We start from the raw sequence: 56,651 nt of genomic DNA, 5'->3' as shown, positions 1-56,651 counted from the left end.
CCGATGTCGCCCTACGAGGCGCTGGTCGCCCAGGCCCGTGCCGATCTCGGCCGCGTGACCGGTGAGGTGGGCAGGCTGGGCTCGGCCGGACTGCGGTCGCTGGCCGCGCCGTTCTCGACGGCCGGGGCGGTGTCCCGGTACGTGTCGTCCCTGGGCCGGGTGCTCGCTCCCCCGGCCGCCGAGAACTCGGCGCTGCTCGCCGAGCGGGGCCTGACCCTCCGGCTCGCCGCCGTCGACGTCCCGTTCGACCGGCTCAGGGCGGCGGCGAAGGCCGCGGGCGGCAGCGTGAACGACGCGTTCCTGGCCGCGCTGCTCGGCGGGTACCGGCTCTTCCACGAGCGTTCCGGGGCGCCGGTCCCGGAGGCCGTCCCGACCGCCATGCCGATCTCGCTGCGCCGGTCCGACGATCCCGAGGGCGGGAACCGCATCGCCTCGGCCCGGTTCGCCGGTCCGATGGCCGAGACCGACGTCGCCCGCCGGGTCGAGCGGATCCGGGCCGTGGTGTCCGAGGTCCGGGAGGAGCCGGCGGTCGACGTGATCGGCCTGTTCTCGCCGCTGCTCGGCCGCATGCCCGGCGCGCTCGCCGCGATCCTCGCCGGGCCGATGACGAAGGGCAACGACCTGCACGCCAGCAACGTGCCGGGGCTGCAGGGGGACCACTACCTCGCGGGTGCCCGGGTCGAACGGTTCTACGGCTACGGCCCGCTCGGCGGGGGTGCCTCGCTGATCACGCTGGTCAGCCACGGTTCCACCGCCTGCATCGGGGTCGGCCTCGACACCGCGGCCTTCGCCGACGGCGACCTGTACCTGCAGTGCCTGGTGGACGGGTTCACCGAGGTGCTCGACCTGGCGCCGGGCACCGCGACGCCGACGCTGCGCGGATGACGGCCGAGCACCACGGCCGTCCGCGGGCGGCGGCCCACCCCGAGGGGCCGGAGCCGGTGGGCGTGCTCGTCACGGAGCACCACCGGCCGAGCATCCGGTCCCGCGTCCTGACGGCCGTCATGGACCAGCTCATGGCCCGGGCCCTGCGCGCCCTGACCGGCGACACGCTGACCCAGGCGCTGCGGGACCGGCTGGCACGCTTCGACGAGTGGGCCGCCCACGTGCCGGTGCCCTGGGGCGCACGGGTCGGCCGCACCTCGGTCAACGGCCTCCCCGCGGAGTGGTCGGTCGGGCGGGGCGTGCGGGACCCCGACGCCGTCGTCCTCTACCTGCACGGCGGGGGCTGGCTGTTCGGTGGCCTGAACTCGCACCGCTCGCTGGTCTCCCGGCTGTCGTCGGCGTCCGGGCAGGCCGCCCTGGCGGTGGCCTACCGGATGGTCCCGGAGGTGTCGCTGGACCAGGAGATCGAGGACTGCCTCGACGCCTACCGGTGGCTGCTCGCCCGCGGGATCGCGCCGGGGCGCATCGCGATCGCCGGCGACTCCGCCGGCGGGCACCTCGCCGTCGCGACCGCCCTGCGTGCCCGGGAACGCGGCCTGCCGCGGCCGGCGGCCGTCGTCGGGATGTCCGGGGTCTACGACCTCGACACCGCGGCGCGGGCCGCGCTCGATCCCGGCGACGATCCGACCGGGTCGGCGGCCGCCCTCCAGTGGATGATCGAGATGATCCTGGCCGGGGACGCGCCGGACCGGTACTCGCCCCTGCGGGCGGACCTCGCGGACCTGCCGCCCACCCTGCTGACCGTCGGTTCCGCCGAGGTGCTGCGGGAGGAGACCGAGCAGCTCGCGCGCCGCCTCGCCGCCGCGGGGGCGCACTGCGTGCTCGAGATCTGGCACGGCCAGCCGCACGTGTTCCAGGCGTTCGCGCCGGTGCTCCCGGAGGCCTCGCGCTCGCTCGACCGCATCGGGACGTTCCTGCGCTCGGCCTTCGCCGGCACCGCACGGCCGCTGCCCGGACGGTCCCGCCGCACCCCGGCGGACCTGGACGACAAAACCTAACGACTATAGAATTCGGCCATGTCCACCCGCCCGTCGACCGTCCCGCTCCCCGACCCGGGACCGGGCGTCCCGCGCACCGTCCCGCGCGGGTGCCCGCTCTGCGAGGCGATGTGCGGGCTGGCGGTCACCCTCGACGCCGACGACCGCGTGGTCACGGTCCGCGGCGACGACCACGACGTCTACAGCGCGGGCTACCTCTGCCCCAAGGGGGCGTCGCTCGGCGCGGTCGACGACGACCCCGACCGGTTGACCCGGCCGCTCGTGCGGCGCGACGGGGAGCTGCGCCCCGCGACCTGGGACGAGGCGTTCGCCGAGGTGGACCGGCTGCTGGGGCCGCTGCTCGCCACGGACCGCGACACCGTCGCCGCCTACATCGGCAACCCGACCGGCCACAACGTCGCCTTCACCCTCCTGGCGGGCAGGCTCGCGCGGTCACTGGGGAGTGCCCAGACCTACTCGCCGGCCACCATGGACCAGCTGCCCCAGACCGTGACCGCAGCCCTGATGTTCGGCGAGCCCAGCAGCATCCCGGTGCCAGATCTCGACACCACCGACCTGCTCGTGATCATCGGCGGCAACCCGCTGGTGTCCAACGGCAGCGTCGGAGCCTCGCCGGACTACCGCGGCAAGCTGCGGGCCCTGCGGGCGCGCGGCGGCCGGCTCGTCGTCGTCGACCCGGCGCGGACCGCGACCGCCGACGTCGCCGACGACCACCTGCGGGTGCGGCCGGGCACCGACCTGTTCCTGCTGCTCGGCCTGCTGCACGTGGTGATCACCGAGGACCGGGTCCGGCTGCGGGCCGCGGAGGGCCGCGTCTCCGGACTCGCGGAGCTCCGCACCGCGGTCGCGCCCTGGACACCCGAGGCCGCGGCCCGCGCCTGCGGGATCGCACCGGACGCGATCGTCCGGCTCGCCCGCGAGCTCGCCGGGACCGGACGCGCCGCGGTGTACGGGCGGCTCGGCACCACGCTCAACCGGCACGGCACCCTCACCTGCTGGGCGATGCAGGTCCTGAACGTCGTGTGCGGTCACCTCGACCGTCCGGGCGGGCTGCAGTTCACCCGTCCCGTCACCGGTTCCCCCACCACCCGGCGGGCGACCAGGCCCCCGCGGCCCTTCACCACCGGGCGGTACCGCACCCGGGTCAGCGGGCACCCCGAGGTGCTCGGCGAGCTCCCGGTCGCCGCGCTGGCGGAGGAGATCCTGACCCCCGGTCCGGGCCGTGTCCGCGGGATGGTGGTCTACGGCGGCAACCTCGCCCGGTCCATGCCGGACTCGACGAGCATGCAGCGGGCCCTCGCCGACCTCGACGCGCTCGTCTGCGTCGACCCCTATCTCAACGAGACCACCCGGTACGCCGACGTGATCCTCCCGCCGCCGGGCTCGCTCACCCGCGACCACTTCGACCTGGTGCTCTACCAGTTCGCGCAGCGGAACTTCGCGCGGTTCTCCCGGCCCGCCCGGCCGGTGCCCGACGGGATGATCCCGGAGTGGGAGATCCTGCTGCGGCTCTGCGCGATCTACGAGGGCCGCGGCCCCGGCGCCGACCCCGGGCTCGTCGACGACGAGATCGCCGCGTCGCTGCGGGCCTCGGTCGCGCGCGGGCTCGACACCGGCGAGGACGGGATCGTCACCGACTTCCCGGAGCGGGGACCGCGCAGGCTGCTCGACCTGCGCATCCGGTCCGGCCCCTACGGCGACCACTTCGGCCGCGTACCGGGCGGGCTCACGCTGGCCCGGCTGCTCGGCTCTCCGCACGGGATCGACCTCGGTCCGCTGGGCCCCGGCTCGACGAGGTGATCCGCACCCCCTCCGGCACGATCGAGCTCGCACCGGCGAAGGTGCTCGACGCGCTCGCCGGCGTCGACGCCCCGGTGGCCGAGCCCGGGACGCTGCTGCTGATCGGGCGTCGTGACCTGCGGTCGAAGAACTCCTGGCTGCACAACGTGGACCGGCTCGCACGGGGCCCGGAGCGCGCGATGCTCTACGTCTCCCCCGGCGACGCCCACGAGCTCGGCATCGACGACGGCGGGACGGTCTCGGTCGGCTCGGCCGCCGGGCGGATCCGGGTCCCGGTGCGGCTCACCGACGAGGTGCCGGACGGCGTGTGCTCACTGCCGCACGGCTGGGGTCACGACGACGACCACGCCCGGCTCCACGTCGCGGCGCGGCAGCCGGGGGTCAACAGCAACACCCTCACCGACGGCTCGGTGCTCGACCCGCTGTCGGGCACCGTCCAGATGAACGCCGTCCCCGTCCGCGTCGAACCGGCGCCCCGCGGCTCCTGACCCCCTGCACGGGGCGCGGCTGTGCGGCGAGCCACCCCCGCGAGCGCCGCGGGGACGGTGATAATGACCGTATGCCACGTCCGGCCAGCCCTCTGATCAGGTACGACTCGGTGATCTCGACGTCGCTGGAGATCATCGACGCGGAAGGTCTGGAGGCGTTCAGCCTGCCCCGGCTGGCCCGTGCGCTCAACGTGCGCGCGCCGTCGCTCTACCACCACTTCGCGGACAAGGCCGAGATCCTGCGGGGCGTCGCCCGCGCCATCGTGGTGGAGACCCGGATGCCCGACTCCCGGACGACCCCGAACTGGATCGAGTGGTTCGTCGCGCTCAGCCTCAACTTCCGGCACGCCGTGCTGCAGCACCGCAACGCCGCACCGGTGCTGCTCCGGTTCATGCCCCGCGACGTGCTGATCCGCACCTACGAGCAGAGCGCCCGCTTCCTGACCGCCGTGGGCGTCCCGGCCGACCAGTGCGTCCTGCTCCTCGACGGGCTGGACAAGCTGACGCTCGGCGCCGCGATCGCCGAGGCCGCGAAGGACCCGGACGAGGCGGGCGAGCTCTTCGGCACCGCCGACCCGGAGTCCGAGCCGACGCTCGCGAACGCGGTCGCGCAGAACCGGATGAGCACCGAGGAGGTCTTCGCCGAGACCGTCCGCAGCTTCCTGCGCGGGGCGGCGCCGTACGTCCCGGCCGACGCCCCGCCCCCGGACGGTCTGGCCGGTCGGACCGTCGCCGACCTCCGGCCGTCCGAGGCCTCCTGAGGGACCCCGGACGGGCAGCGGGACCTAGAGCGTCGACCCGGCCCCGAACACGGTGGCGCTGACCAGCGGGGCCATCGGGCCACCGAGCAGCAGCGAGACGGCCGCACCGGGAACCGGGTTGGGCGAGGTCCCGCGGATCTGGCGGACGGCCTCGACGATCAGGCCGAAGCCGTGCACGAACCCCTCCGCGATGTTGCCGCCGGCGGTGTTGAGCGGCAGGCCGCCGTCCGGGGCGATCAGGTTCTCGAACCGCATCACCCGGCCGGCCTCGGCACCCGGCGGGACCAGCCCGACGTCGATCAGCGACGCGACGGCGGGCCCGGAGAAGTTCTCGTAGACCTGGGTGACATCGACCTCGCCCGGCTTGATCCCCGCGCCCTCCCAGAGCCGGGCGACCAGCGCCGGGTGGAAGCCCGCGCTGCTGTACGGGCTCTCGTTCTCGACCGACTCGGTCCAGGACGAGCCGGAGCCCTGCACCCCGGAGAGCAGGTAGGCCGGCTCCTGCCGGAGCGCGCGGGCCCGCGCGGCGCTGGTGACGATGACGGCACCGGCGGCGTCGTTCTCGCGGGAGCAGTCGTAGAGGCGCAGCGGCTCGGAGATGATCCGGGCGTCGTCGTACACGTCGGGGTCCAGCGGCTTCCCGTACGCCACTGCCTCCGGGTTGTTCTGCGCGTGGTGGTACGCGGCGGCGACGAGCGCGCCGAGCGCCTCACGGGGGACGCCGTCGACCTCGATCATCCGCTGGGTCCGCAGGGCGCAGATCTGGGCGGGCGCGAAGACCCCGTGCGCACCGTAGAGGGGCCCGATGTGGCCCTTGCTGTAGCTCTGCCGGCCCGCGTCGGCCTCGGAGATGCCGCGGTAGACGCAGACCGTCTCGGCCTGTCCCGCGACGACGGCCGCGGCCGCGGCGTTCACCGCGGCGGCCACCCCGCCGCCACCGCCGCCCCAGACCATGCTGGACCAGCGGACCTCCTTCACGCCGAGCGCCGCACCGACGGCCAGGCCCTCGTTGTCGTCGTTCGCGTAGGAGACGAAGCCGTCGATGTCGTGGGCGTCGAGGCCCGCGTCGGCGGCCGCGTCGAGGATCGCCCGCAGCGTCAGCTGCAGCGACGACGACGTCGCGGTCCCGCGCTTCAGGAAGGGGGTGTTGGCCGCCCCCACCACCGCGGTGGCCCCCCGGAAGGACCGGTCGGGTGTGGTCATGTCACTCCGTTCCTCAGGACAGGCGCCAGCGGAGCAGCGGGTAGTCCGCCGCGTCCGCGGCGTCGTCGAACTCCGCCTTCACCTGCTGCCCGATCCGGACGTCGGCGCCGTCGCCGTCGAGCAGCACGCCGACCACGCGACGGTTCCCCGCCGCGGGCAGCTCCACGGTCACGACCACGTAGGGCAGGTGCCCGGAGACCGAGGGGTGGAACGGCTGCCAGGTGCGGGTCCACGCGTAGACGGTCCCGGCCGGGTCCACCGACGGCCACTCCAGCTCGTCGTGGTGGCACGACGGGCAGATCGGCCGGGGCGACCAGATCCACTCGTCGCACCGGGGGCAGTGCTGGATCCGCAGCTCCCCCCGGCGCAGGCCCTCCCAGTGCGGGGTGTCGGACCCGTCGTCGGTCGGCTCCGCGAACGGCGTCCGCGGCGGGGTGTCCGGCACGTTGCGGACCTGGGTGACCAGCCACGTGCCGTCGATGTCGATCCACCGCGACCGGAACACGGCCTCGTCGCCGCCCGCGCCGCTGTACCGGATGTACGCGCTGTAGAGCGGGCCGGGGCCGGGCTCGATCGCCACGACCTCGGAGGCGTTCATGCGGTCCGGCGGCCGGGCGGACGCCAGGAGCTGGCCGACCCGGTCGGGACGGAAGTCCGCCAGGACGGTCTCGTTCTCGCCCGCCGCCACGGCCCGGCCGTGGCGCACGACCACGTCGGCCAGGTCCGCGGGGACGTCGGGGAACCGCACCTCGGTCATCTCTGCTCCATTCCGGCCATCACCGGACGGCCGGCAACGGTTCGGTGGTCCGGTTGTGCACGGTGTACTGGACGTCGGTCTGGTCGTGGACGAAACCGAGGGTCCGGGCCTCGTGCACGAGCGGCCGGTCCTCCGAGTCGATCGTGGTGGCGCCGACCCGGAGCCCCGCGTCACGCAGGTACTCCAGCCCTGCCACCAGCAGGGACCGCACGAGCGGGTCCTCCTCGCGGTCCCGGTCCGGGTCCCGGGTGACGACGGCGACGAGGCGTCCCGCCGTGCCGTACTCCGTCGGCTCGCCGGACTCGGGGTCGACCCAGACGGCGCCGTCGGGCCGCTCCGCGGATCCGCTGACGAGCAGGACCGTGTCCGCCGGGGGCTCGTGCCTGCGCCCGCTCGCCGTCCACAGCGCCGCGGCCGCCTCGCGCTCCGCCGCGCCGGCGGCCTGCCGGACCGCGGGACGCCCGGGCTCGGCGCCCGGGTCGACGTCCCGGCCGATCCGCACCGGTGCGAGCATCTGCCACTCGCGCAGCACGGTGCGGATCCCGTAGCGGCGGAACCGCAGCGACATGCGCAGCGCGGCCGGGTGGTTCGCCCGGGCCCAGACCCGCAGGCCGGACACGCCGGTGCCCTGCCAGCCGTCGGGGGTGCCGAGCTCCAGGCCGATCTTCTCGATCAGCAGCGTGGTGATGCCGCGGGACCGGTAGTCCGGCCGGACGAGGTAGGAGACCTCGGCGGTCCCCGCGTCCTCGTCCCGCAGCGGCTCGACCCGGAGGAACCCGGCGAGGCTCGGCACCAGCGGGACGTTCCGCCCGGAGCGCTCGTCCGGGAGGAGCCACACCAGCAGGTGCGACGTCCCCGGCTCGATCGGGTCGTCGAGCGAGAGCCGGGGGAAGCCGGCCTCGGCGTCGGTCTCCGACGCCTCGGCCAGCATCTCCCGCAGCTCCGCCTCGACGTCCGGCTCGAAGCCGGGCCCGCCGGGCCGGTACCACTCGAAATCGATCACGAGACCAGCTTCCGGAGCTCGCGGTGGAAGATCTGGTTGATGACCTCGTTGCGGCCGAGCAGCATGCCGCCGGCGTTGGCGCTGCCCATGCCCTGCTGGGAGCTGCGCAGCAGCGGGAAGTCCTCCTGGTGCAGCACCGCGAGGAGGATCTTCCAGTTCTTCTCCCAGATCTTGGTCCAGCGCTCGGAGTCCATGCCCGAGTCCTCGACCTTCGGCACGACCAGCCGCATCTCCATCCGGCAGCGGCCGGGGTCGGTCGGGTGCGGGCGGAAGGTGAGCAGCTCGAAGTGGTCGGGCTGGCGCAGCAGGGTGCTGTTCGGCAGCAGGAAGTGCGTCTCGGTGACGTAGGGCGACAGGTCCTCGTCCGGGGCCGGGGGCTCCTCGAGGTACTTGTCGATCGTCTTGCGCGGCGCGATGAACCGCGCGTGCCGCCCGAAGTCCTCGGCCGCCATCACGTTGGTGTGGATGTGCTTGGCCGCGGTGTTCGGGTGCGCGTACTGGATGTGGTAACCGTCCAGGAACGCGTCCTGCATGATCTTCCAGTTGACCGGCTCGTCGAAGCCCTCGGCCTGTGCCGAGACGAGCTCGTCCATGTCGTAGCCGGCGAGGATGCCGTCCATCTCGGCACCCAGCCACGACGCGACGTCGATCTCGGCGTCCGCGTCGTCGACCATCCAGACGAAGCCGTGGCGCTCCTCGGCGGGCAGCTCGATCAGCCCGTACTGCGACCGGTCGATCTCGCCGAAGGTGTTGTCGCGGGTGATCGCGCGCAGCGAGCCGTCGGTGTCGTAGGACCACCGGTGGTAGCCGCAGGAGAACAGCCGGCAGCGGCCCTTCTCCTGCTCCTCCAGCAGCGCACCGCGGTGCCGGCAGAGGTTGACGAACGCCTTCACCGAGTGGTCCTTCTGCCGCACGATGATCACGTTGTTGCGCGGCATCTGCAGCGTCATGAAGTCGTTCGGCTTCGGGATCTCGCTGCCGTGGCACACGATCGAGGGGACCCGGCCGAACACCGCGTCCCGCTCCCGGCGGGCGATCTCCGGGTCGGTGAACTCCTCGGCCGTGAACGAGGCGATGCCGTCGTACTCATCCGTGCTGTCGTTGCGGATGTGGTCGAGAGCGCGCCGGATCCGGTCGTTGCGGGCGGCGAGCTCGTCCGTCTGCTGGGCACTCGCCGCGGTCTGGTCAGTGGACACTGCCGCCTCCTGCTCCCGCGACCGGTGACGTCGCGGATCGAGAACTGGTCGGACTTATTCTATAGCCTTAAGGTTTAGCACGGGAGTCCCGACCGTGCAGTTCGGCGTCCGCTCAGCGATCGATCACGAGCCGTCCGGACAGGCACCGCGAGACGCAGGGGAACATCACGTCGTTCGCCGCCTGCTCGTCCGGGGTCAGCAGGGAGTCCCGGTGCTCCGGGACGCCCTCGATCACCTCAGACTCGCAGGTCCCGCAGGTGCCCTCCCGGCACGAGGTCTCGATCTCGACGCCGGCCTCGGCGGCGGCGTCGACGATGCTGACCCCCGGCGGCACGGTCACGGTCACCCCGGAGCCGGCGAACTCGACCTCGAACGAGTCGCCCGAGGCGGGCTCGGCGACCTCCTTCGGGGAGAAGCGCTCCAGGTGCAGCGCGCCACCCGGCCACGACGCGCACCGCTCCTCGACCGCGGCGAGCAGCGGCTCCGGCCCGCAGCAGTACACGAGCAAGTCGTCCTGCGGGGTACCGAGGAGCCCGTCGAGGTCGAGCAGGCCGCGCTCGTCCTGCGGGACGACCTCGACCCGGTCGCCGTACCGCTCGACCAGCTCGTCGACGAAGGCCATCGAGGCGCGGGAGCGGCCGCCGTACACCAGCCGCCACTCGGCGCCGGCCTTCTCGGCGGCCGCGATCATCGGGACGACGGGCGTGATGCCGATCCCGCCCGCGACGAAGAGGTAGCGCTGCGCCTCGGCCAGCGCGAAGTTGTTCCGCGGCCCGCGGACCCGCAGCGCGGTGCCGGTCTCCAGCACGTCGTGGACGTGCGCCGAGCCGCCCCGGCCGGGCTGCTCCCGCAGCACCGCCACCTGGTACGCCTCGCGGTCACCGGGATCGCCGCACAGCGAGTACTGCCGGACCAGGTCGTCGCCGAGGTGCAGGTCCAGGTGTGCACCCGGTTCCCACTCCGGGAGCGGCCGCCCGTCCGCGCCGCGCAGCGTCAGCCGCACGACGCCGTCGGCGACCGTCTCCCGGTCCGCGACCTCCATGTCGATGTCGTGCACGGATGCCGGATCGGACCTACCCACCTCGATGACCTTCCTTCCCACGCCCGGTGCCGCCGCCGGTCAGACCGGCTGCGTCTGCTCCAGGGCCAGTGCCCGCTCCGGGCACATGTCCACGACCCGCCGGGCCTCGCCGACCTGTGCCTCCGGGACCGGGTCGGCCAGGACGACCGGGTCGCCCTGCTCGTCGCAGTCGACGAGGTCCGGTGCCGCTCCGTAGCAGAGCCCGTGCCCGGCACAGGCCTTCCGGTCCACCGTGAGGTGCTGTTCCATGTCGCTCTCCTCGTGCTCCTCGATGCCGTGCGGTCCTGCCCGTCCGTCTCGTGTGCCCGGCGGCGTGCCGGACCGCACACGGAGACCGGACCGGGCGCCCGGGAACCCACCCGACCGGGGTACGTCGGTGCTCTCCGGTCGGGGGTGCGCCCGGTCCGGCCTCACGTCTCCGGCCGCTGTCAGCCCACCGGGGTGAACAGCAGCGACAGTCGCGCGAACCCGCGGACCTGGCTCGGCAGGACGACGGGCGGGTCCTCCGGGTCGAGCCGGTAGTCCGGGATCCGCTGGTGCAGCTCCTCCGCCGCGATCTTCAGCATCAGCCGGGCCAGGTGGGACCCGATGCAGCGGTGCGGGCCCGAGCCGAAGGTGAGGTGCCGGTTCGGCGTGCGCTCGACGTCGAGCGAGCCGGGCTCGTCGAACTCGCCCTCGTCGCGGTTCGCGGCGCACAGCAGCAGGAGCAGCTGGTCGCCCGCGCGCACCGTGATGTCGCCGATCGTGGCGTCCGTCGTCGCACGGCGGCCCATCGCGATCGCGGCCTCGTAGCGCAGGATCTCCTCGACCGCCGCGGGCACCGCGGCCGGGTCGTCGATGAGCTTGTCGCGCTCCTCGGTGTTCTGCGAGAGGTGCAGCATCATCCACGCGAGCGAGCCCTGCGTGGTGTGCAGGCCGGCGATGAGCAGCAGGAAGAACATCCGGGCGAGCTCGTCGTCGGTGAGCGGGCGCTGCACACCCTCCGAGTCGGTGATCTCGGTGTTGATGATCGCGTTGGTGACGTCCTCGGCGGCGGCGTCACCGGACGCGATGGCGGCCCGGCGCTCGGCGATGACCTTCATGAAGTAGCCGAACATCTCGTAGGCGGCCTTCGTGCGCGATTCCGCGGCCTGCTCCGGGGTGTCGCCCGGACGCCCGTTCAGCGCGACCTCGGTGGCGTCGGTGAACAGCGCCGCGTCCTCCAGCGGCCACCCCATCAGGGCCAGGAACACCTGGGTCGGCAGCTCGTGCGCGAACTTCTCGACGAACTCGACCTTCCCGTCGGCCTGGAAGGAGGTGATCAGCTCGATGACGATCTCGCGGATCCGGGGCTCCAGCACCTTCATCCGGTTGGGACTGAACAGCGGCTGCAGCGCCTGCCGGTAGGAGGTGTGCTCCGGCGGGTCGAGCTCGATCGGCAGGAACTTGCCCTGCCCGGCGTCGACCAGGTTGTTCGGGTGGCTGGAGAAGGTCTCCGGGTCCCGCAGGATCGCGTGGACGTGCTCGTACGACGTGACGAGCCAGTGGCCGCCGTGGGTCGTCGACCACACGATCGGCCCGATGGCGGCCAGTTCGGCCGCCTTCTCCTGCATCCGATCGACCGGCATCGTGACGGACGGGTCGTAGATGTCGAAGTCCACGACGAGCTCGGGGGTGAGGTCGGCCTGGGTGGTGGTCATGGGTCGCTCCTGTTCGGTCGCCGGTGACACGCAACATGACAAACGACGAATATCGTCTCGCGGTAACGTAGCTAATGCGGGTGACGGCGTCGACCCCGGGTCGGGTGGAACCTCACCCGTTCGCCGAGCCGGGGTCGTGGACCTGCAGGACCCCCGCCTCGACGAGCTCGTCGACGACCGGATCCGGCAGGCCGAGCACCTCGGCACAGATCCGGCGGGTGTGCTCCCCGGGCATCGGGGCCGGGCGCAGCTGCGGGTCCGGCACGGTGGAGAACCGGGCGATCCGGGCACCGGTCGGGACCGCGGCGGACAGCTGCTCGTGCTCGAGCGTGTGGAACGCGTCGCGGGCGACGAGCTGCGGATCCGCCAGCTCGTCGGGCAGCCGCAGCATCCCGGCCGCGGGCACGCCGACCCCCTGCAGGATCTCGGCGACCTTGTCCGGGGAGTGCCCGGCGGTCCACCGGGCGAGGGCCTCCTCTATCTCCCCGCGCCGCGCCAGCCGCCCCTCGGCGGTCCGGAGGTCCGGATCGTCGGGCAGACCGGTCGCGGACGCGAGCCGAGGCCAGGTCTCGTCGTCACGGACGGTGATCACGCACCACTCGTCGTCACCCGCACAGGGGAAGACGCCGGAGGGTGCCGCACCGCGTCGCGCGTTCCCCTCCGCCGACTCCGTCCCGGGCCGCAGCGACGACCGTGCCAGGACCGGGCCCAGCGCGACGAGCGCCGCGTCGGCCTGGGCCGTGTCGACGGCGCCGCCCCGGCCGGTGCGGGCCCGCCCGATCACCGCGGCGAGCACCGCGACCGCGGTGACGTGCGCGGCCACGTGGTCGGGATAGACGGTCGACCCGTCGCAGAACGCGGCCGGGTCCGCGGGATCCGCCGCGGGGTCCCGCCAGAGCGCCGAGAGCCCGCAGGAGGCCCGCACGAGCGGCCCGTACCCCATCCGCTTCCGCCAGGGCCCGCGTGCGCCGAACGCGCTGCTGTCGGAGACGACGATCCGCGGATTGACGGCGGCGAGCTCGGCCCGGGAGAAGCCGAGCGACTCGAGCGTGCCCGGCTTGAAGTTGGCCAGGACGACGTCCGCCGTGGCGACCAGCTCCCGGAAGAGCCTGCCGCCCTCGGGGCTGCGCAGGTCGAGCCCGAGGCCCCGCTTGTTGCGCTGCCCCCAGGCGAACGAGGGGTTCATCCCGCCGCCCTTGCGGGTCTGGCGCAGACCGTCGGGGTAGGCGCTGTTCTCGACCTTGATCACGTCCGCGCCCTGGTCCGCGAACACCCGGCCCAGCTCGGCACCGAAGACGATGATCCCGAGGTCGAGCACCCGGACCCCGGTGAGCGGTCCGGCGCCGGCCGGCAGCGGAGGCAGGCCGAGGTCCCGGGGCGGCGCCTCGCCGAACCCACCGGCGTCGGTCCCCGGGCCCGGGGCCGGGGTGCGCAGGCCCGACCGGACGCCGTCGACGGTCACGTAGCCGGACGGCACGAGGGCCCGGAGGCCGTCGGCGAGCTCGGTCTCCACCAGCGAGCCGGTCTCCCGGAAGTGCTCCACCCCGAGCACCTCGTCCGGGCTCAGCATGCCCACGACCGGGATGCCGCGGGCGGCGCCCTCGGCGACGAGCTCATCGCGCGTCGATCCGGCGAAGAGCTCGGCGATCAGCGGATTGAGGCGGTCCGAGGCGGCGAAGCGGGCCGGGATGGCGTCGAACCGCGGATCGGCGAACTCCTCCGGCTCGCCGAGCCAGGCGAACATCGCACGCCACTGCCGGGCCGCCAGCAGGCAGATCCGCACGCTCCCGTCGGCGCACGGGAAGACCGGATAGAAGTTGGCCGCGTCGGGCCGGTCCCGGGGGAACGTCTCGGCGCGGCCGGCCGCGGCCGTGCCCTGCGCGCCGAAGGCCGGGTCGAACCCGTGCACGACGGCCTCGAGCGCGGACACGTCGACGTGCTCGCCCACCCCCGTGCGCAGCCGCTTCACGTAGGCGACCAGCGTCGCCCACGCGGCGTGCACGGCGACGAGCTGGTCGACGAGCCCGGCGGGCGGCAGCAGCGGGGTCCCGCCCGGCCGGCCCGACCGGCACAGGACGCCGCCGGCGGCGGCCAGCACGTCCTCGGTCGCCACCCGGTCGCGGTACGGCCCGGTGCGGCCGAACCCGGTCACCGAGACGACGACCAGCTCCGGGTTGACGGCGGCGAGGTCGTCCGGGGTGAGACCGAGCGCGGCGGCCTCGTCGTGGGTGAACGACTCGACGAGGACGTCCGCGTGGCGGGCCTCCTCCAGCAGCCGCTGCCGTCCCGCGCCGGACGCGAGGTCGAGGACGGTGCTGCGCTTGTTCGCGTTGCGCAGTGCGAACCCGAGCCGGTCGGCCCGCCCGGGCGAACCGCCCGCCGGCTCGACCCGCAGGACGTCGGCGCCGAGGTCGGCGAGGTAACGTCCGCAGCCCTCGGCCGCCCCGTCGGCCAGGTCGATGATCCGCAGCCCTGCCAGCGGGAGGCCGTCGTGCTGGATGCTCGTACCGCTCACGCAGTGCGCCCCTTCGGTCCCGGCCGCGTCGTCGCGGCCACTCACCCGGAAATCTAAAGAAGATAGATAAGAGGAGAGGCTACCTCCGCGCCCGAGATCACTACACCGGACACTCCATGTTTTTCGTATCACATGGCACCATGGACGGGCGGGACACGCACCAGGCGCCCGCGCGCGGGGGTCACGTGTCACGGCGGCCGTTGCGCCGTCCGGCCCAACGATCGATCATCGGTGCGTCCGGCGGCGGGGTACCCTGCGGTCGAGCTTCGAGAAGAGGTGCCATGTCGAAGAGCTCCGGTGGCGGTCGGCCCCGGGCCGCCCGGACACGGGTGTCCGACCCCGCGACGGCGATCCTGCTCGCCGCAGAGGCCTGTTACCTGCGTCTGGGTATCACCAAGACGACGATGGACGACATCGCGCGCGAGGCGGGGGTGTCACGGCCCACCGTCTACCGGCACTACGCCAACCGCGACGACCTGGTGCTCGGCGTCCTGCTGTCCCGCGCCCGTGACCTGCTGGAGCGGGCCCGCCGCTTCATCGACACCCGTGCGCGGATCGACGACAAGCTCGTCGACGGCATGATCTTCCTGGTCGACGCCGGCAGCCGCGATCCCATGCTCCAGCAACTGGTCAGCCTGGAGTTCATGGAGGGCATGCAGGCCCACCCCGAGGCGTCCCGGCTGCCGGTGACCCTGTCCGCGGAGCTCTGGGGCCCGATCGTGCAGGACGCGAAGGACGCGGGCGAGGTGCGCGCCGATCTCGACGTGACGGCGTTCTGCACCTGGCTGACCTACATCGAGCTCGTGGTGCTCAGCCGCACCAACCGGCCCGGCAGCACCGACGAGGCGCAGCGCTCCCTCATGCAGACCTTCGTCGCGCCGGCCCTGCACCGCGCCGGCACCTACGGCACGGTCCCGGTGCCGGCAGCCGGCTGAGCCGGCGGCCGGGCACCGGCGTCAGGCCGCGAGCGCCGGCAGCAGGAAGTCGCCGACGAGCTCGCGCACGCCCGGCCCGTCCGGGTCGAGCAGGTCCTGCCGCCCGATCATCATGAGCTCCAGGTCGGCCATCACGCCGCAGAGCTCCTGCGGGTTGATCTCGGGCCGCATCTCCCCCGCCTCCTGGGCGGCGATCAGGATCGGCTCCCACACCTCGAAGGACAGCCGCTCGGCGATCTTCCCCGCGGTGAGGATCCCGCTGGTGGCGGACAGGTTGTCCGGCTGGAGCAACGCGCTCAGGATCGGGTCCCGCCGCCCGCCGCGCACCAGGTAGCCGAGCCCGTCGACGATCTTCGACGGGAAGTCGGGGCGCCCGGAGATGTACTCCCGCGCCCGGACCCCGAAGATCCGTGCGCGGCGCGTGACGACCTCGACGACGAGCGCGTCCCGGTCGGAGAAGTAGCGGTAGACGGTCGGGCGCGAGACGCCCGCCCGGCGCGCGACGTCGTCCATCGTCGTACGCCGCACACCGAAGTCCAGAAAGCACTCCTCCGCGGCCACCACCAGCTGGCGCCGGGCCTGCTCCGGCCCGCCCGCGAACGGCCCTCGCCCTCGTGCCACGTCCGGCCCCTCCCTGTCGAAAACCCCGTCGATGTTAGCTGGTCACACCGGTCGCGACCGGCTCGAACACCGGCAACACCTCGCCGGGGTCCTCGGGAGCCCCCGAGCGGACGAACCGTGCCCGCACCGGGTCACCGGCGCTGAGCGAGCGGGTGTCGCCGACCAGGCGCACGATGATCCACGGCCCCTCCGCCAGCTCCACGACCGCACTGACGTAGGGCACGGCGTCGGCCAGGGCCGGGAGCGGGGCGCGGTGCACCACCGCCCAGCTGACCAGGACGCCGTCGCCGGAGACGGTCACCGGCTCGAGGTCGGCCGATCCGCTCGCGGGGTCGGTCCTGGCCTCGGGGGGCAGCACCGTGCCGGACGGGCCGCGCTGCATCAGCAGCTCCTCGCGGGCCGCCGCGTCGTAGAACGCGGCGCTCGTGTCGTCCCGCTCGACCTGGGGGAAGCCGGTCACCGTCCGCTCCTCTCGTGCGGGCTGAGCACCAGCGTGGAGTGGTGCTCGAGGATCCCGCCGTTGCCGCTGACCAGCACGACGTCGTTCCGGGGCGCCTGGCGGTCCCCGCCGTCGGCCCGCGCCTGGATCACGGCCTCGGACAGCGGCGTGAAGCCCCACATGTAGTACGATGACAGCTGGCCGCCGCCGGTGTTGCAGGCCAGCGTGCCACCGGGGGCGAGGCGCCCGTCGGCGACGAACGCACCGCCCTCACCCTTGGCGCAGAACCCGTAGTCCTCGAGGGTCACGAGCACCGTGTAGGTGTAGCAGTCGTAGATCTCGGCGACGTCGACGTCGCCGACCCCGACGCCGGCCATCCGGAGGGCCTGCGGCCCGGAACGGGCGGCCGGGGTGACGAGACCCCAGTCGGAGCCCGCCTGCATCCGCCGCGGGGCGTGGGCCTGGCCGTACCCCCAGACGTGTACCGCGGGCCGCGCGAGCCCGGCCGCGCGCTCCGCCGAGGTCACGACGACCGCGACGGCGCCGTTGCTCACCAGGCAGCAGTCCAGCAGGTGCAGCGGATCGGCGATCCACCGCGACTCCTGGTGGTCGGCGAGGGTGATCGGCTCCCGCATCTGGGCCAGCGGGTTGCGCGTCGCCCACGACCGCTGCGCGACGGCGATCTCGCCGAGCTGCTCGGAGGTGGTGCCGTAGCGCTCCATGTGCCGGCGCGCGCACATCGCGTAGAGGATGTTCGGGTTGGTCGCGCCCGAGGCCACCGACCACCCGGCGTAGCCGCGCACGGGCCGGCCCCGGCCGCTGCGCTGCGGGGCGCCGTAGGTCGAGCCCGCGGACTCCTTGGGCTTCAGCGGGCTGTCCGCGAACACGCACGCGACGGTGGTCGCCGTGCCCGCGGCGACGGCCTGCGCGGCCTGGGCGACCATCACACCCGCCGTCGCGCCGAACGCGTTCACCTGGTTCAGCACCGACAGGTCCTGCAGACCGAGGACGGCGGCGAGCCCGACCCCGACGTCCTGCTTGATCCCGGAGCTGACGAGCAGCCCGTCGAGATCGGTGAGCGCCAGGCCCGCGTCGGCGACGGCGCCGCGCACCGCCTCGGCCGCCAGCGAGGTCGAGGACCGGCCGTACACCTTGCCCATCGCGGTCGTGCCGAGACCGGCGATCGCCGCACCCGTCATCTAGCGCCCCTCCCAACGGGGAGCACGCTTCTCGGCGAACGCGGTCGGGCCCTCCCGGGCGTCCCGGCTGGCGAACACGACCTTCATCGCGTCGTCGCTGAGGGTCCAGGCCGGGTCGTCCCAGTCGGAGCCGGCGTCGCGGGAGCGGTGCACGACCTGCTTGCTGTACTGCACCGACAGCGGGGCGTTCTCCGCGATCACGCCGGCGAGGCCGAGAGCGACGTCGAGGGCGGTGCCCTCGGGGGCGACCCGGTTGACCAGCCCGAGCTCGTGCGCGCGGTCGGCGGGGATCGGCTCCCCGGTCAGCGCGGCCTCCAGCGCGACCTTCTGCGGGATCTGCCGGGCCAGCCGGATCACCCCGCCCGCCGCCGCCATCAGGCCGCGCTTCACCTCGGGCAGCCCCAGGGAGGCGGTCTCGTCGATCACGGCGACGTCGCAGGCCAGGACGATCTCGGTGCCACCGCCGAGCGCGAAGCCGTTGACGGCCGCGACGGTCGGCTTGTCCACCCAGTGCCGGGCGAGCCCGGCGAACCCCCGCTCCGGGTGGTCCCGGTCGTCGATCCGGTTGCCGCGGGCGACCTCCTTGAGGTCCGCGCCCGCGCAGAAGCCCCGGCCGGCGCCGGTGATCACCACGACGCGCACCTCGTCGTCGGCGCCGGCGGCGGCGAGCGCGTCACCGGCCGCGACGGACAGCGCGGAGTTCACCGCGTTCATCGCGCGCGGCCGGTTCAGGGTGATCAGGCCGACGTGGCCGCGCCGCTCGTAGGTCGCGGCCGGCTCGTCGGGGGTCTCGGCCGGGGTGGCACTGCTGGTCATCGGGACTCCGGGGTCAGGTAGACGGACTTGAGGTCGACGTAGGGGGCGAGGCCCTCCGGCCCGAGCTCGCGGCCGAGGCCGCTGGCCTTGACCCCGCCGAACGGCCCGAGGACGTCGAGCGCGTAGTGGTTGATGCCGACGGTGCCGGACCGGATCCGGTCGGCGATCGCCTGCCCCCGGTCGAGGTCGGTGGTCCACACGGTGCCGCCGAGTCCGTACTCCGAGTCGTTGGCGATCCGGACCGCGTCGTCGGTGTCGTCGTAGGGCAGGACGCACAGCACGGGGCCGAAGACCTCCTCGCGGGCGATCGCGCTGTCGTTGTCGACGCCGGCGAACACGGTGGGTTCGACGAACCAGCCCCGCTCCTGCCCCGCCGGGACGGCGCCGCCGGTGGTCACCCGGCCCCCCGCGTCCCGGCCCGCGGTGACCAGGCCGAGTACCCAGTCCCGCTGCGCCGCGCTGACCAGCGGGCCGATCCGGGTCTGCTTGTCGAGGGGGTCACCGACCGGCAGGGACCGGACGGTGTCGGTGATCGCGTCGACGATCTCGTCGTAGCGGCCGCGCGGCGCAAGGATGCGGGTGCACGCGTGGCAGGTCTGGCCGTTGTTGGCCAGCGAGACCTCGGGCAGCGCGGTGAGGAACGCGTCGAGGTCGGCGTCCTCGGCGAGCAGGGCGGCCGACTTGCCGCCGAGCTCGAGGGTGACGGGGCGGAGCAGCCGGCCGCAGACCTCGCCGATCGCCCGCCCGGCCGTGGTGGACCCGGTGAAGGCGACCTTGTCGACGCCCGGGTGCGCGACGAGGTGCGCCCCCGCCTCCCGGCCGCCGGGGACGATGTTCAGCACGCCCGGCGGGAGCCCCGCCTCCAGGGCCGCGTCGGCCCAGACGTAGGCGTCGAGCGCGGTCTCGGGGGCGGCCTTGAGCACCACCGTGCAGCCGGCGGCGAGCGCCGGGGCGATCTTCATCGCGGCGAGCGCCTGCGGGTAGTTCCACGGCGTCACCGCGGCGACGACGCCGACCGGGCCACGGCGGACCCGCACCCGGGCCAGCATGCCGGAGCGGACGTCGTCGGCGTCGAGGCCCTCGGCGAGGCCCGCGTAGTAGTCGAGCATCAGCGGCGGGCTGAACCCGTTGGCGCCGATCGACAGCGAGCGGGGCATCCCGTTCTCGCGGCTGACGAGCGCGGCGGCGTCCTTCGCGCGGGTCTTCAGCGCGGCCGCCAGCCGGCGCATGACGGTCGCGCGCTCGGCGCCGGTCGTCGCTCCCCAGGGGCCCTGCAGGGCGTCGCCCGCGGCGTCGACGTCGGCCGGGCCGGCCAGGGCCGCGCTGCCGAAGGCGGTACCGGTGGCGGCCTCCAGGACGTCGACCCGCTCCGTCCCCGCGGGCGGGACCCAGTCACCGCCGACGAAGAAGGTGCTGCGATCGACGGCGTTGGCGAGATCGTTCGACACGAACCGGTCTCCATTCCGCGCCCGGGGGCGCTGCGTCGCGTCCGGCGAGCGGACGGTATCCGGCAGAATATATGACAATCAACGTTGTATGTCTCACGGTATGCCACGCCGCGGTGCTTCCGCGTCCGGCACGCGCCCGGGCATACTAAAACTAATGTCTTATGGTTTATGGCCGGGTGCGCGGGAACGCCGTCCGGCCGTGTTGGCCCCGACCGGGGCCCCGGAAGCCGGAGGAAGGTCATGACCGCGACCGACACCCCGCCTCGCACCCAGATCCGCTACGAGATCACCGGCGCGACCGCACTGATCACCCTGGACCGGCCGGACCGGCTCAACGCCTTCACCGCGACCATGGCGGCCGAGCTGGTCGCCGCCTTCGACACCGCCGACGCCGACGACGCGGTGCGCGCCGTCGTCCTGACCGGTGCCGGCCGCGGCTTCTGCGCCGGCGCCGACCTGGAGCGCGGGACCGACACGTTCTCCGGCGACTCCGCCGGTGCGCCGCGGGCCGACCACGGCACCGTCGACGGCGTGGCCCGTGACCTCGGGGGTGTCGTCGCCCTGCGGATCGCCGCCTCCCGCAAGCCGGTGATCACCGCCGTCAACGGGGCCGCGGTGGGGGTCGGCGCGACGATGACGCTGCCCTCCGACGTCCGCATCGCCGGCGACACGGCCCGGTTCGGCTTCGTGTTCGCGCGGCGCGGGCTCGTGCCCGAGGCCGCGTCGACCTGGTTCCTCCCCCGGATCGTCGGCATCTCGCGCGCGATGGAGTGGGTCAGCACCGGTCGCGTGTTCGACGCCGGGGAGGCCCTGGCGGGCGGACTGGTCTCGCGGGTCGTGCCCACCGGCGAGCTGCTGGACACCGCGCTGTCGCTCGCCGCCGAGATCGCCGGGAACACCTCGCCGGCCTCGGTCGCGCTGTCCCGGAAGCTGCTGTGGGGCATGCTCGGCGCCGCGGACCCGTGGGAGGCGCACCGGATCGAGACGCTCGCGATCGACGAGCTCGGGCGGGGTGGCGACGTGGCCGAGGGTGTCTCCGCGTTCCTCGAGAAGCGGCCCGCCACCTTCGGCGACCGCATCGCCGACCGGCTCCACCTGGTGCCGGACTGGCCTGCGGCCCCGGAGCCGGCCACCACCGTGCGGAGCGACCGGTGACGGCGGGCGTCCGGGACGAGCCCGGCAGCCGCACCGTCCACCTCGACGGCGACGGCGTCCGGCTCGCCGCGGACCGGTGGGAGCCCACCGGTCCGGACCGCCGCGGCGCCGTGGTGCTGCTGCACGGCGGCGGCCAGACCCGCCACTCGTGGCGGCACACCGCGCGGCGCCTCGCCGCGGCGGGCTGGACGGTGCTGGCCCTCGACCTGCGCGGTCACGGGGACAGCGAGTGGTCCCCGGACGGCGACTACACCCTCGACGCGCACGTCGCGGACCTCCGGTCGGTCACCGGGACGCTCGACAAGCCCCCGGTCCTGATCGGGGCGTCGCTCGGCGGGATGACCTCGCTGCTCGCCTCCGGCACCGACCCTTGCCTCGCCCGCGGCCTGGTCCTCGTCGACGTCACCCCGACCACGGAACGGGCCGGGACGTCGGCGGTCACCCGCTTCATGCGGGCCGGGCAGGAGGGATTCCCCTCGCTGGAGGCCGTCGCCGACGCGGTGGCCGCCTACAACCCGCACCGTCCGCGGCCCCGCGATCCGCGTGGGCTGCTGAAGAACCTGCGGCGCCGGGCCGGGCGCTGGTACTGGCACTGGGACCCGCGGCTGGTCGACGAGCGGCAGACCGCGCCGGAGACGCTGTCCGCGAACGAGCGGCGGGCGCGGGCGGCCGCGCGCGACCTGGCGGTGCCGACCATGCTGGTGCGCGGCGCCGGGTCCGACGTGGTCAGCCCGGCCGGTGCGCGCGAGCTGCTCGAGCTGGTGCCGGACGCCTGGTACGTCGAGGTCGACGGCACCGGGCACATGGTCGCCGGGGACGACAACGACGTCTTCACCGGTAGCCTGCTCGACTTCATGGAGCACGTGGCGGTCGGCGCGGCCGCCGGAACCGGACGACCGGAGGGACGACCGTGAAGACCAACCTGACCTGCCCGTGCGGGGCCCGGATCCACGGCGAGGACGAGGACGACCTCGTCCGCCTGACCCAGGAGCACCTCGCCGCGAAGCACCCGGACCACGAGTACTCCCGGGACGAGATCCTCTTCATCGCCTACTGACGGCCACGCCCGGCAGACGCGCACCGAACCGGAGAACGCTCGCCCGATCGCGCGAGCGCCGCCGCACTCCATGAGCGTCTGCCGCGGGGCCTGGAGCCCGGGTGCGCCGGCCGTGGGCGGTTCAGGGGGTGGGGGGTGTCTGTGCGGCGGTGGTGCGCAGGGCCTCCAGGGTGACGATCTTGCGGCGGGGAGCGCCCGCGGCGCGACCGCCGAGCCGCTCGGCCCGGTCGATCGCCCGCCAGCCGGCCAGTCCGACCCGTCCGGGCCTGCGCTCGGCGAGGAGCCGGTCGAGGTCCGCCTCGGCGCCGGGCCCGGGGTCCGTGAGCCGGCCGGCCGCGTGGTCCTCCAGCAGGGCGGCGACGGTCTCGGCCGCGCACCCGCGGTTGGTCCCGATGACGCCGGACGGGCCGCGCTTGATCCAGCCCGTCACGTAGTGCCCGGTGAGCGGCGCCCCGCCGGGCTCCTGCAGCGCGCGGCCCGCGGCGTGCGGGACGGCCGCGCGGTCGTCGTCGAACGGCAGGCCGCGCAGCGGCGTCCCGCGGTACCCGATCGCCCGGAGCACCAGCCCGCAGTCCAGCAGCTCGGTCCCGCCGTCGGGGGTGCCGAACCGGACCCCGGCCACCGCCCCGGCGCCGTCGTCAACGATCTCCCGCGGGGTGCGGCCGAAGCGCAGCACGATCCGCCGCCGGTCCGGGTCCGGCGTGCGCCCCGCGTACCGGGCGACCGCCTCGGACTTGAGCCCGGCGGCGTACCCGTCCACCGGGCCGGTGACCGCCTCGCCGTCACCGACGAGCACCTGGACCCCGTCGATCCGGTCCAGTGCGAGCAGCTCCGGGGTGCTGAACGCGCCGTGCGACGCGTCGCGGCGGCCCACCACGTGCACCTCCCGGATCGCGCTGTCCCGCAGCGCGTCCAGCGCGTGCGGCGCGATGTCGGTGGCGGCGAGCGCGGTCCGGCCGGAGACCAGGACCCGGGCGACGTCGAGCGCGACGTTCCCGTTGCCGATCACCACGGCCCGCCCGGTGTCCAGCGGGACGTCCCGCCCGGCGTGGTCGGGATGGCCGTTGTACCAGGCGACGAGGTCGCGAGCGGGCAGACTGCCGGCCAGGTCCTCCCCCGGTACGCCGAGCCGGCGCTCGCCGGAGGCACCGACCGCGTACACCACGGCGTGGTGCCGGGCGAGCAGCTCGCCGGTCGTCAGGTGCTCGCCGATCTCGACGTCGAGGTGCAGCCGGACCTGCGGGCGGCGCAGCAGCCGCTCCAGCCCGTCGCCGAAGCCCTTCGTCGCGCCGTGGTCGGGTGCCACGCCGAAGCGGACCAGCCCGCCCGGGACCGGGAGCCGGTCGAACAACGTCAGCGACACGTCGCCACCGGTCCGTTCCAGCAGCTCCTGGGCCGCGTAGTAGGCGGACGGGCCGGTCCCGACCACGGCGACCCGCAGCGGCCCGGCGGTGTGCCGCGGCGCCGGGGCCGGGCGCCGGGCGCGGTCGGGCGCCGGCGGGAACGCCTCGAGGTAGGTCTCGGCGAGGCGCAGGCTCGTGCGGCCCTCGACGTCGAGCGCGTGGTCGCCGACGATCGCGCCGACCGGGCACACGTCCGCGCAGGCCCCGCAGTCGATGCAGGCGGCCGGATCGATGTAGAGGCTCTCCGCCGTCGTGAACCCCGGGTCGCCCGGCCGGGGGTGGATGCAGTCGACCGGGCAGACGTCGACGCACGCCGCGTCGTTGCAGCAGGTCCGGGTGATCACGTGCGTCATCGGGCCCCCTCCGGCACCGGGACGTCGGCGGGCGTCACCGTGACGCGCAGGCCGTTGAAGATCGGGGTCCCGGTGAGCGGTTCGAGCACCCGGTCGTCGACGAGCCGGTTGACGTTGGCCCCCGGCGCCGCCTCGGCCCGGTGCATCCGCAGCCCGGACCCGGTGTGCCCCCACCCGTGCGGCAGGCTCACCACTCCCTGCCGGATCGCGGCGCTCACCCGCAGCTCGGCGACGACGTCGCCGGGACCGGCGCTGATCCGGACCAGCTCGCCGTCCACCAGGTCCAGCCGCCCGGCGTCGTCGGGGTGCATCATCAGGCCGCCCGCGCCGTCGTCCCGGTAGGGCAGCGCGTTGTGCAGCCAGGAGTTCATCCCGCGGTGCTGGCGCCGGTTGATCAGGCGCAGGTCGGTGGCGGGCCCGTGCCCGATGCTCGACCGCAGCCGTGGGACGTCGGCGGTCAGCAGCGCCGGGGCGACGTCGATCCGGCCGTCCGGGGTGCGCAGCACCCCGGGCAGCCGCGGCTCCAGCGGGCCGAGGTCGACGCCGTCGGGGGTCCGCTCGAGCAGCTCCAGCGTCAGGCCCCCGGGATCGGCGCCGAACCGGTCGCCGAACGGCCCGCTGCGCACCCGCATGTCGACCAGGCGCTCGGGCCCCGTCCGCGGGGCGACGGCCGCGAGCACCTCGTCCTGGCCGGTCCCGCAGAGCCGGGCGGCCCGGCGGGCCGACTGGTCGGCGACCTCGTCGTCCATCACCTCGATCGGCAGGTCCGGGGTGCCACGGACGATCGCGGCGATCCGCAGCACCTGGTGCCACTCCGGCATCGCGCCGGGCGCGGGGGTGACGGCGGGCGGGCTGTAGCGGGCCACGTCGCGGATCTGGAAGTGGTTGAGCGTGAGGTCGATGTGCCCGTGCCCGAACAGACCGGGGGCGGGGAGCACGACGTCGGCGTGCCGGGTCGTCTCGTTCAGGTAGGTGTCGAGGCAGAGCAGGAAGCCGACCTCACGCAGCGCGCGTTCCATCGTGGCGCTGCCCGGGATGCTCCGCGCCGGGTTGCCGGCGATCGTGACCAGCGCCTGCACCAGCCCAGGGCCGGGGGTGAGGATCTCCTCGGCGAGGCAGGCGACGGACAGCTCGCCGAGCATCTCCGGCATCCCGCGCACGCGCGAGTGCCAGCGGCCGAACGGCGGCTGCTTCATGCTGCCGGGCCAGGTCGTCGGTCCCCCGCCGGGCGGCGTCGCGAACATCGCACCGCCGGGGACGTCGAGCCGGCCGGTGGCGATGTTCAGCACCTCGACCAGCCAGTTCGCCAGCGTGCCGAACTCCTGGGTGCAGGTGCCGATCCGGGAGTGGACGACGGCGGAGCGGGCGGTCGCGAAACGGATCGCGACGTCGCGGATCGTGCCGGCCGCCACCCCGCAGACGTCCGCCACGCGTTCCGGGGTGAAGGGCCGGGCGGCGTCGAGCACGGTGCCGAGGCCGTCGACGAGCGTGCCGGCCGCCCCGGTGTCGACGAGGCCCTCGGCGTCGATCACCGCGAGCATCGCCATGAGCAGGTGCGCGTCCGTCCCGGGACGGACGGCGAGGTGCTCGTCGGCGACCTCCGCGGTCCGGGTACGGGCCGGGTCGACCACGACCAGCGTGCCGCCCCGGTCCCGCAGCGCGTCCAGCCGCGCGCCGAACCCGGGGGCGCAGACGGTGCTGCCGTTGGAGACCAGCGGGTTGCTCCCGAGCAGCAGGAGGAAGTCCGTCCGGTCGATGTCCGGCAGCGACATCCCGATCCCGGTGCCGTAGAGCAGCGCGGTCACCAGGTTCTTCGGCCAGGTGTCCATGCTCGCCGGCGAGTAGAGGTTGCGGGAGCCGATCGCCCCGAGCAGGGCGGGCAGGTAGAGCGTGTGGTCGAGGTGGTGGGCCGCGGGGTTGCCGGTGTAGACGGCGACCGACTGCGGGTCGTCGGCCACCAGCGGCGGCAGCCGGCGCCCGATCTCGGCGAACGCCTCCGCCCAGGTCGCCTCGCGCAGCTCCCCGTCGCGCCGGACGAGCGGGACCGAGAGCCGGTCGGGGTCGTTGTCCAGGTCGGCCAGCCCGAGCCCCTTCGCGCAGGCGTGCCCGCGGCTGAACCGGTCGTCCGGGTTCGGGCGGACCGACCGTGCGACCCGGCCGTCGAACTCCATCAGCAGGCCGCAGGTCGCCTCGCAGAGCGGGCAGATCCGGTGCCGTTCAACACTAGACATGATGTGTCCAGTGTATCGCCGACCGGGTCGCCCGCCCATACCGATCTCGTCGCACCGGACCCGCCGGACGGCCGCAGGACCGCCCGGCGGGGACGGTCAGCGACCCAGCCGGCGCTTCCAGTCGTGGGCGCCGAGGAACCGCACGACCTTCGACATGAACTCGCTGCGCGACGGCACGATCGGGTACCAGTTCGGCTCTGCCTTCAGCGCCATCCGCTCCGACACGATCGACTGCTGGCGGCAGTACTTGAGCACGCCGTTCGCCCCGCCGAACCGGGTCCCGAGCCCCGACTGCTTCCAGCCGCCCATCGGCACCGGCAGCTGGAACACGGCGACGAGCGCGTTGTTGATCGAGACCGCTCCCGCCTCGATCAGCCGGGACAGCCGGTCGGCCTTGCGCCGGTCGCGGGTCCAGAGGCTGGACGACAGGCCGAAGTCGGAGTCGTTCGCGAGCCGCAGCGCCTCGTGCTCGTCGGCGACCTTCATGATCGGCAGGGTCGGCCCGAAGGTCTCCTCGCGCATGCAGGCCATCGAGTGGTCGACGTCGACGAGCACGGTCGGCTCGAAGTAGGCGTCGCCCGCGGCGCCCCGCTTCCCGCCGACGAGGATCCGCGCACCCTTGGCCTCGGCGTCGGCGACGTGGCGCTCGACGATCTCCATCTGGGCGGGGGTGACCATCGAGCCGATCTCGGTGGCGTAGGCACCCGGCGCGTCCATGCCCTGGCGGACGGCACGCATCTTCTCGACGACCTTCGCGACGAACTCGTCGTACACGGGGGCCTCGACGTAGACCCGCTCGACCGAGATGCAGGCCTGGCCGCCGTTCATCATCGCGCCCCAGACGGCGCCGCCCGCGGCCCGCTCGACGTCGGCGTCCGCCAGGACGATCATCGCATCCTTGCCGCCCAGCTCGAGGCTGCAGGGGATGAGCCGCTCGCCGGCGCGTGCGGCGATCGTCCGTCCGGTCCGGACCGAGCCGGTGAACATGACCATGTCCACCTCCTCGACGACCGCGGCGCCCGCCCCGCCGTCACCGGTGAGGCAGGCGAGCACCGGCGGGGCGCCGATCTCGTTCCATCCCTCGACGGCGGCGGCCCAGGTCAGCGGGGTCACCTCGGACGGCTTGCTCAGCACCGCGGCACCGGCCACCAGGGCGCCCACGACGTCCATCATCGGACCGGCCAGCGGGCCGTTCCACGGCGTGATCAGGCCGACCAGCTGGTACGGACGGACCTGGACCCGCAGCTTCCGGGCCTTGTTGGGCAGGCCCGCCGACGCGACCTTGCGGTCGGCGAGGAACTTCTCCGCGTTGGCCGTGAAGTAGTTGATGACGTCGAGCGCCACCTGCATCTCGACCGCGGAGTCCGACCACGACTTGCCGGTCTCCGCCTGGACCAGGCCGATGACCCGCTGCTCGTTGTCGAGCAGCCAGTCCAGCCACCGGCGGAGGTGCCTGCTGCGCTCCTTCGGCCCGAGCGCCTCCCATGCGGGCTGCGCCGCCCGCAGGTCGCGCGCGGCCGCCGCGACGTCGGCCGCCCCGTGCCGCGGGACCGACCCGACGACGCGTCCGTCCGCCGGACAGCGCACCTCGCGCTCGGCCTGGTCGCCGGACGCCGTGCGGTCCTGCTCGGTCGTGGTGCTCATGTGTCTCCTCGAATGCTGGACTCCGGACCGGCCGACGGCCCGGGTAGGCGGCGTCGAGCCGTGGTGCCGATCACCGGACACTATCCGTCATATGTAACGAAGCACCACCGGCACGCCGCTCCCCGACCGGCCGCGCCGCCGGCGACCGGCGCATTCAGTCCTCCGTGACGTCTCCTTGACCAGCATTTACTAAAGCTGTTAGCTTATTTGGGACGAACAAGGGCCCCACTGGTGGTGCCGGGAGACCTCAGATCTCCCGGTCGACCCCGCGCAGGAAGGTGCGGACCATCTCGACGAACCGTCGCTCGTCCTCCTCGTCCGGCGCGACCGGCGGCCCGTCCCCGGATCCGGGGTCGAGGCTCTGCAGGGCGGCCCGGCCGTTCGCCGTGCTGATCGCCGACCCGATCGCCATCCGGTGTGCCGCCTCGAGGAGGAAGAGATGCATCCGCTCCGGGACGCCGTGAGCCGCGAGCAGGCGCGAGTACTGCTGGTAGAGCCGTACGAGCAGCGGCTGCGGGAGGTGCTCCACCACGAGCTGGACGGCGCGCGGGTGCTGCAGCAGCGACCGGCGGAACAGCGTCGTCTCCTCGACCAGCCACTCCTGCCACCGGCCCGGCTCGGGGTCCGGGACGCGCGGGGTGTCGAGCACGATGATCCGCGCGACCTCGGCGAGGATCTCGGCCTTGTCCGTGAAGTGGTTGTAGAGCGAGGGCGCGCGGACGCTCAGGGCCGCGGCGAGCCGCTCCAGGCTCAACGCCGCCGGCCCGCCCTCGTCGACGATCTCCAGCGCGGCGCGCGCTGCACCGTCCCGCGTGATGAGCGGCCTGCGCCCCATCCCCACCCTCTCGCTCGCTGAGCCGAGCGTACGACCACCCCACCCACCACGACGGAGGACGCCCGACGATGCGCAACACCACCGTTCTCGACGCCCTGTACGCCTGGTCGAGGCGCCGCCCGGAGGCGCCCGCCCTGCAGGACCCCGACCGCGCCCTGTCCTGGAGCTCGCTCGTCGAGGCACAGGACGCGGCCGCCCGCACCCTGGTCGACGCCGGGGTCCGCCCCGGTGACCGGGTCGGCGTCCTGGGGCCGCTCTCGGTGGACTGGGCCGTCGCCGCGCTCGGCGTACTCCGAGCCGGCGCCGTGCTCTGCCCGCTCAACGAGCGGCTCGGGGCGTTCGAGCTCTCCGAGGTGTTCGCGCGGATCGACCCGGTCATGGTGCTCGCCGACGACGGGCACCGGCCGGTGCTGGACGGGATCGGCGAGGGCGCGCCCACGGTCCGCACGCTCGGCGAGGTCGGCGCGGGCGGCGCGGTCGGCTCGGCCGCCTCGGCTGCCGAGCTCCCGGACCTGCCCCGCGACCCGTCCCGGCCGGTCTCGATCATCCCGACCTCCGGCTCGACGGGACACCCGAAGGGCGTCGTCTACACCCACGAGTCCCTGCTGGGCGCGTTCTTCGAGTGGACCCTGCAGGCACCGGAGCTGCTCCGCGGGCGGGCCCTCAACGTCAGCGCGTTCTCGTTCGCGGCGGGCCTGCTCAACGGCTTCCTGGGCCCGCTGGTCCTCGGCGGCAGCGTCGTGCTGCTCCCCCGCTGGGACGCCGGCACCGCGCTGCGGCTGATCCGCGACGAGCGGATCACGACCTTCGCCGCCACCACGATCTTCTACGAGCAGATGGCGCGCCTGCCCGAGTTCGCCGACGCCGACCTGTCGTCGCTGACCGTCGCCTTCACCGGCGGCAACCCCGTCACCACCGAGCTGATCGAGGCGTGGTCGGCCAAGGGCGTCGGGCTGCGCCAGGCCTACGGCCTGACCGAGTCGCTGTCGAACGTCACCTTCCCCACCGTGGAGATGGCGGTCCGCAGCCCCGAGTCCGTCGGCGAGGGCGGCATCCTCACGCGGGTCGCCGTCACCGATCCGCACGGTGCCCCGCTGCCGGCGGGCGAGCCCGGCGAGATCCGGATCTCCGGGCCGGGGGTCGCCGCCGGGTACTGGGACGACGAGGCGCGCACCGCCGAGACGTTCGGCGACGGGTGGCTGCGGACCGGTGACGTCGGCGTCGTCGACGACCACGGTGCGCTGCGGATCGTCGGCCGGCTGAAGGACATGATCATCAGTGGCGGGATGAACGTCTACGCGGCCGAGGTCGAGCGCGCGGCGCTCACCCTGCCGGACGTCGTCGAGGTCGCCGTCATCGGCGTCGCCGACGACGAGTTCGGCGAGACCCCCGCGCTCCTCCTGCGGACCGCCGGACCGGTCACCGAGGAGGCGGTGCTGGAGCACTGCCGGGCCCGTCTCGCCTCCTACAAGATGCCCCGCTACGTCGTCCTCGTCGACGACCCGCTGCCGCGGACCCCGAGCATGAAGATCGACAAGGCGGCGATCCGCACCCGGCACACCGACATCCCGGACACCCACCGGCGGCACGGCCGCAAGCCGCTGCCCGCCTGAACCGACCCGGACGACGACGAGGAGGACCGACATGACCGTCGACGAGACCAGTGCCACCGACCGCCGGGACCGCGCGTTCCGCACCATGCTCCGGCACGTCGAGAAGGAGACGACCGACGAGTACGGCGAGATCGCGCCGTCCGAGGCGGTGGAGTACCGGGACACCGAGCTCGCCGCGCTGGAGCGCGACCGGGTGTTCGGCGAGGTGCCCTTCATCGTCGCGCACGGCTCCGAGATCGCGAAGCCGAACGAGTTCCTCACCCGCAGGCTGCCGCGCAACAACGCGATCGTCATCCGTCAGCGCGACGGCGGCGTGAAGGCCTTCGTCAACGTCTGCCGGCACCGCGGCGCGCAGCTGGTCGAGGAGGAGTCCGGCCGCTGCCGGCTCTTCTCCTGCCCGTACCACCGCTGGTCCTACGACCCCAGCGGCGAGCTGCGCACGGTGACCCTCGACGACACCTTCGGCGACTTCGACCGCTCGAAGCACGGCCTGGTCGAGCTGCCCGTGCAGGAGCGCCACGGCTTCCTCTGGATGATCGACAACGCGAAGCGCGAGATCGACGTCGAGAGCTGGCTCGGGCCCGAGATGGACGCGATCCTGGCCGGCTACGCGATCGAGGACCTGGTCAGCGTCACGCCGCAGACCTTCGACCGGCCGACCAACTGGAAGATCATGCAGGACGGCTTCCTCGACAACTACCACGTCAAGTACGCCCACCCGAACACCGCCGGGAAGGTCCTGCACACCAACAAGCTGGCGCTGGAGGACTTCGGCAGGCACTTCTGGTTCCTCGCCGCGCGCAAGAGCATCGACCGCTTCATCGGCGACGAGGACCCGGCCGGCGCCGACATCGGCAGGCACACGATCGAGAGCTGCTTCATGGCGCCGAACAGCATGCTGCTCAAGCACGCCACGCACGTCGAGCTGCTGACGTTCCGGCCCTACGGCGCCGACCCGGAGAACTCGGTGATGGAGATGCGGATCATGGCTCCCACCACCGAGGCGCTCGGGATGGATCAGGAGAAGTGGGACACCCTCTGGGCGAAGAACTGGAAGATCATGATCTCGATCATCCACGACGAGGACTTCCCCATCCTGGAGGGATCGCAGGCCGCGATGCGCAGCCAGGACGCCGGGACGATGCTGCTGGGCCGCAACGAGCTGGGGAACCACCTGTTCCGCCGGGAGCTCGACCGGCTGGTCCGCACCGAGCCGGACGCGGGATGACCACGAGCGCACTCGGAGCGGACCCGGTCCGGCTGCGGCGGACGACGGCGCCGTCCGCCGCGGCCCGGGACCTGCTCGACCGGGCCGCCCGGTACGACGCCGAGATGGGCTTCGGGCCGCCCCGGCCGGACCGCGGCGGGTCGTCCGGCGCGACCACCGTGATCGAGATCGACACCTGCCTGCACCGGCACGACGTCGACCACGACGACGCCTACGTGCTCGCCGGGGTGCTGACGATCCGGGACCTCGGGGACGGCACCGGGGCCGCCGACCTGGTCGTCGACCCGCGCCGGCGGGCGATCGGCGTCGCGACCGCGGTCGGTGAGGAGCTCGGGACCCGCGCCGTGGGCGGGGGTGGGTGGGCCGGCACCGGCCTGCACACGCTGCACGCGGTCGCGCACGGCAGCCATCCGGCGGCCGAACGGCTGGCGCGCCGGTCCGGCGTGGCCACCGCAGCGATCCGGCACCATCTCGTCCTGCCGGCCGGGGAGGCGACGCCCGAGGGTGCCGTGCCCGGGCGGGCCGGGGAGCCGACCGGTCCGCACACCGGGGACCGGGCCGATCGCGCCGACGACCGTGGCGTCGTCCGGATCGGTGTCGCCGAGGGCACGGCCCGGGTCCGCGCGCCCGGTCCCGACGGCGGACCCGCGGAGATCACCGGGGTCACCGTCGCCACCGGGACCCCGCCGGAGGCCCTGCGCCCGGCGCTCGGCGCGGTGGTCACCGCGGCCGTGACGCGGCTGCGGGAGCAGGGCGCCGGCGACATCGAGGCCGTCGCCGACCACGACGACGAGCCGCTGCTGGAGGCACTCCGCCCGCTGCTCTTCGAGCACGACCGCAGCGACCTGGTGTTCCACATCGGACTGGTCGGCTGACACCGCGCACCGGGTGCGTCGCTCGCGGGCGGCGCCCCGGTGCGGGTGCGGGTCCGCCGGAAGGTCAGTCGTCCCCGGCGCCGTCCGCGCCGACCAGGGTCATCCCCGGCAGCTCGCCCGTGTCGCGCCAGTCGCGCAGCAGCCGGTCGAACTCGTAGAAGCCGCGTCCGTAGCGGTCGCCGACCGCGGGCCGGATCCCGCCGTGCCCACCGCCCTCGTTGTTGTAGTAGCCGGGCGTGCACTGCTCCAGGAACGTCGTCGGCGACGCGACGGCGCGGATCAGTGCGACCCAGTCGTCCTGTGCCTGCCGGGTGGGCTCGACGGTGGTCGCGCCGCGGGCGTGCGCCTGGGCGACGATGTAGACGATGTGCCCGCCCTGCTGCACGTAGTTGGCCGTCACACTGGCGTTCCCCCCGCCCTGGGTGTTGCCCATGAAGAACATCCCCGGGAACCCGTGGCTGGTCATGCCGTGCAGGGTCCGGAAGCCGTCGCGCCAGTGGTCGTGCAGCGAGAGGCCGTCGCGGCCGACGATCTCGTCGATGCCGGAGGCGAGCCGCTGGTCCTGGGCGGAGATCTCGAACCCGCTCGCGAAGATCACGCAGTCGACCTCGTGCTCGCGGCCGCCGGCGACGACTCCGCGCGCGGTCATGCGCTCCACCCCGCGGGATCCGGACACGTCGACGAGGGTCACGTTCGGCCGGTTGAAGGTCTCCAGGTACTCGTTGCTCGAACAGGGCCGCTTGCACAGGTAGCGGTAGTAGGGCTTGAGGGACTCGGCCGTCGCGGGGTCCTGCACGATGTCGTCGACGCGGCGGCGGACGCGTTCCATGACCGCGTAGTCCTCCTCCTCCCGGATCGCGGCGAGCTCGTCGGGGGTCAGCGACCGGCCGGCGATCCGTGCGGAGACGTTGCGGCCCACCTCGGTGAAGAAGTCGCAGGCGACGTCGTCGGCCGGCGACAGGGTCGGGAAGGGCTCTGAGGTGAACGCGTGGAAGGCGGCCTGGCGCCGCTTCTGCCAGCCCGGTTCCAGCGAGGCGGCCCACGCCGGGTCGGTGGGCGGGTTGCGACGCTCGTCGACGGCCGACGGAGTGCGCTGGAACACGTACACGTGCTGGGCGTGGCGGCCGAGGTGGGGCACGATCTGGATCGCCGTGGCCCCCGTCCCGATGACCGCGACGCGCTTGTCGGCGAGCCCGGCCAGGACGACGTCGGACACGCTGCCACCGGTGTAGCCGTAGTCCCAGCGTGCCGAGTGGAACGTGTGGCCGGTGAAGTCGTCGAGACCGGGGATGCCCGGCAGCTTCGGCTTGCTCCACGGACCGGTGGCCAGCACGACGTAGCGGGCGCGCAGCTCGTCGTCGTGGTTGGTGGTCACGATCCAGCGGCCCGTCTCCTCGTCGCGGCGGATCGCCCTGATCATCGTGCCGAACAGGGCACCGTCGTAGAGCCCGAAATGCTTGCCGATGTTGCGGCAGTGCTCGTAGATCTCGGCGCCGTCCGGGAACCGCTGGGACGGCATGTAGCCGAGTTCCTCGAGGAGCGGGATGTAGGAGTACGCCTCGTTGTCGCACTGGATGCCGGGGTACCGGTTCCAGTACCACACCCCGCCGAAGTCACCGCCCATGTCGACGATCCGGACGTCGGTCACGCCCGCCTCGGTCAGGTACGCCCCCGCCAGCAGACCGGCGAAGCCGCCGCCGACCACGAGCACCTCCACGTCGGACGCGATCGCGTCACGGTCCACCGGGGGGGCTGTGCGGGTCCGCCTCCCAGAAGTCGGTGCGCTCCCCCGCGCCGGTGTGGACGTACTGCGCCGAGCCGTCCTCGCGCAGCCGCCGGTCCCGCTCCGCCGCGTACTTCGCGCGCAGCGCCGCGAGGTCGAAGTCCGTCGGCGGCGACGAGGGTCCGCAGGTGGTCATGGGTGCTCCTGTCCGTCGATGCCCAGGCCCCGCCGCAGCACGGCCAGGCGGTTGCGCTTGAAGGTCTCGCTCACCGGCGCGGATCCGACGTCGAAACCGTGGAAGGTCCGCGGGTAGACCTCGAGCTGTGTCGGGACGCCCGCCGCGATCAGCCGCCGGGCGAAGTCGAGGTTCTGGTGGACGAGCAGGTCGAGGGCGGCGGCGCCGATGTAGGTGGGTGGCAGGCCCGTCAGGTCGGCGGCGCGCGCCGGGGCGGCGTAGGGCGAAACGTCCGGTCCACCGGCCACGTCCGGGCCCAGCAGGGAGGTCCAGCCGAACCTGTCGCTCTCCCGGAACCAGGCGATCCGCCCGGTCACGCCGTCCGGTTCGGTCGCGGCGGGGCGGTCGTCGAGCATCGGGTAGACGAGTGACTGCAGCGCGAGCGAGAGCTCGCCGCGGTCGCGCACCAGCAGGGCCAGCGACGCCGCGAGCGCCCCGCCTGCGCTCACACCCTCCACCGCGATCCGTGCCGGGTCCAGGCCGAGCTCGGCCGCGTCGTCGTGGAGCCACCGCAGAGCGGCGTAGCAGTCCTCGACCTGCGCCGGGTAGCGGTGTTCGGGCGCGAGCCGGTAGCCGACGGACACCACGACGATGCCCAGCTCGGCGACGATCCGCCGGTGGAACGGCGCGCCGTTGTCCGCGGTGCCGCCGACGAAGCCCCCGCCGTGGACGAACAGCAGCGCCGGCACGGGCCGCGGCCCGCGGTCGGCCGGGGCGAGGACCACCACGGGGACGTCGCGGCCGGGGACGGTCCGCTCGGTACGGACGACGCCGTCGTCGGGCGGGGGCGCCGTCGTGGCCCACACCCCGCGCATCGCCGCCCGGTCGGCGTCGAGGGTCGCGGCGCCGAGCGGACGGGTGGGCATCCGCGCCAGCAACGGTTCCAGGTCGGGGTCCACCCCGGATTCGGTCCCGGTCACCGGCTACACCCGGCTCCGCGCGCTGACCAGGGAGATACCACCGTCGGAGACCAGCGACGTGCCGGTCACGTTGGCGGCCAGGTCGGACAGGAGGAAGCCGATGGAGTCCGCGATCTCCTCGGGCCGGGCCCACCGCCCCCGCGGGGTGTTCAGCGCTCCCATCCGCGCGACGACCGCGGCCCGGTCACCGTCATGATCGGCGACGGTCCGCCGGAAGCCGTCCTGTGCGTCCCAGATCCCCGTGTCCACGCTGCCCGGGACGACCACGTTGACCCGGATCCCGTGCGCGGCGTTCTCCAGGGCCGCGACCCGGGCCAGGTGCGTCAGACCGGCCTTCGCCGCGCCGTAGTCCGCCGTCGACTCCATCGGCCGGACACCCGCGACCGACGAGGTCAGCACCACGCTGCCGCCGGCCCCGCGCCGCATGAGCCGCAACGCGCAGCGCAGGCCGTGGAAGGCACTGTCCAGGTTGGTGCCCAGCACCCGGCGCCACTGCTGCGCCGACATGTCGGCGACGGCGACGCCCGCGGGCGGCACCCCGGCGTTCAGGACGGCGTGGTCGAGCCGCGGTGTCCCTGCCTCGATCCGTTCCCACAGCGCCGGATCGGCGACGTCGGTGTCGACCAGCACCAGACCGGCGACGCCCGCCTCGGCCAGCCAGAGCGCCGTCGCGCGGCCGATGCCCGACGCGGCGCCGGTGACGAGTGCGTGGCGCCCGCCGAGGTCGAGCTTCGCGGCGGCGGTCACGATCCCGCCGGGGTGAAGCGGAGGGGAAGGCGCTCGAGGCCCCGGACCTGGCTGTGGTGAAAGACCGGATCGCCGTCCGGTGCGTAGTCGGGCACGAGGCGGTGGATCTCCTCCAGCGCCACCCGGATCTCGATGCGGGCCAGGTGCGACCCGACGCAGCGGTGCACTCCCGCGCCGAAGGCCAGGTGCCGGTTCACGGGCCGGTCCAGCACCAGCGCATGCGGGTTCTCGACGACCTCCCCGTCCCGGCCCGCGGCCGACGACATCAGCAGCACCCGGTCGCCCGGTTCGAGGGTCACCCCGCGCAGCTCGGTGCGTCGCACCACGAGCCGGCCCAGCGCGACGGGGGAGTCGATCCGCAACAGCTCCTCGGCCGCCGTGGCCGAGAGGCCGGGGTCGGCGATCAGCGCCGCGCGCTGTGCCGGATCCCCGATCAAGTGAAGGATGCCGCAGGAGAGCACGCCGCGGACGGTGTGCAGTCCTCCGACCATCAGGAGCCAGAGGATCTTGCGCAGCTCGTCGTCGGTGAGCGGACGCTCACCCTGGTAGCGGGCCGCGAAGAGCAGCGCCATCACGTCCGCGCGGGAGTCGTCCCGGCGGGCGATCATGTCCCCGAAGTACCCGCGGACGGCGTCGTCGGCTGCGCCGCGCACCGCAGCGTCCTCCTCCGGGGTCCCGCCCGGCTTCCCGACGAGCAGGTCGGTGGTCCAGCGGTCGAACATCGCGGCGTGCTCGGCGGGCCACCCCATCAGCGCCACGAAGGTGCCCGCTGTCATCGGCTGCGCGAACTCGGTCACGAAGTCGCACGTGCCGCGGGCGGCGAAGGCCGTGATCAACTCGACCGCCGTCGCCCTGATCCGGTCCTCGAGTGCCGCCATCCGACGTGGACTGAACAGCGGGTTGAGGATCTCCCGGTAGGCCCTGTGGGCAGGCGGGTCGATCTCGTTCGGGATCGACGGCTCGGTCGTGATCCGCGGCACCTGGGCGTTCGCGACCGAGAAGGTCTCCCAGTCCCGGCAGGCGTCGTAGCAGTCGGAGTAGCGGGTCAGGATCCAGTGCCCGCCGTGGCGCGGCGACCAGGCGACGGGTGTCCTCTCCTGCAGCTCGGCCAGTGCCTCGTGCGGCACGGCGAGCGCGGGATCGGTGATGTCGAAGTCGACGACGAGCTCGGGCGGGACATCGGCGGTCTGCGTGGGCATGGTGGTGGCTCCCCGGGTGGGACGAGGGTGTCGAGCGGGACGACGGGTGTCAGCTCCGCCGGCGGCGCCGGGTCAGGTCGTCGTGGAGGTCCCCGGGCGTCACGCGGTGGCCACCTCGGTCCCCGCCACCGCGGTCCGCCTGTCCGACAACCCGGTCCGCGGCACGAGGGACACGAGCACGGCGGCCACGACGCCCACCGCGCAGAACGCCCAGAACACGCCGGTCGCGCCCGCGGACGTCGACATGATCAGACCGACCATGATCGGCCCGACGACGCCGCCGAGGCGGCCCAGGCCGGTGCAGAGGCCGAGCACGGTGCCGCGTGCGGACGCCGGGAAGTACACCCCGGCGAACCCCTAGACCGCGGTCTGCGACGACGCGCAGAAGCCGATGACCAGCACCAGCGTGAACACGACGGCCTGTGCCGGGCCCAGGATCAGGACCGCCACCGCGAGCGCGCCCAGGACGAACCCGGACGAGATGACGCGCCGCGAGCCGATGCGGTCCGCGAGGCCGGTGAGCACGACCATGCCGATGGCGCTGCCGATGTTGAACGCCAGCAGGAAGGAGAGCGCCGAGCCGAGGTCGTAGCCGGTGGAGCGCAGGATCTGCGGGATCCAGGTGTTCATCCCGTAGGACACGAGCAGACCGAAGAAGCTGATCACGGGGAAGAGGACCACCGCGACCCGCAGGCCGGGCACGAACATCGAGCGGAGGGCCGAGCGCCGCTCGACCGCCCCCGCGTCGGCCTGCGCGAGCGCGATCGAGGACTCCGCACCGTCGCCGACGTCGTAGCGCTCGGCGAGCGCGCGGGCCTCGTCCACACGGCCGCGGGCCACGAGGAACGCCATGGACTCCGGCAGGTTGCGGTAGGCGACGACGAACAGGACGAGCCCGATCACCGCGGCGGCGGCGAACAGCGCGTGCCAGCCGAAGGCGGGGATGGCGAAGATCGCGACGACGGAGATGATCGCGCCGCCGACGGGGAAGCCCGTCTGGATCAGCCCGTTGGCGAACTGCCGCCGCTCGATCCGGACGTACTCCATGGTCAGCGCGATGACCGTGGGCAACGCGCCGCCGAAGCCGAGACCGGCCAGGAAACGGAAGATCGCGAACATCTCCAGGCTCTGCGCGATCGCGCAGACCCCGGTGAACACCGAGAACAGCGCGACGCAGCCCAGCACGATCGGTCGCCTGCCGACGATGTCGGTCAGGTAGCCCGCGACCGTGGCGCCGATCATCATGCCGAACAGCGACAGGCTGCCGACGAGACCGGCCGAGACGGCGGTGATGCCCCACTCACCCCGCTCGAGCAGTGTCGGCAGCACGGCGCCGAACATCAGCAGGTCGATGCCGTCGATGATGGTGACCGCGAGGCAGGTCAGCACGACCGCCCGGGATCCCGCGGTGCGTACAGCGGACATGGTGGGTCCTCTCAGGACTCGTCAGTGAGGGAGAGAGCGGAGGGTGCGGGTGCCCCCGACGATCGTCGAGAGCACCCGCACGGGCTCCGACGACCTGTTCTGCCAGGCATGCCTGCTGCCGTTGACGACGACGAGGTCCCCGGTGCGCAGGGTGACCTCGCCCTCGTCGAGCTCCAGCACGACCTCGCCGGCGAGCACCACGTTCACGTCGACGGACTCCGTCGAGTGGAAGCCGGGACGCTCCCCGGTGCTCGCCACGATCTCCTCCGGGTCCTCCCCGGTGGTGCCCGCCGGGATGGTCCAGGTGATCACCCAGACGCCGCCCGGCGGCGGGAAGGACACCTCGGCCGGGACCTCGGTGTCCGCGGGTAGTGCCGGCGCGGTGTCGTTGCGCCACAACAGGTCGAGATCCATCATGCCGACCTCGGCGGTCGCCGCCTCGCCGTCGGAGAGCACGAACGAGCGGCCGTCGGCACCCTCGCTCGTCACCACGCGGCGCATCAGAGGGCCGCCGATCCGGCGAGCAGAGCGGTGGAGACGACGGGGTCCCCGGGGCCGCCCGTCATCAGTGACAGGGTCGCGTCCGGCACCTGGTTGCACGAGGTGCCGCGGATCTGGCGCACCGCCTCGCCGACCAGGCTCATGCCGTGTACGAAGCCCTCGGCGAGATTGCCGCCGGAGGTGTTGACCGGCAGCGTTCCGGTCGGGGCGACGAGGTTGTCGACGGTGACGAACTCCCCCGCCCCCTCGAGCGTGCAGAAGCCGTGCTCGATCAGGGCGGACACGCCCATCCCCGTCATGTTCTCGTAGATCTGGGCGACGTCGACGTCCCCCGGTCCGTAGCCCGTCTCGCGCCAGAGCCGGTCCGCCACGCCCTGGAAGCCCGCCGACCAGTACGGATCCCCGGACTCCTCCCGCATCCCCCAGCTCCCCGCCGCGCCCATCGGGGCACCGAGCAGGTAGGCGGGCGTCGGCCGGAGGTCCTTCGCCCGCTCGGCGGACACGAGGATCACGGCGGAGCCGGCGTCGTTCTCCCGCGAGCAGTCGTAGAGCCGGTAGGGCTCGGAGATCCACCGCGAGGCGTCGTAGGTCGCGGCGTCCAGCCCGCTGCGGCCCACGGCCCGCGGGTTGTTCCGGGCGTGGTGGTAGGATACCAACGCCATGTCCCGCAGGGTCCGCGCGGGAACGCCCTCGGCCTCGATGAGCCGCATGGTGCGCAGCGCGCACATCTGTGCCGGCACCTCGATGCCGTTGACCAGCTGCTGGGCCGGGGTGTCCCCCTGTCCGACGTCGACGTTGCCCCGGCTGCCCCGGAACTCCGACATCGCCCGGTAGACGGCGACGATCTCGGCCTGGCCGGTGACGATCGCCGTCGCGGCCAGCCCGAGTGCACCCGGGATCCCGCCGCCGTGTGTCCAGGCCAGCGCACCGAAGCGCAGCTCCCTGGTACCCAGTGCGGCCATCATCCGCTGGCCCTCCGCGCGTTCCGCACCGTAGGAGACGAACCCGTCGATGTCCGCCGGGTCGATCCCCGCGTCCTCGGCGGCGGCCACGATCGCCCGCAGCGCCAGCTTGAGTGCGGGCTCGCCACTGGTCCCACGCTTGTGGAACGGCGTGTCGCCGAGCCCGACGACCGCCGTGGTCCCCCTCAGCACGACAGGCTCCAGCGGAGCGCGGCGTAGCCCCGCGTCCGCGCCGACGGCGGGTCGATGTGCCCGGTCACCGGCGCTCCGATCGCGACGGCCGTGTCCGGTCCGGCCAGCCTCCCGAGGACCCGGGCGCCCGCCGCGGCGGGCAGCTCGGCCACCACCACGACGTAGGGGACCTCCCGGGTCCGGCCGACCCCGGCGTGGACCCGGGTCCACGAGAAGATCCGGCCCTCCATCGCCGTCGGCTCCCAGCGCTGTTCCCAGCCCCCGCAGGCCGCGCACCGGTGGTGCGCGGGCCAGGTCCAGGCCGCGCAGCCGGCGCAGCGCGGCAGCCGGAACTCGCCGTCCTCCAGGGACTCCCAGAAGCCGTCGTCGGCCCCGATCCCCCCGGGGATCCGGTGCTCGTGGAACGAGTACCCCATGATCAGCCCCAGTGCCGGGGGTCGGCGAGTGCGGCGGCCATCCAGCGGTGGAAGTGCTGGTTGGCGATCTCGTTGCGGCCGAAGAAGAGCGGCCCGATGTCGGTGTTCGAGACGGCCTTCTGCAGCCCCTCGTTGACCACGATGTTCTCGTCCTGCAGGACCGCCTGGAGGATGGTCCAGTTCTTCTCCCACCGCGCCGTCAGCTCGTCGGTGGTGGCGGGCTCGCGGGTCAGGATCCGCATCTGCATCCGGGTACCGACGGCCGTCTGCGGCGCGGGTACGAAGTTGAGCACCTCGAGGTGGTCCGGCTGGCGCAGCACGCTCATGTTGGGCATGAGGAAGTGCGCGACGGTGAGGTGCCGGTTCACGTCCACGGTCGCCGGGTCCTCGCCGCGGATCGTGTCGATGCTCCTGCGTGCGGAGACCATCCGTCCGTGGCGGCCCATCGGCTGCCAGGTCTGGGCGTTGTTGTGGAAGTACGGCGCGACGGTCCCGGTGTGGGCGTACGCGATGTGGTACCCGTCGAGGAAGGCGTCCATCAGGACCTTCCAGTTGATCTCCAGATCGAAGTCGCCGGCCCGGTGGCAGTGGTAGCGGTCCATCTCCATCGCGCCCAGCGAGGCGTCGAGGTCCGGGCCGAGCCACTCGCCGACGTCGATCTTCCGGCCGGGGGCGGCGGAGTCCACCGCCCAGACGAAGCCGTGCCGCTCCTCGGCCGGGACCTCCTTGAGCCCCAGGCAGGTCGTGTCCATCTCGCCGAAGGTCGACCCGTCCGCGATGGCGCGCAGGCTGCCGTCGCCGCCGTAGGACCAGCCGTGGTAGCGGCAGGAGAAGAAGCGCCGGTTGCCCGAGTCCTCGTTCACGAGCCGGGCGCCACGGTGACGGCAGGTGTTCACCGAACGCCCGGACCTGCCCGTCCCGCTGCCGCACGAGCACGACCTCGTTGTTGGGCAGCTGCACGGTCAGGTAGTCGTTCGGCTTCGGCAGCTCGGTGCCGTGCGCGGCGATGATCGGGACGTAGCCGAACAGCTCGGCGCGCTCACGGGCGGCGAGCTCCGGATCGCGGTAGACGCCCGGGTCGATCTCCAGGACGCCGGGCGCCATGTCGGTGGTGCCGTTGTCCAGGTGGTCGAACATGGTGCGGGCCAGGCCCGCCGCGGTCTCGGCGTCATAGGGGAAGGCAGGGTAGAGCCCGGGGTCGGCCATGGTGGTGGGTCCTTCTCGGGTGGACAGGACAGGTCAGGACGCGGGACGGAACTGCATGCTCTTGATCTCGACGAACTCCTCCAGCCCGAACGCGCCGCCCTCGCGGCCGTGCCCGGACTGCTTGAAGCCACCGAAGGGCGCAGCACCGTTGAAGCCGCCGCCGTTGACCTCGATCTGGGTGGCCCGGATGCGCCGGGCGACGACCTCGGCGTGGGCCGTGTCGGTGGACCAGACGGCGCCCGCGATCCCGAAGATCGTGCCGTTCGCGATCTCGACGGCCTCGTCCTCGGTGTCGAACGGGATGATCGACAGCACCGGCCCGAAGATCTCCTCCTGCGCCACGGTCGCGTCCGGCGCGACGTCGGAGAGCACCGTGGGCGCCACGAAGTAGCCGGGCCCGTCCAGCGGCTCGGTCGAGCCGGTGACCAGGCGGGCGCCCTCGGCGACGCCGGTCCGGACGTAGCCGAGGACCGTGTCACGCTGGTCCGCGGTGACCAGCGGGCCCAGCTTGGTGGCGTCCGCGGCCGAGTCGCCCGGGACGTAGGACTCGGCCGCCCGCTTCGCCAGCTCCTCCGCGACGGCGAGGCGCTCGCGCGGGACGAGCATGCGGGTCTGCGCGTTGCAGGACTGACCGCCGTTCATGTAGCAGGCCCGCACCGTGTGCGGCACCGCCCTCGCGAACTCCTCGTCGGTGAGGTCCGGCAGCAGCACGGCGGCGCTCTTGCCGCCGAGCTCCAGCGACACCCGTTTCACGGTGCCCGAGGAGAGCTCGATGATCCGCTTCCCGACGGCGTTCGAGCCGGTGAAACTGACCATGTCGACGTCGGGGTGGCGCACCAGTGCCTCCCCCGCGACGTGGCCGTACCCGTGGACGAGGTTGAACACCCCGGCCGGTACGCCCACCGCGTCGACCGCCTCGGCCAGCAGGTTCGCGGTGAGGGGGGGCGACCTCGCTGGCCTTGACGACGACCGTGCAGCCCGCGACGAGTGCGGCCCCGATCTTGGCGGTGATCTGGTGCAGCGGGTAGTTCCAGGGCGTGATGGCACCGACGACGCCGACCGGCTCCCGCACGACCACCGAGTTGCGCAGCGGCTGCTCCCACGGGAAGCCGGCCGCCGCCGTCACCGCCTCGCGCAGGTCAAGGACACCCAGGCCGACCTGCGCCCAGCGCGCGGTCCGCCGGGGCCTGCCGACCTCGGACACCACGGTCCCGGTCAGTTCGTCCCCTCGGCGCTCCAGCTCGTCCGCGAGGCGGGAGACGAACGCCGCCCGCTCCGGCGGTGCGGTCGCCGCCCAGTCCGGGAGCGCCCGGCGAGCCGCGCGGACGGCACGGTCGACATCGGCGGCATCCCCGGCCGGCACGTCGGCGAGCGGCTTCCCGGTCGCCGGGTCGAGCACCTCGATCCACTCGGTGGCGGCGGACGCGATCCACCCACCGTCGATGTAGAGCTCGAGACTCACGAGACACTCCCCCTCGTCGGACAATCGCGGGTGAGAAGGATTCGCCGCGCAGATCATTGGCACAGATGCGCCAGCCGGGCGATGATTTTTACCTTACGGGTATAGTTTAAGATCTGTCAACCGTCGGTCACCGGACCCCGCCGGAGACCGGCAAGGTGTGCCCGGTGACCATCGCGGCCGCCGGCGAGCACAGGTAGACCACCGCCGCAGCGACCTCCTCCGGCGCCGCGGCGCGGTGCACGAACTGGCTCTCGGCGACCTCGTCCGCGATCGCGTCGGGCGCGAACCACTGCTCGACCCGTGGCGTCAGAGTCAGCCCCGGAGCCACCGCGTTGACCCGGATCCCCTGGTCCGCGTACTGCCGCGCGGCGTAGCAGGTCAGGTGCACGACGCCGGCCTTGGCCGCGGCGTAGGCGGGCGAGGCCGTGATCTGAGGACTGACCCCGGCACTGGACGACATGTTCACGATCGCCCCGCCGCCGCGCTGCGCCATCGCCGGGATCTCGTACTTCATGGCGAGCCAGGTCGAGGTCAGGGACCGGCCGATGATCGCGTTCCAGCTCTCCAGCGACGTCGTCGTCACGGTGCGCCCGAGCTCCCCGCGGCCGACGTTGTTCAGCGCCAGGTCGAGCCCGCCCAGCTCGGCCACCACCTGGCCGACGACGCCCGCGACCTGCGTCTCGTCCGTCGCGTCGACCCGCTGGAACACCGCGCGGCGCCCGTGGGCCCTGATCCGGGCCACTGCCGCCTCACCACCGTCCACGTCCAGGTCGGCGATGCCGACGTCGGCGCCCGCGGCCGCCAGCGCCACCGCCGAGGCGAGCCCGATCCCGGACGACCCGCCGGTCACCAGGGCGATCCGCCCGTCCAGCACACCCATGAGGACTCCCTCGTCGACGACCGGCGTGCGGCCGCGACGGGCCGCTTAACCTTACGACAATAGGTATGTCTCGCAGTTCGATCCAGAACGGTGCGCCATACTCCTGCCATGCCGCGTCCCGCCCAGCCGTTGCTGAGTCCCGCGTCCATCGTCTCCGCCGCCCTGGCGATCATCGACGCGGAGGGCCTGGAGGCGTTCAGCCTGAAGCGGCTGGCCCGGGACATGGAGGTGCAGGCGCCGTCGCTCTACTACCACTTCCCGGACAAGGCCTCGATCCTGGAGGAGGTCGCACGGGCGATCGTCCTGGAGACCCCGCGTCCGCGCGAGCGCGACGCCAGGGACTGGATCGAGTACCTCGTCACCCAGAGCCTGAACTTCCGGCGAACCGTGCTCCGGCACGCCAACGCGGCGCCCGTACTGCTGGAGTTCATGCCGCGCGAGGTGCTCGCACCGGTCTACGAGGTGTCGGCACGACTACTGGCGGACGCCGGGGTCCCCACGCACCTGCAGGTCCTGGTCCTCGACGCGCTGGACCGCTTCACACTGGGCGCGGCCCTGACCGAGGCGATGAAACGACCGGGGACCCGCAGGGAGACGTTCCCGCACGTCGACCCCCTGGAAGAGCCTGCGATGGCGCGGGCCGTGGCCGCCAACCGGCTGGCGCCGGAGGCACTGTGGGCGGAGTCGATCCGCACGTTCCTGCGCGGTATCGACAACGCCGGGTGAACCGGAACACACCCATGTCTTGACCAGTACTACCTACCGCCATAAGGTAAGAATCATTCGCCCGCGTTCCGATCCGGAACGCGCTCCGCTCTGTAGGTCGTCACCGCACACAGGAGTGCGGACGCCGGTCGTCCCCGCATCCGCGCGGACGGCTCCGCGCTCTCCTGACCACCACCGGGAGAATCGAACGATCACCGACGGCGTCCGATGGTGGGCGCGCACCACCCCGAACAGACCGGCCGTCGTCTTCGACGGCACCGACGAGGTCGGCTACGCGGTCCTCGACCGCTGGACCGACGACGCCGCCCGCCGGCTCGCCGGCACCGGCGTACGCGCCGGGGATCGCGTCGGATTCGGCGGCGCCAACCAGCTCGAGTGGATCGTCTCCGCCATCGGCGCGCTCAAACTCGGCGCCGTCGCGGTTCCGTTCAACAACCGCTTCACCGCGGCCGAGCTCCGTTACCAGCTCGGCGACGCCGAACCCGTCGCCGTCGCCGTCGTCGCCGACGCGACCGTCCGCCCGGCGATGAGCGAGGCGATCGGTGACGCGCCGATCCGGCTGCTGTCGATGGAGTCGTTCGCGGAGCAGCGCCCTGCGCCGGACTCCCCGCCCACCGACCCGTTGCCCCCGCCTGCGGTGTCACCCGACGACGTCGCCGTCATCGTCTACACCTCCGGGACCACCTCGGAGCCGAAGGGCGTCACGATCACCCACCGCGGGTTCGTCAGCTTCGTGACCGAGTTCGCCGTGACCGAGCCGGTGATGCGCCCCGGCGGGCGGATCATCTACGTCCTCTCCATGTCGGGCATGCCGGGACTGCCCTGGCACGTGCTGCACCCGCTCACCCGCGGCATGACCCTCTTCTACGAGCGCGGGTTCGACGCCGTGGCGATGCTGCGGCGGATCGCCGAGCAGCGCGTCGAGGTCGCCTGCGGGGTCCCGCTTCTGTTCGAGCAGATGTCGGCGGTCCCGGAGTTCGCCGACGCCGACCTGTCCTGCGTCCGGCTCGCCACCGTGGCCGGTGCCCGGGTCTCCCCCGACAACCTCCGGCTGTGGCTGGAGAAGGGTGTCGTGCTCCGGCAGTCCTACGGGATGACCGAGCTGCACGGGCTGTCGTCGATGAACCCGGCGGAGGAGGCGGTCGCCCATCCGGAGGCGATCGGGCGGGGTTCGGTGTTCACCCCGCACCGTGTCGTACGCGAGGACGGCAGCGACTGCAGGCCCGGTGAGGAGGGCGAGATCGTCGCCCGCGGCCCCTCCATCACCCCCGGCTACTGGCGCAAGCCCGAGGCCACCGCGGCCGCATGGCGCGACGGCTGGTTCCGGACCGGCGATCTCGGGGTGGCCGACGGGTCCGGACTGATCCGCATGGTCGACCGGATGAAGGACCTCATCATCTCCGGGGGCTACAACATCGCCCCCTCCGAGATCGAGAACGTGATCGCCGGACTGCCGGGGGTCGACGAGGTCTGCGTGATCCCGGTCGACGACGACCGGTTCGGCGAGACCCCGGCCGCCGTCGTCCACGGCGACGCGGTCCCCGACGCCGCCGCCGTCGTCGCCCACTGCCGGAACAGGCTGGCGGGCTACAAGGTGCCCCGCTACGTGATCCACCGGGCAGAGCCGCTGCCCCGCATGGCCAGCGGGAAGATCGCCCGCCGCCGGGTCCGCGATCTGTACCCCGACGTCCCCCACACCCACCACCGAGTCCGCGAGGAGTCGCGATGAAGAGCAGGGCCGCACTGCTGATGGAGGTCCCCGGCAAGTGGGAGGTCCACGAGGTGGACATCGACGGGCCCCGTGCGAACGAGGTCCTGCTGCGCTACGCGGCGTCCGGGCTCTGCCACTCCGACGAGCACCACGCGACCGGGGACAGCGCCACCCAGGTGCTGCCCTACTGCGGCGGGCACGAGGGGGCGGGCGTCGTCGAGGCCGTCGGCCCGGGGGTGACCACCCTGAAGGTCGGTGACCACGTGGTCACCTCGTTCCTGCCGGGCTGCGGTCGCTGCCGATGGTGCGCGAGCGGGATGCAGAACCTCTGCGACCTGGGGGCCCTGATCGGGCGCGGCGCCATGCTCGACGGCACCTTCCGGATGCACCACCAGGGTCGCGACGTGGCGCAGGCGTCCTTCGTGGGCACGTTCTCCGAGTTCGGTGTCGTACCCGAGCACTGCTGCATCCCCATCGGCACGGACATCCCGCTGACCACCGCGGCCCTGGTCGGCTGCGGGGTACCGACCGGCTGGGGCTCCGCCGTCAACGCGGGTGGTGTCCGGCCCGGCGACGTCGTGATCGTCATGGGGACCGGAGGGCTCGGGATCAACGCCGTGCAGGGTGCCGCGCACGCCGGTGCCGTCCGCGTGATCGCCGTCGATCCCCTGCCGAACCGGCGCGCGAGCGCACTGTCCTTCGGCGCGACCGACGCGCTGGGGTCGATGGAGGAGGCCACCGAGCTCGCCCGCTCGCTGACCAACGGGCAGGGCGCGGACGTCGCGGTCGTGACCACCAGCACGCTCAAGGGCACCTACATCGCCCAGGCGTTCGACGCCGTGCGGAAGGACGGCACCGTGGTCGCCACCGCGGTTCCCGGCCGCGACGCCGGCGCGGTCCCGCTCGACCTCGCCCAGCTGCCCATGTACCAGAAGCGCATCCAGGGCTGCCTCTACGGCTCCTGGTCACCGGCACAGGCCGTCCCGGCGCTGCTCGACCTGTACCGCGCCGGCGCCCTCAAGCTCGACGAGCTCGTCACCCGCACCTTCACCCTCGACGAGATCAACGAGGGATACGCCGCGATGTACGACGGCAGCACCCTGCGCAGCGTGGTGGTCCACTCCTCCTGATCCCGCCCGCGGGTCGGTCCCCGTACGACCGGCGCAGCGATCCGGTGTTCCGGGCCGACCGGACCGGACAGATGATGGACTTCGTCGTTTGTCTCGTACACTGCGGTCGTTCCCCGGCGCCGACGCGAGGAGACCGGCCATGCCGCGGTCACGCACGATCAGCGACGAGATCCACGTCGAGGCCTCCCCCGAGGCGCTCTGGCGGCTCGTCGCCGAACCGGCCCGCTACCCGGAGTGGAGCCCGGAGAACACGGGGGCCACGCTCCCGGCCGGCTCCACCCCGGCGGTCGGCGACGCCTTCGTCGGCAGCAACCGCCGCGGGCCGCTGCGGTGGACCACGCGCTGCGTCGTCACCGAGGTCGAGCCCGGGCGCCGCTTCGGGTTCTCGGCCCGCGACTGGGGCCTGCGGTCCCCGTCGCTCCGGATCCGCAACGCGGCCTGGCGGTACCAGCTCGAACCGGACGGCACCGCCACCCGGGTCCGTCTCACGTGGACCGACGAGCGCCCCTGGCCGGACGTCGTCGCCGCCGTCGTGGACCGGATCGTGACCGGCGGCCACACGTTCGCGGAGTTCCAGCGCGACAACATCGGCCGGTCGCTCGCCGGCCTGCGGCGGGTCGCGGAACGGACCGGCTGACGTGGCCGTCGACCTGCTCCGCCGCACCGGCCGCGACCTCGACGACCTGCAACGGCGGCTGGGTGACTGGCTGCGGTCGCACGGTGCCCTCGACGGCGTCCTGGCCGTCGAGCGGACCCGCCCGGCCGAGGGCGCGGGCACCGCGAACGAGACGGTCCTGGCCGAGTGCCGCACCACCCGGGGCACCCGCGGGATCGTCGTGCGGCTGACGGTCCCGGAGGCGGCCGCCTACCTCGATCCCGACCTGGAGCGGCAGGCGGCGGCGCTGCGGTGGGTCGCCGCGCACACCGCGGTGCCGGTGCCCGCCGTGTACGGCGTCGACCCCACCGGCGAGGTCCTCGGTGCCCCGTTCCTGGTGACCGAGCGGGTGGCCGGGTTCGTCCCGCCCGACTACCCGAACTACAACACCGCGGGTCCGCTGCACGACCTGCCCGCGGACGCGCGCCGGGCGCTCTGGCAGGACGCGCTCGACCAGATGTGCCGGCTGCACCGGGCCGACGTGTCCACCGTGGACTTCCTGGAACCGGGGCCGGTCCCGCTGGTCCGGTACTGGGAGCGGATGGCGGACTGGGTCGGTGAGCGGGCGCCGCTCGGGCCGCTGGCGGGCGTCCGCGACTGGGTGCGCGCGCACGTCCCGGCCGACGCGCCCGCCGGCCTGTCCTGGGGCGACGCCCGGCTGGGCAACATGCTATTCGCCGGGACCCGGTGCACCGCGGTGCTGGACTGGGAGATGGTCTCGCTCGGCGGCCCGACGGTCGACCTCGCCTGGTGGCTGATGTTCGACCGCAACCACAGCACCGACGCCGGCGTCGACCGCCTGCCCGGGCTCGGGACGCGCGACGAGACGCTCGACCGCTGGCGGGCAGGCACCGGCCTGCCGGTCGTGGACCTGCGCTGGCACGAGGTGTTCGCCCTGTACCAGCTCGCGCTGCTGCGGGCCGGGGCGTTCGCCGACCGCGCCCGCGCCGGGCTGCCGGTCCCCGGCGACGACGACCCCCGCAGCGTCCGCAGGCTGCTGGACCGGATCGACGCGCGTCTGGAGGACCCCGCGTGAGCTACACCCCCGAGGACCACCACCGGCACCACCCCGACGGCGACGTGCCGGGCTGGCAGGAGTCCTGGCTGACCTCCTGGTACGACCCGCTCACCCGCTCCGGCGGGTACCACCACGTCGACTTCCAGCCCGCACGCGGGCGTGCGTGTGTGCAGAGCTGGGTCGCCCGCGGCGGCGAGGTGCTGGAGCGCTACCAGTCGCTCAACGTCCCGATGGACGACTACGACCCCGCGGAGTTCCGGGCCGGCCCGCTGGACGTGAGCACCACGGTCCCGCTGCGCGAGTACACGACCCGGCTGCCGCAGGTGGAGCTGGCCTTCACCGGGTTCACCGAGCCGCTGGCGCCCCGCGGGAACACGATCTCGGACTACCGCTCGCCCGGGACCGGTCACTACGAGGTCTTCGGGCGGGTCGCCGCGACGTTCCCGGACGGCGGGACCGCCACCGCGTTCGCCTTCCACGACCACTCCTGGGGCCCGCGCGACTACGGCGACCTCGCCGCGACCTACCGCTGGGGGCACCTGACCTTCGGGGAGGACCTGTTCGCCGTCGTCTACGCCATGACCAGCGACCGGCGCGGCCGCGGGGACTACGGCTACGTCGTCGACGGCGGGGTGCGGCACGGCGTCGTCCGGGTGGCGAACCGGATCGTGACGGCGGAGGACGGGCACACCCCGCTCACCGCCCGCCTGCAGGTGTGGACCGGCTCCGGGCACGGCTACGAGTTCACCGGCGAGACGGACCTCTCGGGGGTGTCCACCCACGACGGTGGACACTTCGCCACCGAGACCTACGGGACCTGGCGCTGCGGCGGGCGGCTGGGCAGCGGGCACCTCGCCGTCCGGGAGCGTGCCTCGCCATCGCCGGAGCACCGGGCGTGGCTGTCCGCCCACGAGCACGGCACCGGGTCGTGAGCCCTCAGCGGACCTTCGGGAAGCGCTCGGGCGCGTCGGCGCAGACCGCACGCAGGTCGCGCTTGGCGATCTTCCCGCTCGCCATCCGCGGCAGCGGCCCGTCGTGGGTGACCACGTAGCGGGGCACCTTGTAGTCCGCGAGGCGCTCGTTGCAGTACGCGACCAGGTCGGCCGGGGCGAGGTCCCCGTCGACGTGGACGACCGCGGCCGACGTCTCGCCGAACTTCGCGTCGGGCACCGGGACGACGGCCACCTCGATCACCCCGGGGACCTGGGCGATCACCGTCTCCAGCTCGGCCGGCGAGATCTTCAGGCCGCCGGAGTTGATCATCTCGCCCATCCGGTCGACGTAGGTGAGCAGGCCCTCGGCGTCGAGCGTCCCGAGGTCGCCGGTGTGCAGCCAGCCACCCCGCAGCGCCTGCTTCGTGGCCTCCTCGTTGCGCCAGTAGCCGGGGAACATGCCCGGCCCGCGCATGACGATCTCCCCGACCTCGCCCACGGCGCAGTCCCGCCCGTCGGGGTCGAGGACCCGGATGCGGGTGAAGGGCCCGCCCCAGCCGCACTTGTCGGGATGCCGCAGCGCCCCTCCGCGGACATCGCGGTGGCGGTGCCGCCGATCTCGGTCTGCCCGTACAGCTGGCGGAGCGCGACCCCGCGCGGGCGCCACTTCTCCAGCAGCGGCACCGGGACCCGGGCACCGCCGACCCACGCGGTCGTGAGGTGGTCCAGCCGTGCCCGCTCGAACCCGGGCACCCGGGAGATCTGCTCGAAGAGGATCGGCGGGCCGGTGAAGGTGGTGATCCGGGCCTCCTGCAGCACCTCCAGCGCCCGGGGCGGGTCGAAGCCCGGCTGGAGGTACATCGTCCCGCCCTGCACGAGGCTCCGGGAGAGCCCCCACACGACGCCCGCCGCGGTGAACATCGGCAGGACGAGCAGGACGCGCAGGTCGTTGGGCCCGACCCGCTCGCCCAGGGACCACTCGTGCATGATCCCGGCGATCATGCGGTGGGTGAACACGACGCCCTTCGGCGTGCCCGTCGTGCCGCTGGTGAAGACGATCGAGGTCGGGTCGTCGGGCTCGGCCCCGAACGCCGGGGCCGGGTCGTGCTCCCCACCGCGGGCCGCCGTGACGGCGTCGTCGAGCCCTAGGACGGTGAACTCCGGCCCGGAACGCCGCACCTCCTCCAGCACGGGCAGGTGGGCGGCGTCGCCGAACACGACCGCGGGCTCGCACAGCGACACCAGTGCCCCGAGCTCGGCGGCGAGGAAACGCTGGTTGAACCCGCAGACCACGGCCCCGATCTTCCAGGCGGCGACCGCCGCGACACACCACTCGAGGCTGTTGGTGCCCACGATCCCGACCCGGTCGCCCCGCGCCGCGCCGTGCCCGCGCAGGACGGCGGCGACGCCGTCGGCCCAGGTGTCGAGCTCGGCGTAGGTCAGGACGTCGCCGTCGAGGTCGACGGCGGGATGGTCCGGGACCGTGCGCACCCACCAGGTCAGGGCGTCGACGACGGTGCCGCTCACGGGATCCTCCAGGGCGCGGTGGGACGGACGGGTCCGGGGCGCCGGCGGACCGGCGCCCCGGGGAGTGTCAGGAGAACAGCGGGGTCATGTCCTCGGTGAGGTTCACGGTCTTCAGCTCGTAGTACGACTCGACGGCCTCCGCACCGGTGTCCCGGCCGACGCCCGAGCGCTTCACCCCGCCGAACGGCGCCTCGGTGTTGTAGGTGAAGGAGTTGACGCTGAAGGTGCCCGTCCGGACCCGGCGGGCGACGTCGGCCGCCCGCTGCGGGTCGGCGGTGAACACGGCGCCGTGCAGCCCGTACTCGGAGTCGTTCGCGATCGCGATCGCCTCGTCGACGGTCTCGTAGCGGATGACCGACGCGACCGGGCCGAAGATCTCCTCCTGCGCGATCCGCATCCCGTTCTCGACGCCGGTGAAGACGGTGGGCTGGATGAAGGCGCCCTTCTCCAGCCCGGCCGGCACCCCGCCGCCGGTGGCGACCGAAGCGCCCTCGGCCTTGCCCGCCTCGACGTAGCCGAGCACCCGCTCCTGCTGGCGCTTCGACACCAGCGGGCCCATGGTCGTCGCCGGGTCGAAGGGGTCGCCGACCACGAACGACTCGGCGGTGGCCACGAGGGCGCCGACGACCTCGTCGTAGCGGCCGCCCGGCACCAGCACCCGGCTGTAGGCGGCGCAGACCTGGCCGGTGTTGAAGAACGAGCCGGTCGCGAGGCCGGTCATGGTCGTGGTGAGGTCGGCGTCGTCGAGCACGATCGCCGCGGACTTCCCGCCGAGCTCCAGCTGCAGGCGCTTGAAGCTCCCGCCGCACTCCTGCCCGATCTGGCCGCCGGCCGCCGTCGACCCGGTGAAGCTGACCTTGTCCACACCCGGGTGCGCGACGAGGGCACGCCCGGCGTCGCGGTCGCCGGTGACGTAGTTGAACACCCCGGCCGGGACACCGGCCTCGACCAGCGCCTCGGCGATGTAGTACGCGTCGAGCGGGGTCTCGGGCGCGGGCTTGTAGACCACGCTGCACCCGCTGACCAGCGCCGGCCAGATCTTCGAGACGGCCATGTTGAACGGGCCGTTCCACGGCGCGATCGAGGCGACGACACCGACCGGTTCCTTCACCACGGCCGCCGGCCCGTACATGGTCTGCCGGACCTCGGAGAGCGGGCTGTCGCGTGCCACGTCGAGGAAGTACTTCCCGACGGCCAGTGCGCCCGGGATCTGCATCCCGGCGAAGGCGGTGGGGAGCCCCATCTCCGCGGCCACCAGCCTGCCGATCTCGTCGAGCTTCGGCTCGATCAGGCCGAGCGCGCGCTCGAGCACCTCGGCCCGCTCGGCGACCGGCCGCAGCCGCCACACGCCCTCGTCGAACGAGCGGCGGGCCGCCCGCACGGCGGCGTCGACGTCGTCGGCGTTCGCGTCGGGGGCCTCGCCGATCACCTCGTCGGTGGAGGGCGACACGACGGGGATCCGTACCGACGACGCCGGCTTGCGCCACTCGCCGTCGATCAGCAGTTCGTCACGGACGTTCACGACGTCTTCCTTTCAGCGGTTGAGGTAGCCGGCGTCGACCGGGAAGGTCACGCCGGTGACGTAGCGGGCCTCGTCGGAGGCCAGGTAGACCAGCGCGTTGCTGACGTCGACGGGCTCGATGAGCGGGACCGGCATCGGGTTCTGGTAGTTGGGGCTGCCTGCGATCTCGGGGAACCGCTCGACGAACTCGCCGTAGGCCGCGTTGGCGACCATCGGCGTGTCCACACCCGTGGGATGCACCGTGTTGACCCGGATGGAGTGCTTCGCCAGCTGCGAGGCGTAGAGCCGCATCAGGCCGACGACGCCGTGCTTGGCCGCCGAGTAGGCCGCCTGCCCGGGCAGGGTGTTCAGCCCGATGCTGGACAGGCCCGCCGCGGAGCTGGTGATCAGGATCGACCCGCCACGGTCGCGTTCGATCATCGACGGGAGGCAGACCTCCATGGTCTGCCAGACCCCGGTGAGCAGCGTGTCGATGCCGTCGAACCAGGCCTGTCGCTGCTCGCCCTCGTTGATCACCGGCATGATCCCGGCGTTCGGCAGCACGGTGTCGACGTGTCCGAACTCCCGGACGCCCGCCTCGTGGGCGGCCTCCAGCGCGGCCCGGTCGCGCACGTCGGCGACCCGGGCCACGATCCGTCCGCCCGCGGCCTCGACGAGCGCGACGGTCTCGTCGAGGTCCTCCTTGGTCGCCATCGGGTAGAAGACGGTGGGGATCTGCTCGCAGATGTCCACCGCGACGATGGCGGCCCCCTCCTCGGCGAGCCGGACGGCGTGTGCGCGCCCCTGCCCCCGCGCGGCCCCGGTGATGAAAGCGACCTTGCCCTCGAGCCTGCCCATGGACGGCACCCCTTCGATCGAACGGCCGGGGCCACAGCGGGACCACACCCCCGGCCCCGTCACCGCGAGTGCGCGAAGCCTATTGGCGTTAGGTGAAGCGTGTCCACGACCACGTCGGCGACCTGCGGATGACCGATCCGGTCACGTGCGGAGGCAACGCGACAGCGCGGGGAGCCCGTGCAGGAGACCGCCCCGGTCGGCCCGCCAGACGGCGTGGGTCTCCAACCGCTCGCGGTCGTCCTCGAAGGGGAGCAGGAGCACCGGCTCCTGGAGGAACACGTTGCGGGTCGCCCCGAACCGGGCACCGCACATCGTGAAGGCCTCGCCCGCCGAGACCATCGGCACCAGCTCGGCGTGCGTGGCCTGCACCGGCAGCCGGCCCGCGACACCGTGCCGGGCGAGCAGGGTGTCCGCCGCGGGCGCGACGAACGGGGCCGACGACGCCTTCAGGGAGGTGTAGGGCAGGTGCGCGAGCTCGGCGAGCCGCAGCGAGTCCCGCCCGTCGAAGCCGATCCCCTGCGCCACGACGACCCGGACCGGCTGGGACTCCACGACGGCCGACGACAGCCGCGGATCGTCGACGCGGCCGTGGACGAAGGCCAGGTCCACCTCGCCCTTGAGCACCGCCCGCACGAGCGGGGCGGTGCTGGCGGGCCGCTGCCGCACGACGAGCCCCGGGCGCTCGGCGCGGACCAGGGCGAGGAACCGGGAGCGGAGGTCCGCCGACACCTCGGGCGCCGTCCCGACGGTGACGACCGTCCCCCGCGACGCCACCGGGGGGAGCAGCCCGGGGAGGGCGTCGAGGCGCTCGACGATCCCGCGCGCCTCGTCGACGAGCGCCCGACCGGCGTCGGTCAGCGTGACGCGGTGGTAGTCGCGGACGAACAGCCGCACACCGAGCTCGCCCTCCAGGTCCCGCACCCGCCTGCTGAGCGGGGAGGTGGCCATGCCGAGCCGCTCGGCCGCACGGGAGAAGCTCGCCTCCTCGGCCACGGCCACGAAGTACCGGAGATGTCGGACCTCCACAGCCGGAGCATCGCCTCGGGGCGACCCGTTTGTCCACCGTTCCCGCGGGCCAACCTATACGTGTTAGGTTGCGGCGGCACCGGCGAGCGAGGGAGTGGCGCAGCAGAGATGGATCTCCAGTGGTCAGCGGCCGATCTCGCCTTCCGGGACGAGGTCCGCGCGTTCCTCGACGAGAAGCTCACCCCGGACCTGCGCCGGGCCGGCCGGCTGATGACGAGCGTGTACGCCGACCACGAGGCGAGCATGCGGTGGCAGGCGGTCCTCCACGAGCGCGGCTGGGCCGCCCCGGCATGGCCGGTGGAGCACGGCGGCTGCGACTGGTCCCTGACCCAGCACTACATCTTCTCCCGCGAGTCGGTCCTCGCCGGAGCGCCGCCGTTGTCGCCGATGGGGATCTCGCAGGTCGCCCACGTGATCGTCGAGTTCGGGACGCCCGAGCAGCAGGCGTACTTCCTCCCCCGGATCCTGAGCGGCGAGATCTTCTTCTGCCAGGGGTACTCCGAGCCGGAGGCGGGCTCCGACCTCGCCTCGCTGTCGATGTCCGCCGTCGTCGACGGCGACGATCTCGTCTGCACCGGCAGCAAGATCTGGACCACCCACGCCCACGAGGCGAACTGGATGTTCTGCCTGGTCCGGACGAGCCGGACCGGGAAGAAGCAGCAGGGCATCACGTTCCTCCTGATCGACATGACCTCGCCGGGCATCGAGGTCCAGCCGCTGGTCATGACCTCCGGGGAGCAGATCCAGAACCAGGAGTTCTTCGACGGGGTGCGGGTGCCGCTGTCGAACGTGATCGGCTCGGTCGACGACGGCTGGACCGTCGCGAAGTACCTGCTCGAGTTCGAGCGGGGCGGCGCGGCGGTCGCGCCCGGGCTGCAGGTGACGGCCGGGGAGGTGGCGCGCGCCGCGAGCGGTCAGCCGGGCCCGGACGGGCGCCCGCTGATCGACTCACCGGACTTCGCGGCGAAGCTGGCCGACGCCCGCATCCGGATCGACGTCTTCGAGATCCTGGAGTTCCGGGTCCTCTCGACGGCGGCCGAGGGCGGCAACCCGGGGACGGCGTCGTCGATGCTGAAGATCCTCGGCACCGAGCTCAGCCAGACCCTGACCGAGCTGCTGCTGGAGGCCGCCGGCCCGCGCGGGCGCGCCTACCAGCCGCACGCGACCCGGCCCGGCGGCCCGGTCGCGGGCTTCGTCCCACCGGCGGACGGCTACCTCAGCGGCGAGGAGTGGCAGGCGGTCGCGCCGCTGCGCTACCTCAACGACCGGGCCGGGACGATCTACGCGGGCAGCAACGAGATTCAGCGCAACATCATCGCGAAGGCGACTTTGGGGCTCTAGATGGACTTCCTGTTGACCTCGGAGCAGGAGCAGCTCCGCGACACGCTCGCCGGGTTCCTCGCGGCCCGTTACGACCTCGC

Annotated in this window: 55 protein-coding genes and 1 pseudogene (2 of these 56 running past the window's edge); 20 read left to right on the top strand and 36 right to left on the bottom strand. The window is 73.4% G+C overall.

Going from position 1 to position 56,651, the window contains the following annotated elements; all coding sequences use genetic code 11:
- The 5 genes from Ae150APs1_RS21110 to Ae150APs1_RS21095 all read left to right on the top strand — a co-directional run.
- Positions 1-885: the 3' portion of a wax ester/triacylglycerol synthase domain-containing protein gene (locus Ae150APs1_RS21110; protein ID WP_060573787.1), read on the top strand. 525 nt of this gene lie to the left of the window's left edge; 885 of the gene's 1,410 nt are visible here — the last part of the coding sequence; the start codon falls outside the window, past its left edge; its stop codon occupies positions 883-885.
- Entirely contained in the window at positions 882-1,943 is a 1,062-nt protein-coding gene (locus tag Ae150APs1_RS21105) for an alpha/beta hydrolase (RefSeq protein ID WP_083680269.1), read from the top strand. The genes Ae150APs1_RS21110 and Ae150APs1_RS21105 overlap by 4 nt, the downstream gene beginning before the upstream one ends.
- Positions 1,944-1,961: 18 nt before the next feature.
- Positions 1,962-3,743, top strand: a complete 1,782-nt coding sequence (locus tag Ae150APs1_RS21100; protein ID WP_349289891.1) for a molybdopterin-dependent oxidoreductase — start codon at positions 1,962-1,964, stop codon at positions 3,741-3,743.
- Entirely contained in the window at positions 3,740-4,231 is a 492-nt protein-coding gene (locus Ae150APs1_RS34695; protein ID WP_349289890.1) for a molybdopterin dinucleotide binding domain-containing protein, read from the top strand. The genes Ae150APs1_RS21100 and Ae150APs1_RS34695 overlap by 4 nt, the downstream gene beginning before the upstream one ends.
- Positions 4,232-4,341: 110 nt before the next feature.
- A complete protein-coding gene (locus Ae150APs1_RS21095) occupies positions 4,342-4,992 on the top strand; it encodes a TetR family transcriptional regulator (RefSeq protein ID WP_075299816.1) in 651 nt (216 codons plus the stop codon).
- A 24-nt stretch (positions 4,993-5,016) separates the two neighbouring features.
- Here Ae150APs1_RS21095 and Ae150APs1_RS21090 read toward each other — a convergent pair whose 3' ends face one another.
- From Ae150APs1_RS21090 to Ae150APs1_RS21055, 8 genes are all read right to left on the bottom strand, one after another.
- A complete protein-coding gene (locus Ae150APs1_RS21090; protein WP_075299814.1) occupies positions 5,017-6,195 on the bottom strand; it encodes a transporter in 1,179 nt (392 codons plus the stop codon).
- Between the two features lie 13 nt (positions 6,196-6,208).
- Entirely contained in the window at positions 6,209-6,952 is a 744-nt protein-coding gene (locus tag Ae150APs1_RS30595) for a zinc ribbon domain-containing protein (protein ID WP_083680268.1), read from the bottom strand.
- A gap of 19 nt (positions 6,953-6,971) precedes the next feature.
- Positions 6,972-7,955 carry a GNAT family N-acetyltransferase gene (locus Ae150APs1_RS21080; RefSeq protein WP_060573791.1) on the bottom strand — a complete coding sequence of 328 codons (984 nt, stop codon included), beginning with the start codon at positions 7,953-7,955 and terminating at the stop codon, positions 6,972-6,974.
- Positions 7,952-9,151 (bottom strand): SRPBCC family protein, encoded by a 1,200-nt coding sequence (locus tag Ae150APs1_RS21075; protein ID WP_060573792.1) that lies wholly within the window; start codon positions 9,149-9,151, stop codon positions 7,952-7,954. The genes Ae150APs1_RS21080 and Ae150APs1_RS21075 overlap by 4 nt, the downstream gene beginning before the upstream one ends.
- A 112-nt stretch (positions 9,152-9,263) precedes the next feature.
- Positions 9,264-10,193, bottom strand: coding sequence for a PDR/VanB family oxidoreductase (locus Ae150APs1_RS21070; RefSeq protein WP_060576298.1), 930 nt, complete (start codon positions 10,191-10,193; stop codon positions 9,264-9,266).
- Positions 10,194-10,271: 78 nt separating this feature from the next.
- On the bottom strand, positions 10,272-10,481 hold the full coding sequence (locus Ae150APs1_RS21065; protein ID WP_075299812.1) for a ferredoxin: 210 nt from the start codon (positions 10,479-10,481) through the stop codon (positions 10,272-10,274).
- Between the two features lie 179 nt (positions 10,482-10,660).
- The gene (locus Ae150APs1_RS21060; protein ID WP_075299811.1) at positions 10,661-11,911 is read right to left on the bottom strand and encodes a cytochrome P450; all 1,251 of its coding nucleotides are present in this window, start codon (positions 11,909-11,911) and stop codon (positions 10,661-10,663) included.
- 112 nt (positions 11,912-12,023) lie between these two features.
- Positions 12,024-14,426, bottom strand: a complete 2,403-nt coding sequence (locus tag Ae150APs1_RS21055) for a CoA transferase (protein ID WP_249266417.1) — start codon at positions 14,424-14,426, stop codon at positions 12,024-12,026.
- 281 nt (positions 14,427-14,707) lie between these two features.
- Between Ae150APs1_RS21055 and Ae150APs1_RS21050 the strand changes: the two genes are divergently transcribed.
- Positions 14,708-15,361, top strand: coding sequence for a TetR/AcrR family transcriptional regulator (locus tag Ae150APs1_RS21050; RefSeq protein ID WP_170918114.1), 654 nt, complete (start codon positions 14,708-14,710; stop codon positions 15,359-15,361).
- A 21-nt stretch (positions 15,362-15,382) separates the two neighbouring features.
- Here Ae150APs1_RS21050 and Ae150APs1_RS21045 read toward each other — a convergent pair whose 3' ends face one another.
- The 5 genes from Ae150APs1_RS21045 to Ae150APs1_RS21025 are packed head-to-tail and all read right to left on the bottom strand — an operon-like array spanning position 15,383 to position 19,884.
- On the bottom strand, positions 15,383-15,982 hold the full coding sequence (locus Ae150APs1_RS21045; protein WP_075299809.1) for a TetR/AcrR family transcriptional regulator: 600 nt from the start codon (positions 15,980-15,982) through the stop codon (positions 15,383-15,385).
- Positions 15,983-16,016: 34 nt separating this feature from the next.
- Positions 16,017-16,442: an OB-fold domain-containing protein gene (locus tag Ae150APs1_RS21040; RefSeq protein ID WP_060573797.1), complete on the bottom strand. Its 426-nt coding sequence runs from the start codon at positions 16,440-16,442 to the stop codon at positions 16,017-16,019.
- A complete protein-coding gene (locus tag Ae150APs1_RS21035) occupies positions 16,439-17,620 on the bottom strand; it encodes a sterol carrier protein (protein ID WP_075299808.1) in 1,182 nt (393 codons plus the stop codon). Before Ae150APs1_RS21035 ends, Ae150APs1_RS21040 begins: the two co-directional genes overlap by 4 nt.
- On the bottom strand, positions 17,621-18,436 hold the full coding sequence (locus tag Ae150APs1_RS21030) for a crotonase/enoyl-CoA hydratase family protein (protein WP_060722263.1): 816 nt from the start codon (positions 18,434-18,436) through the stop codon (positions 17,621-17,623).
- Positions 18,433-19,884: an aldehyde dehydrogenase gene (locus Ae150APs1_RS21025; RefSeq protein WP_075299807.1), complete on the bottom strand. Its 1,452-nt coding sequence runs from the start codon at positions 19,882-19,884 to the stop codon at positions 18,433-18,435. Before Ae150APs1_RS21025 ends, Ae150APs1_RS21030 begins: the two co-directional genes overlap by 4 nt.
- A 240-nt stretch (positions 19,885-20,124) precedes the next feature.
- Here Ae150APs1_RS21025 and Ae150APs1_RS21020 point away from each other — a divergent pair, with 240 nt between their 5' ends.
- From Ae150APs1_RS21020 to Ae150APs1_RS21010, 3 genes are read left to right on the top strand one after another with little or no spacing between them, the layout of a single operon-like run.
- Positions 20,125-21,039: an enoyl-CoA hydratase-related protein gene (locus Ae150APs1_RS21020; protein WP_075299806.1), complete on the top strand. Its 915-nt coding sequence runs from the start codon at positions 20,125-20,127 to the stop codon at positions 21,037-21,039.
- Positions 21,036-21,953 (top strand): alpha/beta hydrolase, encoded by a 918-nt coding sequence (locus Ae150APs1_RS21015; protein ID WP_075299805.1) that lies wholly within the window; start codon positions 21,036-21,038, stop codon positions 21,951-21,953. The genes Ae150APs1_RS21020 and Ae150APs1_RS21015 overlap by 4 nt, the downstream gene beginning before the upstream one ends.
- Positions 21,950-22,096: a DUF1059 domain-containing protein gene (locus tag Ae150APs1_RS21010; protein ID WP_064485457.1), complete on the top strand. Its 147-nt coding sequence runs from the start codon at positions 21,950-21,952 to the stop codon at positions 22,094-22,096. The genes Ae150APs1_RS21015 and Ae150APs1_RS21010 overlap by 4 nt, the downstream gene beginning before the upstream one ends.
- Before the next feature lie 121 nt (positions 22,097-22,217).
- On the opposite strand, the gene Ae150APs1_RS21005 is transcribed toward Ae150APs1_RS21010, so the two are convergent.
- From Ae150APs1_RS21005 to Ae150APs1_RS20990, 4 genes are all read right to left on the bottom strand, one after another.
- A complete protein-coding gene (locus tag Ae150APs1_RS21005) occupies positions 22,218-23,852 on the bottom strand; it encodes a 4Fe-4S binding protein (RefSeq protein WP_075299804.1) in 1,635 nt (544 codons plus the stop codon).
- Positions 23,849-26,083 (bottom strand): molybdopterin-dependent oxidoreductase, encoded by a 2,235-nt coding sequence (locus Ae150APs1_RS21000; RefSeq protein WP_075299803.1) that lies wholly within the window; start codon positions 26,081-26,083, stop codon positions 23,849-23,851. The genes Ae150APs1_RS21005 and Ae150APs1_RS21000 overlap by 4 nt, the downstream gene beginning before the upstream one ends.
- Before the next feature lie 96 nt (positions 26,084-26,179).
- The gene (locus Ae150APs1_RS20995; protein WP_075299801.1) at positions 26,180-27,727 is read right to left on the bottom strand and encodes an aldehyde dehydrogenase family protein; all 1,548 of its coding nucleotides are present in this window, start codon (positions 27,725-27,727) and stop codon (positions 26,180-26,182) included.
- A gap of 247 nt (positions 27,728-27,974) precedes the next feature.
- Positions 27,975-28,562: a TetR family transcriptional regulator gene (locus Ae150APs1_RS20990; RefSeq protein ID WP_075299799.1), complete on the bottom strand. Its 588-nt coding sequence runs from the start codon at positions 28,560-28,562 to the stop codon at positions 27,975-27,977.
- Positions 28,563-28,630: 68 nt separating this feature from the next.
- Between Ae150APs1_RS20990 and Ae150APs1_RS20985 the strand changes: the two genes are divergently transcribed.
- Genes Ae150APs1_RS20985 through Ae150APs1_RS20975 form a run of 3 tightly spaced genes read left to right on the top strand, consistent with a single transcriptional unit; the run spans position 28,631 to position 32,278 of the window.
- Positions 28,631-30,175, top strand: coding sequence for an AMP-binding protein (locus tag Ae150APs1_RS20985; RefSeq protein ID WP_075299797.1), 1,545 nt, complete (start codon positions 28,631-28,633; stop codon positions 30,173-30,175).
- A gap of 31 nt (positions 30,176-30,206) precedes the next feature.
- Positions 30,207-31,403 (top strand): aromatic ring-hydroxylating dioxygenase subunit alpha, encoded by a 1,197-nt coding sequence (locus Ae150APs1_RS20980; protein ID WP_075299795.1) that lies wholly within the window; start codon positions 30,207-30,209, stop codon positions 31,401-31,403.
- The gene (locus Ae150APs1_RS20975; RefSeq protein ID WP_075299793.1) at positions 31,400-32,278 is read left to right on the top strand and encodes a hypothetical protein; all 879 of its coding nucleotides are present in this window, start codon (positions 31,400-31,402) and stop codon (positions 32,276-32,278) included. The genes Ae150APs1_RS20980 and Ae150APs1_RS20975 overlap by 4 nt, the downstream gene beginning before the upstream one ends.
- Before the next feature lie 64 nt (positions 32,279-32,342).
- Here Ae150APs1_RS20975 and Ae150APs1_RS20970 read toward each other — a convergent pair whose 3' ends face one another.
- The 14 genes and pseudogenes from Ae150APs1_RS20970 to Ae150APs1_RS20920 form a co-directional block, all read right to left on the bottom strand.
- Complete coding sequence (locus tag Ae150APs1_RS20970; protein ID WP_249266415.1) at positions 32,343-34,022, bottom strand: NAD(P)/FAD-dependent oxidoreductase; 1,680 nt, start codon at positions 34,020-34,022, stop codon at positions 32,343-32,345.
- Positions 34,012-34,197 carry a hypothetical protein gene (locus Ae150APs1_RS33815; protein WP_249266414.1) on the bottom strand — a complete coding sequence of 62 codons (186 nt, stop codon included), beginning with the start codon at positions 34,195-34,197 and terminating at the stop codon, positions 34,012-34,014. Before Ae150APs1_RS33815 ends, Ae150APs1_RS20970 begins: the two co-directional genes overlap by 11 nt.
- On the bottom strand, positions 34,194-35,156 hold the full coding sequence (locus Ae150APs1_RS20965; RefSeq protein ID WP_212567242.1) for an alpha/beta hydrolase: 963 nt from the start codon (positions 35,154-35,156) through the stop codon (positions 34,194-34,196). The genes Ae150APs1_RS33815 and Ae150APs1_RS20965 overlap by 4 nt, the downstream gene beginning before the upstream one ends.
- A gap of 3 nt (positions 35,157-35,159) precedes the next feature.
- Positions 35,160-35,903 carry an SDR family oxidoreductase gene (locus Ae150APs1_RS20960; RefSeq protein WP_075299791.1) on the bottom strand — a complete coding sequence of 248 codons (744 nt, stop codon included), beginning with the start codon at positions 35,901-35,903 and terminating at the stop codon, positions 35,160-35,162.
- Positions 35,900-37,102 (bottom strand): cytochrome P450, encoded by a 1,203-nt coding sequence (locus tag Ae150APs1_RS20955; protein ID WP_075299789.1) that lies wholly within the window; start codon positions 37,100-37,102, stop codon positions 35,900-35,902. The genes Ae150APs1_RS20960 and Ae150APs1_RS20955 overlap by 4 nt, the downstream gene beginning before the upstream one ends.
- Positions 37,103-37,201: 99 nt before the next feature.
- On the bottom strand, positions 37,202-37,447 hold the full coding sequence (locus Ae150APs1_RS32930; protein WP_212567241.1) for a hypothetical protein: 246 nt from the start codon (positions 37,445-37,447) through the stop codon (positions 37,202-37,204).
- A gap of 12 nt (positions 37,448-37,459) precedes the next feature.
- Positions 37,460-38,527, bottom strand: a complete 1,068-nt coding sequence (locus Ae150APs1_RS20950; RefSeq protein WP_212567240.1) for an MFS transporter — start codon at positions 38,525-38,527, stop codon at positions 37,460-37,462.
- 21 nt (positions 38,528-38,548) lie between these two features.
- A complete protein-coding gene (locus Ae150APs1_RS20945; protein WP_212567239.1) occupies positions 38,549-39,019 on the bottom strand; it encodes a cupin domain-containing protein in 471 nt (156 codons plus the stop codon).
- An 8-nt stretch (positions 39,020-39,027) separates the two neighbouring features.
- Positions 39,028-40,182, bottom strand: a complete 1,155-nt coding sequence (locus tag Ae150APs1_RS20940) for a transporter (RefSeq protein ID WP_075299785.1) — start codon at positions 40,180-40,182, stop codon at positions 39,028-39,030.
- On the bottom strand, positions 40,176-40,598 hold the full coding sequence (locus Ae150APs1_RS20935; protein ID WP_060712975.1) for an OB-fold domain-containing protein: 423 nt from the start codon (positions 40,596-40,598) through the stop codon (positions 40,176-40,178). Before Ae150APs1_RS20935 ends, Ae150APs1_RS20940 begins: the two co-directional genes overlap by 7 nt.
- Positions 40,599-40,600: 2 nt before the next feature.
- On the bottom strand, positions 40,601-41,494 hold the full coding sequence (locus Ae150APs1_RS20930; RefSeq protein WP_256385597.1) for an SRPBCC family protein: 894 nt from the start codon (positions 41,492-41,494) through the stop codon (positions 40,601-40,603).
- A 343-nt stretch (positions 41,495-41,837) separates the two neighbouring features.
- The gene (locus Ae150APs1_RS34390; protein WP_254849436.1) at positions 41,838-42,707 is read right to left on the bottom strand and encodes an aldehyde dehydrogenase family protein; all 870 of its coding nucleotides are present in this window, start codon (positions 42,705-42,707) and stop codon (positions 41,838-41,840) included.
- Positions 42,708-42,825: 118 nt separating this feature from the next.
- A pseudogene (locus Ae150APs1_RS34385) lies at positions 42,826-43,323 on the bottom strand (aldehyde dehydrogenase family protein); the annotation flags it as partial.
- 70 nt (positions 43,324-43,393) lie between these two features.
- Positions 43,394-44,146 carry an SDR family oxidoreductase gene (locus Ae150APs1_RS20920; RefSeq protein WP_075299783.1) on the bottom strand — a complete coding sequence of 251 codons (753 nt, stop codon included), beginning with the start codon at positions 44,144-44,146 and terminating at the stop codon, positions 43,394-43,396.
- 108 nt (positions 44,147-44,254) lie between these two features.
- On the opposite strand from Ae150APs1_RS20920, the gene Ae150APs1_RS20915 reads away from it, so the two are divergent.
- From Ae150APs1_RS20915 to Ae150APs1_RS20890, 6 genes are all read left to right on the top strand, one after another.
- Positions 44,255-44,872, top strand: a complete 618-nt coding sequence (locus Ae150APs1_RS20915) for a TetR/AcrR family transcriptional regulator C-terminal domain-containing protein (RefSeq protein ID WP_075299781.1) — start codon at positions 44,255-44,257, stop codon at positions 44,870-44,872.
- Positions 44,873-44,987: 115 nt separating this feature from the next.
- Positions 44,988-46,601 (top strand): AMP-binding protein, encoded by a 1,614-nt coding sequence (locus Ae150APs1_RS20910; protein WP_139317002.1) that lies wholly within the window; start codon positions 44,988-44,990, stop codon positions 46,599-46,601.
- The gene (locus Ae150APs1_RS20905; RefSeq protein WP_075299779.1) at positions 46,598-47,713 is read left to right on the top strand and encodes an NDMA-dependent alcohol dehydrogenase; all 1,116 of its coding nucleotides are present in this window, start codon (positions 46,598-46,600) and stop codon (positions 47,711-47,713) included. Before Ae150APs1_RS20910 ends, Ae150APs1_RS20905 begins: the two co-directional genes overlap by 4 nt.
- Before the next feature lie 139 nt (positions 47,714-47,852).
- Positions 47,853-48,350, top strand: coding sequence for an SRPBCC family protein (locus Ae150APs1_RS20900; protein ID WP_075299777.1), 498 nt, complete (start codon positions 47,853-47,855; stop codon positions 48,348-48,350).
- Between the two features lies 1 nt (position 48,351).
- Positions 48,352-49,404, top strand: coding sequence for a phosphotransferase family protein (locus Ae150APs1_RS20895; RefSeq protein WP_075299775.1), 1,053 nt, complete (start codon positions 48,352-48,354; stop codon positions 49,402-49,404).
- Complete coding sequence (locus Ae150APs1_RS20890; RefSeq protein WP_075299773.1) at positions 49,401-50,318, top strand: hypothetical protein; 918 nt, start codon at positions 49,401-49,403, stop codon at positions 50,316-50,318. The genes Ae150APs1_RS20895 and Ae150APs1_RS20890 overlap by 4 nt, the downstream gene beginning before the upstream one ends.
- Before the next feature lie 4 nt (positions 50,319-50,322).
- On the opposite strand, the gene Ae150APs1_RS34690 is transcribed toward Ae150APs1_RS20890, so the two are convergent.
- The 5 genes from Ae150APs1_RS34690 to Ae150APs1_RS20870 all read right to left on the bottom strand — a co-directional run bounded on the left by Ae150APs1_RS34690 (position 50,323) and on the right by Ae150APs1_RS20870 (position 55,230).
- Positions 50,323-50,649, bottom strand: a complete 327-nt coding sequence (locus Ae150APs1_RS34690) for a hypothetical protein (RefSeq protein ID WP_249266582.1) — start codon at positions 50,647-50,649, stop codon at positions 50,323-50,325.
- Positions 50,646-51,845: a long-chain fatty acid--CoA ligase gene (locus Ae150APs1_RS20885; RefSeq protein WP_212567237.1), complete on the bottom strand. Its 1,200-nt coding sequence runs from the start codon at positions 51,843-51,845 to the stop codon at positions 50,646-50,648. Before Ae150APs1_RS20885 ends, Ae150APs1_RS34690 begins: the two co-directional genes overlap by 4 nt.
- 67 nt (positions 51,846-51,912) lie before the next feature.
- A complete protein-coding gene (locus tag Ae150APs1_RS20880) occupies positions 51,913-53,367 on the bottom strand; it encodes an aldehyde dehydrogenase (RefSeq protein ID WP_075299771.1) in 1,455 nt (484 codons plus the stop codon).
- Between the two features lie 12 nt (positions 53,368-53,379).
- Positions 53,380-54,204, bottom strand: a complete 825-nt coding sequence (locus Ae150APs1_RS20875; RefSeq protein WP_060573815.1) for a mycofactocin-coupled SDR family oxidoreductase — start codon at positions 54,202-54,204, stop codon at positions 53,380-53,382.
- A 141-nt stretch (positions 54,205-54,345) separates the two neighbouring features.
- Complete coding sequence (locus Ae150APs1_RS20870) at positions 54,346-55,230, bottom strand: LysR family transcriptional regulator (RefSeq protein WP_075299769.1); 885 nt, start codon at positions 55,228-55,230, stop codon at positions 54,346-54,348.
- Positions 55,231-55,338: 108 nt separating this feature from the next.
- Here Ae150APs1_RS20870 and Ae150APs1_RS20865 point away from each other — a divergent pair, with 108 nt between their 5' ends.
- Both Ae150APs1_RS20865 and Ae150APs1_RS20860 read left to right on the top strand, forming a co-directional pair.
- A complete protein-coding gene (locus Ae150APs1_RS20865) occupies positions 55,339-56,571 on the top strand; it encodes an acyl-CoA dehydrogenase family protein (protein ID WP_075299767.1) in 1,233 nt (410 codons plus the stop codon).
- Positions 56,572-56,651 carry the beginning of an acyl-CoA dehydrogenase family protein gene (locus Ae150APs1_RS20860; protein WP_075299765.1) on the top strand. It continues 1,060 nt past the right edge of the window, so only the first 80 of its 1,140 coding nucleotides appear in the window; the start codon lies at positions 56,572-56,574; the stop codon falls past the right edge of the window.

This window comes from Pseudonocardia sp. Ae150A_Ps1, assembly GCF_001932315.1.
GTDB lineage: Bacteria > Actinomycetota > Actinomycetes > Mycobacteriales > Pseudonocardiaceae > Pseudonocardia.
Note: the sequence above shows the minus strand (reverse complement) of the source record. Positions and strands in the feature narration are given on the sequence as shown.

Coding starts and splice junctions, on each gene's coding strand:
- Ae150APs1_RS21000 (WP_075299803.1), bottom strand. CDS start 26,083: ATGTCTAGTGTTGAACGGCACCGGATCTGCCCGCTCTGCGAGGCGACC.
- Ae150APs1_RS21070 (WP_060576298.1), bottom strand. CDS start 10,193: ATGGAGGTCGCGGACCGGGAGACGGTCGCCGACGGCGTCGTGCGGCTG.
- Ae150APs1_RS21050 (WP_170918114.1), top strand. CDS start 14,708: ATGTCGAAGAGCTCCGGTGGCGGTCGGCCCCGGGCCGCCCGGACACGG.
- Ae150APs1_RS21105 (WP_083680269.1), top strand. CDS start 882: ATGACGGCCGAGCACCACGGCCGTCCGCGGGCGGCGGCCCACCCCGAG.
- Ae150APs1_RS20980 (WP_075299795.1), top strand. CDS start 30,207: ATGACCGTCGACGAGACCAGTGCCACCGACCGCCGGGACCGCGCGTTC.
- Ae150APs1_RS20875 (WP_060573815.1), bottom strand. CDS start 54,204: ATGGGCAGGCTCGAGGGCAAGGTCGCTTTCATCACCGGGGCCGCGCGG.
- Ae150APs1_RS20975 (WP_075299793.1), top strand. CDS start 31,400: ATGACCACGAGCGCACTCGGAGCGGACCCGGTCCGGCTGCGGCGGACG.
- Ae150APs1_RS21060 (WP_075299811.1), bottom strand. CDS start 11,911: ATGACCACCACCCAGGCCGACCTCACCCCCGAGCTCGTCGTGGACTTC.
- Ae150APs1_RS20900 (WP_075299777.1), top strand. CDS start 47,853: ATGCCGCGGTCACGCACGATCAGCGACGAGATCCACGTCGAGGCCTCC.
- Ae150APs1_RS21030 (WP_060722263.1), bottom strand. CDS start 18,436: ATGACCAGCAGTGCCACCCCGGCCGAGACCCCCGACGAGCCGGCCGCG.
- Ae150APs1_RS20905 (WP_075299779.1), top strand. CDS start 46,598: ATGAAGAGCAGGGCCGCACTGCTGATGGAGGTCCCCGGCAAGTGGGAG.
- Ae150APs1_RS21100 (WP_349289891.1), top strand. CDS start 1,962: ATGTCCACCCGCCCGTCGACCGTCCCGCTCCCCGACCCGGGACCGGGC.
- Ae150APs1_RS21035 (WP_075299808.1), bottom strand. CDS start 17,620: ATGACGGGTGCGGCGATCGCCGGTCTCGGCACGACCGCGATGGGCAAG.
- Ae150APs1_RS20950 (WP_212567240.1), bottom strand. CDS start 38,527: ATGTCCGCTGTACGCACCGCGGGATCCCGGGCGGTCGTGCTGACCTGC.
- Ae150APs1_RS21020 (WP_075299806.1), top strand. CDS start 20,125: ATGACCGCGACCGACACCCCGCCTCGCACCCAGATCCGCTACGAGATC.
- Ae150APs1_RS21005 (WP_075299804.1), bottom strand. CDS start 23,852: ATGACGCACGTGATCACCCGGACCTGCTGCAACGACGCGGCGTGCGTC.
- Ae150APs1_RS20955 (WP_075299789.1), bottom strand. CDS start 37,102: ATGCCCACGCAGACCGCCGATGTCCCGCCCGAGCTCGTCGTCGACTTC.
- Ae150APs1_RS21090 (WP_075299814.1), bottom strand. CDS start 6,195: ATGACCACACCCGACCGGTCCTTCCGGGGGGCCACCGCGGTGGTGGGG.
- Ae150APs1_RS20865 (WP_075299767.1), top strand. CDS start 55,339: ATGGATCTCCAGTGGTCAGCGGCCGATCTCGCCTTCCGGGACGAGGTC.
- Ae150APs1_RS20935 (WP_060712975.1), bottom strand. CDS start 40,598: ATGGGGTACTCGTTCCACGAGCACCGGATCCCCGGGGGGATCGGGGCC.
- Ae150APs1_RS30595 (WP_083680268.1), bottom strand. CDS start 6,952: ATGACCGAGGTGCGGTTCCCCGACGTCCCCGCGGACCTGGCCGACGTG.
- Ae150APs1_RS21065 (WP_075299812.1), bottom strand. CDS start 10,481: ATGGAACAGCACCTCACGGTGGACCGGAAGGCCTGTGCCGGGCACGGG.
- Ae150APs1_RS20920 (WP_075299783.1), bottom strand. CDS start 44,146: ATGGGTGTGCTGGACGGGCGGATCGCCCTGGTGACCGGCGGGTCGTCC.
- Ae150APs1_RS20985 (WP_075299797.1), top strand. CDS start 28,631: ATGCGCAACACCACCGTTCTCGACGCCCTGTACGCCTGGTCGAGGCGC.
- Ae150APs1_RS20990 (WP_075299799.1), bottom strand. CDS start 28,562: ATGGGGCGCAGGCCGCTCATCACGCGGGACGGTGCAGCGCGCGCCGCG.
- Ae150APs1_RS20915 (WP_075299781.1), top strand. CDS start 44,255: ATGCCGCGTCCCGCCCAGCCGTTGCTGAGTCCCGCGTCCATCGTCTCC.
- Ae150APs1_RS34690 (WP_249266582.1), bottom strand. CDS start 50,649: ATGATCAACTCCGGCGGCCTGAAGATCTCGCCGGCCGAGCTGGAGACG.
- Ae150APs1_RS20995 (WP_075299801.1), bottom strand. CDS start 27,727: ATGAGCACCACGACCGAGCAGGACCGCACGGCGTCCGGCGACCAGGCC.
- Ae150APs1_RS33815 (WP_249266414.1), bottom strand. CDS start 34,197: ATGACCACCTGCGGACCCTCGTCGCCGCCGACGGACTTCGACCTCGCG.